Below are 57,205 nucleotides of genomic sequence, written 5' to 3'. Positions count from 1 at the left end.
CCGCCAACCCGAGATCCACCGTTACCTGAAGAAGGTCGCGGCCGACACCGGTGTCCGGTCCCGGGTGGTGACCGATTGTGAACTGCAGGAAGCGCACTGGGACGATGGCGAGACCATCTGGACCGTCCGGACGAGCCGCGGAACGCTGACCGCCGATGTCGTGGTGGCCGCTACCGGTGCGCTGTCGACGCCCAGCGTCCCGGACATGCCGGGGCTGGAGACGTTCGGCGGCACCACGTTCCATTCGGCGACGTGGAACCACGACCACGACCTCACCGGTGAGCGCGTGGCCGTGATCGGCACCGGTGCGTCTGCGGTGCAGTTCGTCCCGGAGATCGCGCCGGCGGCCGAGCATCTCACCGTGTTCCAGCGCACGCCCGCCTGGGTGATCCCGCGCCTCGACCGCGAACTGTCCGGCTCCGAGAAGGGCATCTACCGGCGACTGCCGTTGGTGCAGAAAGCTGTCCGTGGGTCCGTGTACAGCTTCCGCGAGGCCCTGGGTGGTGTGCTCGCGCACGCGACCGGGCTGCTGCCGGTGTTCGAAATGGTCGCCAAGGTGCACCTGCGCAGGCAGGTGCGCGATCCCGAACTGCGCCGCAAGCTCACGCCGAACTTCACGATCGGCTGCAAGCGGATGCTGCTGTCGAACGACTGGCTCCGGACCCTCGACCGTCCCGACGTCACGCTCGTAGACGCGGGACTCGCCGGGGTCACGCCGGACGGCGTGGTCGACGCGGTGGGGGGCGTGCACAAGGTCGACACCATCATCTTCGCGACCGGCTTCACGCCGACGGAACCTCCTGTGGCGCAGGCGTTGCGCGGTGCGAACGGCCGCACGCTCGCCGAGCACTGGGACGGGAGCCCGAGCGCGTACAAGGGGACCACCGTCGCCGGGTTCCCCAACCTGTTCCTGATGTACGGTCCCAACACCAACCTCGGGCACAGCTCCATCGTCTACATGCTCGAATCGCAGTCCGCGTACATCGCCGACGCATTGAACACGATGCACCACAGCGGCATCACCGCCTTCGAGGTCACCGAGGAGGCGCAGCGCCGGTACAACACCCGCATCCAGTCCGACCTGCAGTCCACCGTCTGGAACAAGGGCGGCTGCTCGAGCTGGTACTACGACTCCGAGGGACGGAACTCCGTCCAGTGGCCGACCTTCACCTGGAAGTTCCGCTCCCAGCTGCAGCGCTTCGACCAGGAGAACTACGTCTCACGACGCAGGGCCGCGAAGGAGACCGTCGCGTGACGCACTACGACGTGATCGTGGTCGGCTCCGGTTTCGGTGGCAGCGTCGCGGCGCTCCGGCTCACCGAGAAGGGCTACCGGGTCGGTGTTCTCGAAGCGGGCAGACGTTTCGCCGACGACGAGCTGCCCGAGACGAGCTGGCGGCTGCGGCGCTACCTGTGGGCGCCGTGGCTGGGTTGCTACGGCGTGCAACGGATCCACCTCCTCCCCGACGTCCTGGTCATGGCCGGGGCGGGCGTCGGGGGCGGATCGCTGAACTACGCGAACACCCTCTACCAGCCGCCGCGCCGCTTCTTCGAGGACAAGCAGTGGGCGCACATCACCGACTGGCAGTCGGAGCTGGCCCCGTATTACGAGCAGGCGAAACGGATGCTGGGCGTGACGACCAATCCGTCGTTCACCCCCGCCGACGCCGTCATGCGCGAGGTGGCCGAGGAGATGGGCGCCGGTGAGACGTTCACGTCCACACCGGTGGGCGTCTTCTTCGGCGAACCGGGGTCGCGGGTGGCCGATCCGTTCTTCGGCGGAGTGGGACCCGAGCGCACGGGGTGCACCGAGTGCGGCAGTTGCATGACGGGTTGCCGGGTGGGCGCGAAGAACACGCTCGTCAAGAATTACCTCCACCTCGCCGAGAAGGCGGGCGCCCTGGTACATCCGCTGACGACAGTGAAGGCGTTGCACCCCCGGGCGGGCGGCGGCTACGAGCTGCGGACCCGCCGCACCGACGGAATCCGCAAGCGGGAGCACACGTTCACCGCCGACCAAGTGGTGGTCGCCGCGGGCACGTACGGCACCGCCCGGCTGCTGCTGGCGATGAAGGAATCCGGTGCGCTGCCGCGGTTGTCGCCGCGGCTGGGATCGGTGGTGCGCACCAACTCCGAAGCGGTCCTCGCGGCCACGGCGAAGAACCGCGCCACCGACTTCACGAAGGGTGTGGCCATCACGTCCTCGTTCCACCCGGACGATCACACCCACATCGAACCCGTCCGGTACGGCAAGGGCAGCAACGCGATCGGACTGTTGCAGACGGTCCTCAGCGACGGCGGCGGCAGAACGCCGCGGCTGCTGAAAACGGTGGGCGTCGCGTTGCGTCGCCCCGGGGCGTTCGTGCGCAGCCTCTCGGTACGGCACTGGTCGGAGCGCACCGTGATCGCGCTCGTCATGCAGACCGACGACAATTCGCTCGAACTGACCAAGGGGAAAGGCCGCCTCGGCCGCGCGGTGACCAGCCGGCCCGGACCCGGAGATCCACCGCCCGAATGGATCCCGCAGGGTCACACGGCCATCCGCAAGGTGGCCGAGCGGATCGGGGGAGACCCCGGCGGTTCGTTCGCCGACGTCGTGAACATTCCGATGACCGCGCATTTCCTCGGGGGTTGCACCATCGGGGACTCCCCGGACACCGGTGTCGTCGACCCCTACCTGCGGGCGTACGGACACGACGGCCTGCACGTGGCGGACGGTTCCGTGGTGAGCGCGAATCTCGGGGTCAACCCGTCGCTGACCATCACCGCCCAGGCCGAGCGTGCATTCGCGTTGTGGCCAAACAAGGGTGAGGTCGATGCCCGGCCCGAACCAGGCAAGCCATACGTACGTATCGAACCGTCGCCGCCCCGGAGTCCGGTGGTGCCCGCCGATGCGCCGGGTGCGCTGCGGCTCCCGCTGACGGTCGCAACCCGAAAGGAGACAGTCGATGTGGAGCGTGCCTGAATCGACCACCCAGCGCACCGACTGGCCCGAGAGCGCGCCGCCCCCGTGGCCGGCGGGAGTCCGCGCGACGCTGTGGTGGCACCGCAGCACTGCGGCTGCCCGCGCGCTCGGACCCGACGGCGCCACCGTGCCGTTGACCCTGGCGATGATGGTCGACTACCTGGACTCGCCGGTCGGCCCCTACCGGGAAATCCTCGCTAGTCCGGTGCTCCGCGCGCCCGGTCGTCGCATCGGCGTCCTGCCCCGCATGGCGGTCCCGTTCATCGCCGTGGATTCGGAACCCTCCGTACACGGCGGACGGGTGCACTGGAGCCTGCCGAAGGTGCCGGCCGAGTTCGACGGCGACGTGCACGGCGACTTCGAGGCGTCGTCCGAGGCGTGGCGCGTCACCACGAACACTCGGCCGCGCGGCCCGCGACTACCGATCGCCGGAGCGCTGGGGTTCGCGCAACCCGGCGACCGGGGCCTCGTGACGGCATCCGCACGACTGCGGGGCCATTTCCGATATGCCCGCGTGGACGTGGCGGCCGAAGGTCCCACCCTCGGTGACTGGCTGACGCCCGGCACACACCACGGCATCGTGATCACGGACGGCCGGATGACCACAGGACCCGCGCAACTCCGCTGACCCGATCAAGCGGGTAGTGGTCCGATGTCCGCGACCACGCCGGCGAGACGGGGCAGCACGGTGTCGCGCCAGCCCGGACCCATCCGCTCGAACGCGTCGCGGCTGCGCTTGTCGTCGAGGTCGAAGCCGGAGTGGTCGAGGAACAGGCGGGTGCCCGCACCCTCGGGAACGAGGCGCCAGACCAGCGTCCAGTTCTCGGTGAACGTGTAGACGAAGCGCCGCTCGGGTTCGACCTCGACCACCTCGCAGGGAACGGCGCCCCAGCCGGGCATCTCGAGGTGGAACCGATGCCCGACCGTGGCGGCGATGTCGCCCGCGGCCCACCAGCGGGCGAGCAGTTCCGGCTCGGTGAGGGCGCGCCACACCTTGGCGGGCGGCGCGGCGATGAACTGGTCGACGGAGATCTTGGTGGTGGTGCGGTCGGTCACGAGTCCTCCTCGAGGAAGTCGGCGAGTGTGCGCAAGCGGCCACGCCAGAACCGCTCGAACGGGTGCAGCCAGTCGCCGACGTCGGCGAGCGGCTCGGCGGTCAGGTGGTAGTGCCGTTGCCGTCCGGACGGTTCGTCGCGGACGAGTCCGGCCCGGCGCAGGACCTGTAGGTGCTCTGCCACCGCGGGCCGGCTGAGGTCGAACCGGCCGGCGAGGTCTCCGGCGGTGAGGGGGCCGTCCACCAGGATTTCCAGCAGGCGCCGTCGCACGGGGTTGGCGAGGGCGATGAAGACGTCGTCGTCGGGCACGCCGCGACTTTATGTCGGAGATTTCCGACATGTCAAGAATTTTCGACACATCCTTTTCTTGACTAATTCCAAAAAGGCGCGATACTGGAACACATGCGACACGACACGGATCCCAAAGCGCAGCTGCGCGAGGTGGGCCTGCGTGTCACTGCGCCACGTGTTGCAGTGTTGAATGCGGTTGCCGTACGGCCGCATTCCGACGTCGACGACATTGCGGCCGTAGTTCGTGAAGAGCTGGGATCGGTCTCCACCCAGGCGGTATACGACGTCCTCAAGGCGTGCACCGCCGCCGGCCTGCTCAGACGTATCGAGCCCGCGGGATCGCCCGCGAGGTTCGAAACCCGTACCGGAGACAACCACCACCACCTCGTGTGCCGCAGCTGCGGGACCGTCGTGGACGTGGACTGCGCCGTCGGTGAGGCTCCGTGCCTCGACCCTTCGCAGGCCCACGGTTTCGAGATCGACGAGGCCGAGGTCGTCTTCTGGGGGCTCTGCTCGCAGTGCCAGACCGGCGCGCAGAGCGGCACCGGGTCGGCAGCAGCCCTGTCCTGACCCCGTCCGTCCCCACCGCTACACCCTCACCCGATGCAACTTGGAGGCTTTGCCATGCCTGAAACACAGCGCGCCACCACCAACAACTTCGGAATTCCCGTCGCCAGCGACAACGAATCCCTCACGGCGGGCACGCAGGGCCCCATCCTGCTGCACGACCACTACCTGATCGAGAAGCTCGCCCAGTTCAATCGTGAGCGTGTCCCGGAGCGCGTCGTCCACGCCAAGGGCGGCGGTGCGTTCGGCGAACTGGTCGTCACCCACGACGTGAGCCGCTACACGAAGGCAAAGCTGTTCCAGCCCGGCGCCAGGACCGAGTCGCTGGTGCGCTTCTCCACCGTCGCCGGCGAGCAGGGCAGCCCCGACACCTGGCGTGACCCGCGCGGATTCGCCGTCAAGTTCTACACCGAGGACGGCAACTACGACCTCGTCGGCAACAACACGCCCGTCTTCTTCATCAAGGACCCGATCAAGTTTCCCGACTTCATCCACTCGCAGAAGCGACTGCCGGGATCCGGTCTGCGCGACCACAACATGCAGTGGGACTTCTGGACGCTGCGGCCCGAGTCCGCGCACCAGGTGACCTGGCTGATGGGTGACCGCGGAATCCCGAAGACGTGGCGTCACATGGACGGTTTCGGCTCGCACACGTACCAGTGGGTCAACGCCGACGGCGAGCGGTTCTGGGTCAAGTACCACTTCAAGACCGATCAGGGCATCGAGTTCCTCACGCAGGACGAGGCCGACACCCTCGCCGGCAACGACCCCGATCATCACCGCGCCGACCTGTACGACTCGATCGCCCGCGGCGAGTTCCCCAGCTGGACGCTGAAGGTTCAGGTCATGCCCGTCGACGAGGCCGAGGGGTACCGGTTCAACCCGTTCGACCTCACCAAGGTGTGGTCGCAGAAGGACTACCCGCTGATCGAGGTCGGCAAGTGGACCCTCAACCGTAACCCCGACAACTTCTTCGCTCAGATCGAGCAGGCCTCGTTCGAGCCGTCGAATGTCGTTCCGGGAATCGGCTTCTCGCCCGACAAGATGCTGCTGGGGCGGGTCTTCTCCTACGCGGACGCGCACCGGTACCGCATCGGCGCCAACTACGCGCAGCTGCCGGTCAACGCGCCGAAGAACCAGGTGAACTCGTACTCGCAGGACGGTGCGATGCGGTACGCCACCAATTCGCCCGAGACCCCGGTGTACGCGCCGAACTCGTATGGCGGCCCGCACGCCGACGCGTCGCTCGCCGGCGACGAGGGCCTGTGGGCGTTCGACGGCGAGTCCGTGCGAGCCGGCTACATCGAGCACGCCGAAGACAGCGATTTCACGCAGGCGGGCACGCTCGTCCGCGAGGTCCTGAGCGACGACGAACGCGACCGCCTGGTGAACAACATCGTCGGCCACGCGCTCGGCGGTGTCAGCGAACCGGTTCTGCTGCGGGTCTTCGACTACTGGAAGAGCGTCGACCCCGACCTGGGCAAGCGAGTGGAAATCGGTGTCCGGGAAGGGCAGAGCCAGAACTGATGTCGTTGGTGGGGCAGGCTCAGAGCAGGCCCCACCAATAGATCAGTACGGCGAGAACGAACACGATCACAGTTTCCACGACGACCCTCCTCCGCCCGACTGCACGCAGTGCACTTCCATCATCCACCTCGAGCGGGGACGGACGCTACTGCGCTTCGCGCCCGTGAGTACTTCTCAACCGCCCGTGGTTGAGAAGTACTCACAGGGGTGTGACGGGTGTGTCGGATGTTGTTGCTAGGTTGGGCGGTGTCAGGACACCGGCTCGGATGACCGTGTCCCGAGTCGGGGTCGAAAGGTGCTGTCTTCCATGGTGATGGGTCCCACCCATGCAATGTCCGGTGCGGCTGTCGGTCTGGCGGTGGCAGATCTGCTGCCTCTCGACTGGGGTGGGCCCACCTCGACCGCCGAGACCTTCACGTTCGCGGCGGTGTGCGCCGGAGCGGCGCTTCTCCCGGACCTGGACACGAGCCAGTCCACGGTCTCGCGCTCGTTCGGTCCGGTCAGCAACGTCGTCGCGAAGGGCGTCGATGCGGTGTCGCTGGGGTTCTACACCGTCACCAAAGGCAAACGCGACGGCAAGCGGCGGGGCGGGCACCGCACGCTCACCCACACGGCCCTGTTTGCCGTGGGTATCGGGGCCGGGGTGTCCGCGCTGGTCGTCCAGTTCGGCAAGCCCGCCATCATCGCGACGCTGTTCGTCTGCCTCGGGCTCGCGCTCCGCGGGCTGGCCGGAGAGCTGGCCAAAGAAAAAGGCTGGCTGGCGGTTTCGGCGGTCGCGGCGGTGCTGTCCGCGCTCACCTGGCAGTCGTATCCCACCGAGGCCGGTTCCACCGGACTCGGAGTCGCGGTGGCCCTCGGCTGCGCCACCCACTGCCTCGGGGACGCCATCACCAAGGAGGGCGTCCCCTTCCTCGCGCCGTTCCTCACGCTCGGGAAGGAACGGTGGTGGGAGTTCCGGCTCCCGTCGTTCCTGTCCATCCGGGCAGGCGGGCCCTTCGAGAAGGTCGTGCTCGGGCCCGCCCTCACGGTGGCCGTCGGACTCATGGTCATCTGGGCCATCGACGGTGCGCCGCAGGCAATCTACGACGCGTTCATGCCCGCCCCGCAGTGACTCAGGCCGCGAGCATGTTCTCGAGATCGTCGAGGACGATCATCGCCCCGGTGGGCCCCAGCGCGAGGAACCAGGTCTCGTCGCTCACGGGCACGGCCTTGCCGTCCTTCACCGCCTGCATCTGATTCCACAGCGGACCGCCGACCACGGTCGACTCGTCGGTGGTCTCGGGCGCGCCGTAGCTGGAGTAGAAGATCCGGTCGGCGTTCGCCTCACCGATCGTCTCCTGGCTCACCTCGACGGCAAGTTCGTCGACGTTCTGCACCGTCGGACGCGGAAGTCCGACGTCCCTCAGGATGACGCCGATGAACGACAGGTTGCCGTACAGGCGGATCTTGCCGGACATGAACCGGACCAGCGAGATCGTCGGCTCGCCCGTGATGGACTCCCGGACCTCGTCGGCGCGGGTCTGATAGGCGTTGAGCACCTCCTCCGCCTTGGTCTCCTCACCGAGGGCGTCGGCGACCAGCAGGAAGTTCTCCTTCCACGGGAAACCGGGGCGGATGCCGAACACGGTCGGCGCGATGGACGACAGCTGCGGGTACAGCTTGTCGGCCCGCAGCTTGCTGCCCAGGATCAGATCGGGCTGCAGAGCGGAGATCGCCTCGAGGTTCAGGTTGTTGGTGGTCCCGACGTCCGGCACCCCGGCCAGCTTGTCGGCGAGGTAGGACGGCTGACCGGCGGCGCTCTCCGGGCTGGCCAGTCCGACGGGTGTGATTCCCAGGGAGAGCACGTCGTCCAGCTCACCGCCGTCGAGGACGATCACCCGTTCGGGCTTCTTCTCGATGACGGTCTCGCCGAGGGCGTGGGTGATGGTCCGAGGAAAGACGCCCGGTTCGGCGTCGGTGCCGAGCTTGGCGGTCTCGGCGTCCGCCGTGGCGAACTGGCGGCCGCCGGTTGCGACGTCGGCGTTGCCGGCGGACGACCCGGTGTCGGTGGTGCCGCAGGCGGCGAGAAAGACGGTGGCCAGGGCGACCAGCCCGGCGCGTACGTAGAGCCTCGAAGACATGAGGTGAGGCTAGCCTGAGGTTTCGGACCGATGGTCGCGGGGTCGCCGCAAACGGAAACACCCTCACCACGCAGAAGAGGCCCTGGCCGGCGAACCGGTCAAGGCCTCTTCTCGGTGTCTCACACTGTCGGGGTGGCGGGATTTGAACCCACGACCTCTTCGTCCCGAACGAAGCGCGCTACCAAGCTGCGCCACACCCCGTGTTGAACCTCGGCTAGCTTACATTACCCAACCAGTCACCATTAAATCCCCTGGTCAGTTGCGTATAACGGTGCTCTCGGACGACTCGGCGCGACCCCGCGCGGCGTCGGCGTCCGAGCCGCCGCGCTGAGCCGGAACCAACGTCAGGAGCGTCGCCTCGGGGCGGCAGCAGAAGCGGGCGGGCGCCCACGGCGACGTCCCGATTCCCGCGGACACGTGCAGCTGGGTGTGTGCACCCCACCTGGACGGACCCTTCACCCGTGAACGGTCGATGTCGCAGTTGGTGACCAGCGCGCCGTAGAACGGCAGGCACAGCTGACCGCCGTGCGTGTGGCCCGCCAGCACGAGGTCGTAGCCGTCGTCCGCGAACCGGTCGAGCACCCGCGGTTCGGGCGAGTGGGTGATGCCCAGCCGGAGATCGGCCAGCGGATTGGGCGGACCGGCGATCGTGTCGTACCGGTCGCGCTTGAGGTGCGGATCGTCGACTCCGGCCGACGCGATCCGGACACCCGACACCTCGAGGTCGCGGCGGACGTGCGTGACGTCGAACCAGCCGCGCTCGGTGAACGCGGCCCGCAGGTCGCCCCACGGCAGCGGCTCGCCGAGGACGCGCTTGTGTTCCTTGCGGAAGTACTCGAGCGGGTTCTTCGGCTTGGGCGCGAAGTAGTCGTTGCTGCCGAAGACGAACAGTCCGGGGCGGGCGAGCAGATTCCCCAGCGCCTGGACCACTGCGGGCACCGCCCGCTGGTGCGACAGGTTGTCGCCGGTGTTCACGACGAGGTCGGGGTCGAGGTTGTCCAGCTCCCGCAGCCAGTTCTGTTTCAGCCGCTGTCCGGGCATCATGTGCAGGTCGCTGATGTGCAGCACACGGAGCGTCGACGACCCGGGTTCGAGTACCGGCATAGTGACCTCGCGCAGCGCGAACGCATTGCGCTCGATGAGCGAGGCGTAGCCGATGCCGAGGGCGGCGGCACCCGCCGTACCCAGGGCGGCGCGGGTCAGGTTGGCACGGAACTCGTCAGACACTCTTCCAGGATACTGATGAGCGCAATCGAGATGCAGTGGACGAATCGGGGCGCGTAGCGTTTCGCCCATGCCAGATTCACTGAAAGCAAGACTGCGCTCCGACATGACGGCCGCCATGAAGGCCAAGGATTCGCTGCGCACCGCCACCATCCGCATGCTGATGGCCGCCGTGCAGACCGAAGAGGTCTCCGGCAAGGAAGCCCGCGAGCTCACCGACGACGAGGTGCTGAAGGTCCTCGCGAAGGAGTCGAAGAAGCGCGGCGAGTCCGCCGAGATCTACACCGAGAACGGTCGAGGTGAGCTGGCAGCGCAGGAGCGGGCCGAGGCGCAGATCATCGACGAGTACCTCCCGACGCCGCTGACCGACGCGGAACTGGTCGACGTCGTGGACACCGCGATCGCCCAGGTGGCCGAGGAGATCGGTGAGCGTCCCGGCATGCGTCAGATGGGGCAGGTCATGAAGGCCGCCGGCGCACTCGCGGGCGGCAAGGCCGACGGTTCGCGGCTCTCGCACGCGGTGAAGTCCCGCCTCTGACTTCCCGGGGTGAGTGGGAAAGCGTGCGTCGCCACACTTTCCCACTCACCGATGGTTAGCGGGGTATCGGCGGCAGCTGGATCGGCGGCAGGCCGGGCAGCTGGATGGGCGGAACGGGGATCCCCTGAGCCGGCGCCTGCGGAGGAGCGGCCTTCACCGATCCGTCGCTGACGTAGATCGTGATGGTCGACCCCGGAATGGCCGAACCGGACGGCGATGCGCTCGTGACCGTCCCCTTGGCCGCCTGCGACTCGGTGGTGACCGCGTTCACGGTGAACCCCGCACCCTGCAGACGGGACGTCGCGGCCGACTGGCTCAGTCCGGTGACGTCCGGAACCTGACCGTTCTGCGAACCGCGCGCGTATTTCTGGTCGACCGGCGGCAGCGTCGTCGGCCCGAAGTTGTTGGCGATGGGGTTCATCGCCGCGTACCAGGTCCGCGCCGGTTCGTTTCCACCGAACAGGTTGCCGTCGCCACACGGCCGCAGCGGGGCCGAACAGATCTCACCCGGCGTCGGCGAGTCGCCGAACACGTACACGGCGGCGGCGAAGTTGTTGGTGAATCCGAGGAAGCCCGAGGACATGTGGGATTCCGTGGTACCCGTCTTGCCTGCCATCGGCAGCGTCCAGCCGACGCTGCCCGCCGCCCCGGCGGACGTGCCACCGGGCTTGTCGTCCTTGCTCATGGCGTTGGTGAGCGTGTCCGCGAGGCCGGGTTCGACCACCTGCTCGCAGGCTTGCTGGGTGACCGAGACGGGCTTGCCTTCACGGTCGAACACCGAATCGATGGGGGTGGGCGGGCACCACTTGCCGTGCGAGGCGAGCGTCGCCGCGACATTCGACAGTTCCAGCGGATTGATCCACGTGGGACCGAGGGTGAACGAACCCAGGTTCTGATCCTTCTGGAAGTCGGCCATGCTGCGGTCGTCGAATCCCGACGTGCCGGGCTGGGCGTACGAGCGCAGACCCAGCCGCACCGCCATGTCGACGGTGGGGGCGACGCCGGTCGCCTGGATCAGCTTGACGAACGCGGTGTTGGGCGACTGCGCCAGGGCGTCCGTCACCGACAGTGCCGCCGGGTACTTGCCTGCGTTCTCGACGCAGTACGTGGACGCGGGGCAGCCTCGTGCACCACCGCTACCCATGCCCCGGGCCTCGAACCGCCCGGGCACGTCCAGGATGGCGTTCGTGCCGAGACCCTTCTCCATCGCGGCGGCCGTCGTGAAGATCTTGAAGATCGACCCGGCGCCGTGACCGGCCAGTGAGTACGGCTGCGCCTGCACGGTCTCGTTGGCGTTCGCGTCGAGGCCGTAGGTGCGGCTGCTGCCCATCGCGAGGATCCGGTGCGAATCCTGGCCGGGCTGGACCACGTTCATGACGTTCGCGATGCCGTCGAGCCCCGGGCTGGCGTTCGCGCTGAGTGCCGCCTTCGTCGACGCCTGGACCGCGGGGTCGAGCGTCGTCTTGATCAGGTAGCCGCCCTTGTCGATCTGCTCGCGGCTGATGCCGGCGTTGGCCAGGTACTGCAGGGCGTAGTCGCAGAAGAAGCCGCGGTCGCCGGCCGCGATGCACCCGCGGGGCAGCCGGTTGGGCTCGGGCAGCACGCCGAGGGGCGTCTCCTTGAGCTGCCGGAGTTCGGCGGCGCGCTCGGGAATGTTCGAGATCATCGTGTCGAGAACCACGTTGCGTCGTTCGAGGACGCCATCGGGATTCGTGTACGGGTTCAGAGCCGAACTCGACTGCACCATGCCCGCGAGCATCGCGGACTGCTGCGTGTTCAGTTCGGACGCGTCGATGCCGAAGTAGGTCTGTGCGGCGTCCTGGATGCCGAACGAGGCGTTGCCGAACGGAACCAGGTTGAGGTAGCGGGTGAGGATCTCGTCCTTGGTGAGTTCCTTGTCGAGGGTCAGCGCCATCCGGATCTCGCGGATCTTGCGGGCGGGCGTCGTCTCGATCGCCGCCCGGCGTTCGGCGTCGGTCTTGGCCACGACGAGCAGCTGGTAGTTCTTCACATACTGCTGGTCGAGGGTGGACGCGCCCTGCTGCACCTCACCGCTCGTGGTGTTGGTCAGGAAGGCGCGCATCGTGCCCTGCCAGTCGACGCCCTTGTGCTCGGGGAACCGGCGGTCCTCGACGGAGACGATGGCGAGCTTCATCTCGTTGGAGATCTTTTCGCTGGGCACTTCGAAGCGCCGCTGGTCGTACAGCCACGCGATGGGATTGCCCGCCGAGTCCACCATCGTCGAGACCGCGGGAACCGTTCCTTCGACCAGTTCCGCGGAGACGTTGTCGACGGTGTCAGCCGCCCTGTTGGAGGCGTAACCGAACCCGCCGGCGAGCGGAAACATCACGCCGGCGAGGAGCACTCCTGCCAAGGCGGAGGATCCCGCGAGCTTCCCCACTGTTTTTGCAATCGACACGATCTACAGAGTACGTGGGGTCTGCGGGTGCGCTGGTTGGGCGCGGAATTCGGCCAGGAAAATGCCCTGAGCACGGGGTATGGACGGGCGTACCAAAAAAGCGTGTTCTTCGTCTTGCGCGTTGCGGTTTCTTTACCTAAATTGTTGGAACAGTGTGATGGAGATAACACCCCATCGCTTATGTGGTGCAGCCTCGGCGTGCTAGGTGCCGGGGGGTGCAGACTCGAAGAGGGGAAACGAATGCACATGACCACCCCAACCAGCCGTCTGGACGTCGAGCAAGCAGAAGCGCGAATCGCCTGGGTCACCCAGGCTCGTTGCCGGGAAGTCGATCCCGACCAACTTTTTGTACGCGGCGCAGCACAGCGCAAGGCCGCAACCATTTGCCGGCATTGCCCGGTATTGATGCAGTGCGGAGCCGATGCTCTCGACAATCGTGTCGAGTTCGGCGTGTGGGGTGGCATGACGGAACGTCAGCGCCGGGCGTTGCTCAAGCAGCACCCCGAGGTGGAATCATGGTCCGACTTCTTCGAAGCTCAGCGGCAGCACCAATCCGCTGTCTGAAATTCGAGGATCGGAATCGCAGACAGGCGCAGGCGGGTGACCGGTTCTCCGGCAGCGAGCTGATCAGCTCGTGCGGGTGAGCTGGTCACCTACCGCTCTCAACGCCTCGAGGTCCGACACCTCGAACGGCAGCGAGGGCACGCCGACGATCGGCACCCGAGGGTGGGCGGCCGTGAACCGGCTCAGCAGTTGGACCTCACGCTTGGCGATCACCGCCCGATGGGCGTGGATTCGCAGCACAGCGGCGGTGAGGGGGTCTTGGTCCCCGAGTTGATCGGCGGCAGTGACCGCATGATCGGCCGACAGGGAACTGAGAGTGGGGTGCGTCCGATTCAGGACGAGGCCCGCGAGCGGCATCTCGTCGCCTGCGAGCCGGTCGACGAAGAACGCCGCCTCCCGCAGTGCGTCCGGCTCCGCGGCCGCGATCACCAGAAATTTCGTGCCCGGCTGCCGGAGCAATTCGTAAGTGCGCGTGGCTCTTTCCCGGAAGCCGCCGAACATCGAGTCCAGTGACTGCACGAAACTCGAGGCGTCCGACAGCATCTGACTACCCACGATGGTGGAGACGCCGCGCAGCGCCAGGCCCATCGCACCGGTGACGAGCCGGGTGAGACCGCGACCCGGCGCGGTGAGCAACCGGATCATGCGACCGTCGAGGAATGCGCCCAGGCGCTGGGGTGCGTCGAGGAAGTCCAGGGCGTTGCGGGACGGCGGGGTGTCGACGATCACCAGGTCCCATTTGTCGCTGGAGGCGAGTTGCCCCAGCTTCTCCATCGCCATGTACTCCTGCGTTCCCGAAAACGAGGTGGCGACGGTCTGATAGAACGGGTTCGCGAGAATCTGCTCCGCCTTCTCCGACGTGGAGTGCTCGATGACCATCTCGTCGAACGTGCGGCGCATGTTGAGCATCATGGCGTGCAGTTCGCCCGTCGCGTCCGGTCCGAGCTCCACGGGTTGCGGCGTGTTGTCGAGTTCCGCGACGCCGAGCGCCTGCGCGAGCCGGCGCGCCGGGTCGATGGTCAGCACGACCACCTTTCGCCCCTGCTCCGCCGCGCGCAGTGCCAGCGATGCGGCTGTGGTGGTCTTGCCGACGCCACCGGCGCCGCAACACACGACGATCCGCGTCGCCTTGTTCTGCAGAATCCCCGCGACATCGAGAGCGGAGGCGGTGCGGCGACGCTCGTGTTCAGTTGTCTGGGTCATCGGACACCCTGTTCCGTCAGATATTCGGCGAGTTCGTACAGTCCGCCCAGGTCGACACCGTCGGCGAGGGACGGCAGATGCAGTCGCGCGCCATCCACTTCGCTGAGCTGACCGGCGCTCTCCTCCTGTGCCTCGAGGACGGACGCGTGCTCGATCGTCTCGGTGAGCAACCCGGCGAAATCCTCTTCGTCGAGGGTGATCCCGCTCTTCTGCAGTCCGGCCCGGATCGATTCGGCGTCGATGCGCCCCTTCGCGGCGTCGGCCAGCGTCTCGGCGGGCAGGAACTGCGGGCTGGTGCGGTTGACGACGATGGCGCCCAGCCGCAGATCGGCGCGGACCAGTTCCTCAGCGGCGTCGGTGGTCTCCTGCACCGGAAGCGCCTCGAGCAGTGTCACGAGGTGGACGACGGTCTCGTCGGAATGCAGCAGGCGCACCACGCCCTCACTCTGCGAACGCACCGGCCCGCCCTTCGCGAGGTCGGCCATCGCCTTCGTCACGTCGAGGAAGTTGCCGATCCGCCCGGTCGGCGGGGCGTCGACGACGACGGCGTCGTACACCCGCTTGCCGGACTTGTCGGTGCGCACCACACATTCCTTGATCTTGCCGGTCAGCAGCACGTCCCGAAGCCCCGGTGCGATGGTGGTGGCGAACTCGATGGCGCCGAACTTGCGCATCGCGCGGCCGGCGAAGCCGAGGTTGTAGAACATCTCGAGGTATTCGAGGAACGCGGTCTCGATGTCGATGGCCAGCGCCATGACCTCCCCGCCGCCCTCGGCGGCCGCGACTTTCGTCTCCTGCGGCGGCAGCGGGGGCACGTCGAAGAGCTGGGCGATCCCCTGCCGGCCCTCGACTTCCACCAGCAGCACGCGACGCCCACCCTCGGCCAGCGCGAGAGCCAACGCGGCGGCCACCGTGGACTTTCCGGTGCCGCCCTTTCCGGAGACGAAGTGCAGCCGGGCCTGCGCGGCCTTCTCGGGCCACGTCGGGGTGAGCTGGTCTGGGGATGCAACCACGGGTCGAGCCTATAAGTCTGGGAGCCGGGATGTGCGGGGGATAGGCTCACCGGCATGAGTGAATTGACTTCCTGGGAGTACGCCACCGTTCCGCTGCTCACACATGCGACCAAGCAGATCCTCGACCAGTGGGGCACCGACGGCTGGGAACTGGTGACGGTTCTGCCCGGGCCTACCGGTGAGCAGCACGTCGCGTACCTGAAGCGTCCGAAGGGCTGACGGCCGTGGCAGAGACACAGAACTGGTCTGCTCGCCTCGCCGAGCTCGGCATCACGCTGCCGTCCGTCGTTCCGCCGGTGGCCGCCTACGTGCCCGCCGTGCGCACCGGCAACTACGTCTACACGTCGGGGCAGCTGCCGATCGTCGAGGGCAAGCTGACGGTCGCGGGGAAGCTCGGCGCCGGCGTGTCGGACGAAGACGCCAAGGCCGCGGCCCGGGCCTGCGCACTCAACGCGCTGGCGGCGGTCGACGCGCTCGTCGGCATCGACTCGGTGGTGCGGATCGTGAAGGTCGTCGGATTCGTCGCGTCCGCCGAGGGTTTCACCGGTCAGCCCGGTGTTGTGAACGGCGCTTCCGAATTCCTCGGTGAGGTGTTCGGGGACGCGGGCGCCCACGCGCGTTCGGCCGTCGGCGTCGCGGAATTGCCGCTCGGCGCACCCGTCGAGGTGGAACTGATCGCCGAAGTGCGGCCGGAGTCGTAGTGCCATGACGCTTGCCCATCCGGCCTACGCCCAGGTGCGGGAGGTCACCCCGATCGTCTCGGTCATGCTCGAGAACAATCCCGGCATGATGACGCTCGACGGAACCAACACGTGGATTCTTCGTGCGCCGGGCCGGGACGAGTGTGTGGTGGTCGATCCGGGTGACGCCGACGAGGAGCATCTCGCCCGCGTCGCGGCACTCGGACCGGTCGCGCTGACGCTGATCACGCACCGTCATTTCGACCACACCGGGGGAGTGCAGCGGTTCTTCGAACTGACCGGTGCGCCCGTGCGTTCGGTGGATCCCGAATTCCTTCGGGGCGGCGGCGAAACCCTCGTGGACGGCGAGACCATCGACGTCGCGGGGCTCACCCTCACGGTGATCGCCACGCCCGGGCACACGAAGGATTCGGTGTCCTTCACCGTGGAAGGTGAGGGCACTGTCCTCACCGGCGACACGATCCTCGGCCGCGGCACCACTGTGCTCGACGACACGGACGGCGACCTCGGCGACTACCTGTCGTCGCTGCGCCGCCTGCTGGACCTCGGAACCGGACACCGGGTGATGCCCGGCCACGGACCCGAACTGCCCGAACTGAACGTCGTCGCGCAGCAGTACCTCGATCATCGCGAGGAGCGACTCGATCAGGTGCGGGCCGCGCTCGGCGAACTCGGCGGCACCCCCACCGTCCGCGAGGTGGTCGAGCACGTCTACTCCGACGTCGACCCGAAGTTGTGGCCGGTGGCGGAGAAGTCCGTCAACGTGCAGCTCGCCCACCTGCGCAGCCTCGACTAGTCACTGAAACGACTGCGGCCACCCCCTCGCTGTGAGGGGGTGGCCGCAGTCGTAGGTGCCGGGACTACCGCGCGCGACGTGCCAGGCGCTCGGAGTCGGAGATCAGCACGCTCTTGCCTTCGAGGCGCAGCCATCCGCGGTGCGCGAAGTCGGCGAGCGCCTTGTTGACGGTCTCACGGGAAGCGCCGACGAGCTGGGCGATCTCTTCCTGCGTGAGGTCGTGGGTGACGCGCAGCGAGCCCGCCTCCTGGGTGCCGAACCGCTGCGCGAGCTGCAGCAGCGCCTTGGCGACACGACCGGGGACGTCCGTGAAGATGAGGTCGGCCAGGTTGTTGTTGGTGCGACGCAGACGGCGCGCGAGCACCCGCAGGAGCTGTTCGGCGATCTCCGGGCGGTGGTCGATCCACGCCTTGAGCGCTTCGCGGTCCATGCTGACCGCGCGGACCTCGGTGACCGTCGTGGCGGTGGACGTACGCGGACCCGGGTCGAAGATGGACAGCTCACCGAACATGTCGGACGGGCCCATGATCGTCAGCAGGTTCTCACGGCCGTCCGGCGAGCGGCGGCCGATCTTCACCTTGCCCGAAACGATGATGTACAGGCGGTCACCGGGCTCACCTTCGTTGAAGATGACATGTCCGCGGGGGAAGTCGACAGGCTGCAGCTGCTTGGTCAGCGCCGCTACCGCTGAGGGCTCGACTCCTTGGAAGATGCCGGCTCTTGCCAGGACGTCGTCCACGTGCGCTCCTTGGGAATATTGTTCGTCTGTATGCATATTGTGCGCGATTTGCTGCATGTCGACGATGCCCCGGTGATCCGCGGCGTGTCGCTGTGCAACAGGTACGGCTCTGAAGTCTACGTTGAGACGGCTCGGTCTGAGTGACCGATACCACGGAAGTCGCAAAAGTTAACCGGGGGATGCGTCCTTCGGTGTGCTGATACGGGGGCTGCCCAGCGCTCAGCTGGCGCGCCGCGAGCCCACTTCGGTGACGGCGGCGTCGTCGGATTCGAAGCCCGACCGACCCTTGCGACGTCGATGGAAGCGTGCCAATGCGTGGGGGAAACCTTCGTGGGCCAGGGTGGCCACTTCGTCGTGACTTGCCTGGTCGAGGAACTCTTCCACCTCTTGCTGACGAACCGTGAGCCGGCGGAGTCTGAACTCCACCCGCTCCATTGCCAGCGCAAACAGCATCAGCAGCACTGGGAAGAGGACCACAGCGAGACCTTGCATACCGGGAAGTAAACACTGGAAATGTCTCAGAAGCGACACAGCGGCGATTCGGATCGCTCGGGTATCCGTAGAGTTGTTCCCGTGCATGCGACCCCCAGCGACGGCTCCGAAGTGCGTGGACGCACCCGTTCGCGGGCCGCGAAACAGGACGAAACCCGGATCGGACTCGTCCGGCGCGCCCGGAGAATGAACCGGCGGCTCGCCGAGGCCTTCCCGCACGTCTACTGCGAGCTCGACTTCACCACCCCACTCGACCTCGCCGTCGCGACCATCCTCTCCGCGCAGTGCACTGACGTGCGGGTGAACATGGTGACGCCGGCGCTGTTCGCCCGCTATCCCGACGCCAAGGCGTACGCGGAGGCCGAACGCACCGAACTCGAGGAATACATCCGGTCCACGGGCTTCTACCGCAACAAGACGAACTCACTGATCGGGCTGGGGCAGGCTCTGCTGGAACGCTTCGACGGCGAGGTCCCCGGCAATCTGAAGGACCTCGTGACGCTGCCCGGGATCGGCCGGAAGACGGCCAACGTGATCCTCGGCAACGCGTTCGATGTGCCGGGAATCACCGTCGACACCCACTTCGGCAGGCTCGTCCGACGCTGGAAGTGGACCGAGGAGGAAGACCCGGTCAAGGTCGAGCACGCGATCGGCGCCCTGATCGAGCGCAAGGAGTGGACGCTGCTCTCGCACCGCGTGATCTTCCACGGCAGGCGCGTCTGCCACGCCCGCAAGCCCGCCTGCGGGGTGTGTGTGCTCGCCAAGGACTGTCCGTCGTACGGGCTGGGCCCGATCGACCCCGACGTCGCCGCCGAACTGGTTCGTGGACCGGAGACGGAGCATCTGCTGCGTCTGGCCGGCAGGTGAGGGTAGATACGGGTGTCTAGCGCAGCGCGGTGGAGTCTGGCCGCCCTCGTCGTCGTGGTGGCTCTCGTCGTCGCGATCTGGCCGCGGGGTGACGACGCGGAGGTGCCGTCGTACCAGGACCGGTTCGGTTCGGGTGGCCGTACCCCGACGGCGGTGAGCGCCGATCCCGACGCGCTCGCGGCACTGAGGACGCAGGCGGGTCTGGAATCGTGCCCGGCCTCGACGGCCACGTCCGAGCCTTCGCCGGGTTCGGTGCTGTCCGGCATCACGCTGGAATGCGTGGCCGACGGCAGCCAGGTGGATCTGGCCGCCGCGCTCGGTGGTAAACCGGCGTTGCTGAATCTGTGGGCCTACTGGTGCGGCCCCTGCGCCGAGGAGCTGCCCTATATGCAGCAGTTTTCGGATCGTGCGGGTGACGCGGTTACCGTGCTTACGGTGCACACCGATCCCAACGAGTCCAGCGCGCTGTCCCGGCTCGTCGACTACTCCGTCACGCTGCCCGGTGTGCAGGACGGCGACGGGCGCGTCCGCGTCGCGGTCGGAGCCCCGCCTGTCCTGCCCGTCTCGGTGCTGATCCGGCCCGACGGCACGGTGGCGAAGGTTCTGCCGCAGCCGTTCCGCAGCGTTGACGAGATCGCGGACGCCGTCGAACAGAACCTGGGGGTGGCGGCATGACGAACTCCGTGGACGGTGTCGCCGTTCCGCCGTGGCTGCGCCGGGTCGTGCACCGGACCCCGGCCGACCCGCACAAGATCAACCCCGTCCTCGATCGGCGCGCACCCCGCGGCGCGACCACCCGTGAGGCGGCGGTGCTCGTGTTGTTCGGCGGCCCCGTCGAGGCGGACCCGCTGATGTCGGGAGGTCTGCCCGCCGACGCGGACATCCTGCTCACCCAGCGTGCGTCCACGATGCGTCAGCACAGTGGTCAGGTGGCGTTCCCCGGGGGGGCCAGCGATCCCGGCGACGAGGGGCCCATCGCTACCGCGCTGCGGGAGGCCCAGGAGGAGACGGGACTCGACCCGTCCGGTGTCCGCCCGCTCGCCGTGCTCGAGGAGATCTTCATCCCGCCGTCCGGCTTCGACGTCACTCCTGTCCTCGCGTACTGGGAGAAGCCCAGCGAGGTCGGCGTGGTCGATCCCGCAGAGGCGGAACGTGTCGCCCGGGTCCCCGTGCACACCCTGATCGATCCGCGGAACCGGTTCCAGGTGCGGCACCCGGCCGGATACCAGGGTCCCGCGTTCGCCGTCGACGGCATGCTCGTGTGGGGTTTCACGGCCGGCATCCTGGCCGCCCTGTTCGCGGTCTCCGGCTGGGAACAGGAGTGGGACCGCCACGACATCCGCGACCTCGACACCGTCCTCGCCGAACTCGACAACGATCTCGACGACGACCATCTGACCCACGGTCACGGCCGGCCGGCGGCCGAGCGATGACGGGCTCGCACTGGATCGACCTGGCGATCGTGCTGATCGCCTTCGTCGCCGCGACGTCCGGTTGGCGGCAGGGTGCGGTGGCGTCGGTGCTCGCCTTCATCGGGGTCGTGCTCGGTGCGGTGGCGGGCATCCTGATCGCCCCGCACGTGCTCGTGCACGTGGACGAGGGCCGCGGTCGCGTGCTGGTCGGTATCGCCCTGATCGTGGTGCTGGTGATCATCGGCGAAGTCGCGGGCATGGTCCTCGGGCGCGCCGCGCGGGGAAGTATGCACAGTCCGGTCGCGCGGTCCGTCGACAGTGTGATCGGCGCCTGCGTGCAGGCCGTCGCGGTGTTCGTCGCGGCGTGGCTGCTGGCGATCCCGCTCACGTCCTCGTCCCAGCCTCAGCTGGCGGCGGCGGTGCGCGGGTCGAGCGTCCTCGAAACTGTCGACAACATCGCGCCCGCCTGGATGCGGCAACTGCCCACCGAGTTCACTGCCCTGCTCGACACGTCCGGGCTTCCCGACGTCATCGGGCCCTTCGGGCGTACCCCCATCACGACCGTCGACCCGCCGGACGCCAGCGTCCTGGAGAGCCCCGTCGCGTCCTCGCTGCAGTCGAGCGTGCTGCGGATCCGGGGTGTGGCCCCGAGTTGTCAGCGGGCGCTCGAGGGATCCGGATTCGTCGTGGCGCCCGACCGGGTGATGACCAACGCCCACGTGGTCGCGGGAACGGCGGGCATCGTCGTCGACACGGCGAACGGGCCGATGGACGCCGAGGTCGTGCTGTTCGACCCGTCCGCCGACGTCGCGGTGCTCGAGGTGCCCGGACTGGACGCCCCCGTCCTGAACTTCGCGCCCGAGCCGGCCCGGACCGGCGACAACGCCCTGGTGCTCGGATACCCGGGCGGCGGGCCGTACACCGCCAGCGCCGCGCGGATCCGGGAGATCCTGGACCTCAGTGGTCCCGACATCTACCGGGCGGGAACGGTCCAGCGTGAGGTGTACACGGTCCGCGGTTCCATCCGGCAGGGGAACTCGGGCGGACCGCTCGTCGACAGCGACGGCCGGGTGCTCGGGGTGGTCTTCGGCGCCGCCGTCGACAACAGCGACACCGGGTTCGTGCTCACCGCCGCCGAGGTATCGCGTCAGCTGCAGGCGGCGTCCGGGGCGTCCGTCGCCGTGGACACCGGGGCGTGCATCCTCTGACCGTCGGTCAGACGGTGCGGGGTGCGACGAGGTCCAGCAGGGCGGCGTTGACCCGCTCCGGGGCTTCCCAGTGCGCGTAGTGGCCGACACCGGGGACCGTATGCATCTGCTGGGTGGGTGCGAAGCGGTGACTGCGGCGCACGGTGTCCGCGAGGACGTACGGGTCGAGGTCGCCGTGGAGGTGCAGGACCGGGATCCGCAGCGTCTGATCCATCGACGCCATGAACCGGCTGCCGTCCGGGCGGAACTGGCTGCGGAACGCCCACCGCTGATACTCCAGGGTGCAGTGCGCGGTCCCGGGAATCTGAATCGCCGAGCGCATCCGTGACATCACGACGTCGAACTCCGGGTTCTCCGTCCAGGCGGGTCCGGAGCGTTCGCGGATCAACCGTTCGACCTCCGACCCGTTGTCGCGGGTGAGGCGACGTTCGGGACGCCACGGCACCTGGCAGGAGACGAACGAGGGCAGCAGGGCCTTGCGCTGGTAGCGGTCGTGGAGGACGGCCTGCTTGAGCGCGACCGGATGCGGCGAGCTGACCAGTGCGATCGACCGGACGAGGCGAGCGTGGAGGACGGCCGTCGCCCAGCAGACGAGGCCGCCGTCGGCGTGCCCGACGAGGGTGCCCTCGCCGTAGCCCATCGCCCGGATGAGGCCGGCGATGTCGCCGGCCAGCGTCCACCCGTCGTAGCCGCGCGGCGGTTTGTCGGAATCGCCGTAGCCGCGCAGGTCCACGGCGACGGCCCGGTACCCCTCCGCGGACATCGCGGTCAGCTGATGGCGCCACGACCACCAGAAGTCCGCGAATCCGTGCAGCAGGACGACGAGCGGCGCATCCGGGGCGGATGCGCCGACCTCGACGGTGTGGAAGCGGATTCCGTTGGCATGGATGTCGCGATGAATCCAGGGGCCGTCGAAACGGACGGTAGACGGATCGGGTGGTGCCACAGGAGCGAGTTACCGCGCGTGACGTCCGCTGGACGACGCGAGATGGGCTTCCGCGTCCGAGTACGACGTCGGGAGCACCGTCTTGGCCTGCCTCAGCGAGTCGATGGTCTTCTCCGGTGCGCGGAGTTTGCGTACCCGCAGATAACCGAGCAGCGCGAGGACCGCCGTCACCACGACCATGATCAGGAAGACGATCAGGAACGCCAGCCAGCGGGCGATCCACACGTCGAGGAGTTCGGCGAGGAAGAAGAAGAAGAAAAACGAGCTGAACAGCAGCACGGTGAACGCGAGGATGAAGAACAGGCTGCCCTGCAGGCCCTTCTTGACCTCACCGGTGACCTCGGCCTTCGCGAGCTCGACCTCGGCGCGGACCAGGGTGGACACCTGCGCGGTCGCATGCTTGACCAGCGTGCCGAGGCTCGCCTCGCCGGGTGTCTGAGCGTCCACGTCCGTGAGCGGGATCGACGACACCGTGTTCGGCACCCCGTCTCCCGTGTATCGCGGGCTGTCTCCCTTGCCGTGAGTGATGCTCACTTGTCGACCCCTCCAGGTAGCTCTTGCACTTCCGAGTCATCCTTCCGGGCCGCATGGACCCGACCGCGTCGCCACAGTAACGCTGATCCGATCAGCGACGCTGTCAACGATGTCACGAGCACCGCGACCTTAGCTATTTCGGCCTCGCTGCCGTCACCGATTCCCGCAAGCGCGAGATCCGCTACGAGAAGGCTAACGGTGAACCCGATCGCACCGAGCACTGAGAGGGCAAACATGTCCCGGAATCCCAGTGCTCGCGGCTTCTTCGCGATACCCAGGCGGATCGCGAGCCAGGAGATGCCGAAGATGCCGACGGTCTTGCCGACGAGGAGCCCCGCGATCACGGACTGCGAGATCGGGTTGGTGAACAACTGCCCGAGGAGCTCGCTGCTCAGGGCCACGCCGGACGCGAACAGGGCGAACAGCGGGACACAGACGCCCGCCGACAGCGGCTGGATGCGGTGCTCGAGGCGGGCGCCCGGGGATTCTCTCTCGCCGGGGTCGCGCCGGACCCGGGTGAGGAGGCCGAGCGCGACACCGGCGAGTGTGGCGTGGATTCCGGCGTCGTGCATGCAGAACCAGGTGAGCAGTGCGAGTGGAACGTAGAGCAGTGGGGTGGTGATGCGCCGGTGCTGGGCGAACGCGTAGACGGCCAGGCACACGGCGGCGCCCAGCAGCCACAGCAGGGCGATCGAGCTGGTGAACAGGACCGCGATGAGCACGATCGCGAGCAGGTCGTCGACGACGGCCAGGCTGAGCAGGAACACCCGGGCGCTGGCCGGGATGCGAGACCCGGTCAGCGCCAGCACACCCAGTGCGAACGCGATGTCGGTGGCGACCGGGATCGCCCAGCCCCGTTCCATGCCGGGCGTGCCGGCGCCGATCGTCGCGGCGATGATCGCGGGCACGACCACACCGCCGCAGGCCGCGATGATCGGGAGCAGGGCACGTTTGCGGTCGGCGAGTTCGCCCACCACCATTTCCCGCTTCAATTCGAGGCCGGCGACGAAGAAGAAGACCGCCAGGAGCCCGTCCTGCGCCCACGTCCCGACCGTCAGGTTCAGGTGGAGTGCCTCCGGGCCGATCTGCCAGTCGCGCAGTGCGAAGTACGAATCCGAGACGGGGGAGTTCGCCCACACGAGGGCGACCGCCGCGGCGACGAGCAGGATCGAACCGCCGACCGTCTCGGTGCGGAGGTAGCGGGAGAGTTCGGAGCGGAGGGGCTGGGTCACCGGGGGCGCTCGCTTTCGATGTGGTCCGGGTACGGCAAATGCTCTGCCGACCAGACTTCCCGGCGCACCGAGAAGAGCTTATCCAATTTGCCAAGCGAAAGACACGAGGTGTTCAATTCCTAAGGAATGGACGCTCGTCCCAATAGTTGAAATAGCATCGTGCAGGAGTAAGTCGAGTGAGCAGTGCCGTCGATACGTCGAAGCCAGAACCGGACGGCGGGGCCACCGTCGCCGGCGTACCCAGAAGCCGGATCGTCGTCGCGAGCATGGTGGGAACATCCATCGAGTTCTACGACTTCTACATCTATGCCACCGCGGCCGTGTCGGTGTTCCCGCACCTGTTCTTCCCCAAGGGAAACGGCACCACCGCCCTGCTGGCGTCCCTCGCCACGTTCGGTCTGGCCTTCGTCGCCCGGCCGCTCGGCTCGATCCTGTTCGGCCACTTCGGCGACCGCATCGGACGCAAGACGACGCTCGTCGGCTCACTGCTCACCATGGGTATCGCCACGTTCGTGATCGGCCTGCTGCCGACGTACCACCAGATCGGCCTCGTCGCGCCCGCACTGCTGGCGTTGATGCGGTTCTGTCAGGGTCTGGGACTAGGCGGTGAGTGGAGTGGCGCGGCGTTGCTCGCGACCGAGACCGCGCAGAAGGGCAAGCGGGCCTGGGCCGCCATGTGGCCGCAGCTCGGCGCACCCATCGGGTTCTTCCTCGCCAACGGTCTGTTCCTGATCATCACGCTGTTCCTGGCCCACGACAACAGCAGCCCCGACCTGGACGGCGCGTTCCTCACCTGGGGCTGGCGTATCCCGTTTCTGCTCAGCGCGATCATGGTGATGATCGGCCTGTACGTGCGGCTGAAGCTCGAGGAGACGCCCGTGTTCGCCCGCGCCGTCGCGCGGGGCGAGAAGGTGAAGACCCCGCTGGCCGAGGTGTTCAAGACCAGCTGGCGTCAGCTGATCATCGGCACGTTCGTCATGCTCGCCACGTACACGCTCTTCTACATCATGACCACCTGGGTGCTCAGTTACGGCACCGGCAAGACTCCCGCCCAGGGCGGCACCGGAGCCGGCTTCCACTACACCGACTTCCTCGTCCTCCAGCTGATCGCGGTCCTGTTCTTCGCGGCCGCCGTCCCCGTGTCGGGGTGGCTGGCCGACCGCTTCGGTCGCCGCATCACGCTGCTCACCATCACCGGGTTCATCATGGTCTTCGGGCTCACGTTCGGCGTGATGCTGAACCAGGAGGGCATGGGCAACGCCCGCATGCTCGTGTTCCTGGCCATCGGAATGTTGTTGATGGGCATGACCTTCGGTCCGATGAGCGCCGTTCTGCCCGAGTTGTTCCCGACCAACGTGCGCTACACGGGTTCGGGGATCGCCTACAACACCGCCAGCATCCTCGGTGCCGCCGTCGCGCCGTTCATCGCCACCTGGCTCGCCACGTCGTACGGCGTCGGCTGGGTGGGCATCTACCTGCTGATCGCCGCCGCGCTCACGTTCGTGGCACTGCTCGTCATGCGCGAGACCCGCGACCAGTCCCTCGACGACGTAGGGGCATAGCCCCCGTGCGCCTTTCTGGTAGTTCCAACTACCAGAAAGGCGCACGGGCTACGCCTATAGTTCTTGCATGGCGAAAGCCGTGCTGCTGTCCAGGACGGCCCGGATCCGGCTGCCGAAGCAGGATCTGTGGTCGTTCCTCGCCGATACCGATCGGCTCAACCGCAACATCGATCTGTCACCGGTGCACTTCGCTCCGATGCCGGACCGGCGGCGCAAGGGGCACTATTCGGCGGAGACCCGTTCGTACGGGCGGCGGGTGCGGTACGAGGAGTTCCCGTTCGAGTGGATCGAGGGCCGCTTCTACCAGGTCCTTCGTCGGTTCTCTCGCGGTCCGCTCGCGGAGGTCTCCACGGGTGTCCGGCTTCGCCCGGTCGCCGACGAGACCGACGTCGAGGTGTTCGCCCGGATCGTCCCGCGGACCTGGTTCGGGTCGATCGTGGCGCGAACCCTGCTGGCGCGCAAGGGAATACGGAAAACGGTGGCGCTCGCACGCGCGTTGGAACTCCACGTTCGCGACCCGCAGACGCACGCCGTGCCCGCGCTGCCGCCGCCGGAGCAACTCGACGCCGGCCGGCTGGAACTCCGCACAGCACAGCTGTCCCGATCGCACGATGCCCCGAACCTCATCGGGCGCTTGGCATCCCACCTGCGGACCGCCTCCGACCTGGAGGTGACGGGCATGCGGCCGTTCGAGCTGGCGGACCGCTGGGGTGTCGATCGGATGCAGCTGCTGTACGTCTTCCTCCACGCCGCGGACTGTGGACTGCTGGACCTGAGCTGGAGCGTGCTGTGCCCCGTCTGCCGGACCGTCCGTGAGGACGCCGGCCGGATGTCACAGTTGGCGAGCCGTGTCCACTGCGACACGTGCGACATCGCCTTCGACACCGACCTGGTTCGGTCGGTGGAGATCCGCTTCGACGTCAATGCGGCCGTGCGCCGGGCGGAGCGGGCCCGGTACTGCATCGGTGGTCCGGCGAATTCACCGTCGGCGGTGGCTCAGCTGCGGCTCGAGCCGGGTGAGCAGCGTTCCGAGCACCTCGAACTCGACCCGGGGTGGCTGCGGCTCCGGTGCTATCAGGTGGGCTCCCCGGTGGCCTGCGAGGTCGGCCAGGCCGGTGGAACGCTGCGGGTCGAGTGCGGGCCCGGCGAACTCCGGGTGCGGAGTTCACCCGTCACCGACGGAGCGATCCGGCTGGAGGTCGCCAACCGGCTCCCCGGCGAAGCGCTGGTGGTGGTCGAGCGGGAGCGGTGGAAGGACGCCGCGGCGACCGGCGCGCTCGTCACGTCGCTCGACGGTTTCCAGGACCTGTTCCCGGACCAGGGGGTAGCGCCCGGCGACGAGATCGGGATCGCGAACCTGGCGGTGCTGTTCACGGATCTGAGCGGCTCGACTGCCCTGTACGAGCGCATCGGGGACGTCCGGGCGTTCGCGTTCGTGCAGAGCCATTTCCGCTACCTGCGTGACGCCGTGGTGCGCGAGAACGGCGGCGTCGTGAAGCAGATGGGCGACGCGGTCATGGCGACGTTCGCGGACGCGCGGGAGGCCTGGTCGGCGGCGGCGTCGATGCAGTCCGGCTGGGACGACTTCCGTCGCGGGCACCTCGGCGGCGACGACTCGGTGGCGTTGAAAGTCGGGCTGCACCAGGGGCCCGCGGTGATGATCGACAACGACGGTCGGATCGACTACTTCGGCGCGACCGTCAACCTGGCGGCGCGGGTGCAGGGTTGTGCGGCGGGCGGCGACATCGTCCTGTCCCGGGCCGTTCACGACGACCCCGAGGTGGCACCGCTGCTGGCGGAATCGGACTACCGGTGCGACGTTTTCACGACCGGTCTGAAGGGAATCGGCGAGGAGCAGACGCTGTGGCGGCTTCGCCGCCCGTGAGTGGTTGAGGAGTGCAGGGACTCGTCAACCACTCACGGGGCGCGGAGCGCCCTACTTGCCGCGGATGGCGTCGAAGACCTTGGGGTCGACGAGCGTGGAGGTGTCGCCGAGGTCGCGGCCTTCGGCGATGTCCTTGAGCAGGCGTCGCATGATCTTGCCGGACCTGGTCTTGGGGAGTTCGGGGACGATCGTGATCTGGCGGGGCTTGGCGATCGGGCTGATCTCCCGGGACACTTCGGCCTTGAGTTCGGCGATGAGGGTGTCGCCGGTGTTCTCGACGCCTTCCCGGAGGATGACGAACGCGACGATGCCCTGGCCGGTGGTGTCGTCGGCGGCGCCGACGACGGCGGCCTCGGCGACACCGTGGTGCCCGACGAGGGCGGATTCGACCTCGGAGGTGGAGATGCGGTGCCCGGAGACGTTCATGACGTCGTCCACGCGCCCGAGCACCCACAGGGCGCCGTCCTCGTCGTACTTGGCGCCGTCGCCGGCGAAGTACCAGCCCTGCTCGGGGTAGCGGGACCAGTAGGTTTCGCGGTAGCGGTCCATGTCGCCCCAGATGCCGCGGAGCATCGCCGGCCACGGCTTGTCGAGCACGAGGTAGCCGGAGCCGCCGGCGCCGAGTTCGTTGGCGTCGTCGTCGACGATCTTCGCGGAGATACCGGGCAGGGGTGCCATCGCGGATCCGGGCTTGGTGGCGGTGATCCCGGGAAGCGGGGAGATCATGATCGCGCCGGTCTCGGTCTGCCACCAGGTGTCGACGATCGGGGCCGTGTTCCCGCCGATCACCTCGCGGAACCACTTCCAGGCCTCGGGGTTGATCGGTTCGCCGACCGAGCCGAGGAGCCGGATCGAGGACAGGTCGTGGGCGTCGGGAATGTCCCTGCCCCACTTCATGAAGGTGCGCACCAGGGTGGGTGCGGTGTAGTAGATGCTGACGCCGTACTTCTCGATGATCTGGAAGTGGCGGTGCTCGTCGGGGGAGTTCGGGGTGCCCTCGTAGACCACCTGGGTGACACCGTTCGAGAGTGGCCCGTAGACGATGTAGCTGTGGCCGGTGACCCAGCCGATGTCGGCGGTGCACCAGTACACGTCCTGCCCGGCCTTGTGGTCGAAGACGTTGTGGTGGGTGTACGACGCCTGGGTGAGGTAGCCGCCGGAGGTGTGGATGATGCCCTTGGGCTTTCCGGTGGTGCCGGAGGTGTACAGGATGAACAGCGGGTGCTCGGAGTCGAACGGCTGCGCCTGATGGGTGTCGGACGCCTTTTCGACGGTCTCGTGCCACCACAGGTCACGACCCTCGGTGGTGTCGACGTCGATCCCGGTGCGCTTGACGACGAGCACGTTCTTGACGGATGCGGCGCCGTCCACCGCTTCGTCGACGGCGGGCTTGAGGGGTGCGGCCTGGCCGCGGCGCCACTGTCCGTCGACGGTGACGACGAGCTTGGCTTCGGCGTCGTCGATGCGGGAGCGCAGGGCGGCGGCGGAGAAGCCGGCGAACACCACCGAGTGGGTCAGGCCGAGGCGGGCGCAGGCGAGCATGGTGATGATGGCCTCGGGGATCATCGGCATGTAGATCGCGACGCGGTCGCCGGCGACGAGTCCGAGGTCTGTGAAGGTGTTGGCGGCCTTGCTGACTTCGGCGAGCAGGTCGTTGTAGGTCAGGTCGCGGGTGTCGCCCGGTTCGCCTTCGAAGTGGATGGCGACGCGGTCGCCGTTGCCGGCGAGGACGTGGCGGTCGACGCAGTTGTAGGCGACGTTGAGCCGTCCGTTCACGAACCACTTCGCGACGGGCGCGTCGGACCAGTCGAGAACCTCGGAGAAGGGGGCGTGCCAGTGCAGGCGCTCGGCCTGCTTCGCCCAGAATGCGAGACGGTCTTCGTCGGCGGCAGCCTGGAGGTCGGGGCCGGCGTTCGCCGTTGCGGTGAACTCGGGGCTCGGCGGATACACCTGCGGGACGGAATCAGAATGTTCCGACTTCTCCGTCGCTCCGCTCGCCTGTGCTGCACTGGTCATTGTGGCCCGGCCTTCTTTCCAGTCTCGAATTCGGCACTTCTAGCACGTGTGAGGGTAGTCACATGGTCTCCCGAGCGCACCGTTGCAGAGGGTTGCATGCCCATATTCTGCGACGATCGGTCGGCTGGACGCGACGGACGGCGATCGGGTGCGACGAGTGGATACCCCTGCGCCGACGATGTTTCGATCAGGTGCCGATTGCACGAGTTTCGCCCGTCGTGGCTACACAGATTGAAACGTTGACTTATCGTCATCCCATCATTCGGGCTGCGCCCGGAACCGCTGCCCGGAACCACGCAGATCTGGGAGGATCGTTTTGCGCATCACACGTGTGGCAACCGCCGTTCTGGCGGTCGGCCTGGCAGCAGGGATGCTGTCCGCCTGCTCGTCCGGTGATTCGACGAGCGGGGGTGGTAGCGGAATCGTCAACGCCTGGGCAAGTGAACCGCAGAATCCGTTGATTCCCACCAATACGAGCGAGAATCAGGGCGGCCGCGTCGTCGACTCACTGTTCGCGGGCCTCGTTTCCTACGACTCCGACGGCGGGGTGAACAACGAGGTCGCCGAGTCGATCGAGACGACGGACGGCAAGAACTTCACCGTGAAGCTGAAGGACGGTTGGACGTTCACGGACGGCACGCCGGTCACGGCAGCCTCGTTCGTCGACGCCTGGAACTACGGCGCACTGTCCACGAATGCGCAGATCCAAGCGTCCTTCTTCGACCCGATCCAGGGCTACGACGAGGTGGCCGCCGAGAACCCGACGGTGCAGACCATGTCGGGACTGAAAGTGGTCGACGATTCCACGTTCACGATCGAACTGAAGCAGCCCGAGTCGGCATTCCCGGACCGCCTCGGATTCGCCGCGTACTACCCGTTGCCTGCGGTGGCGTACCAGGACATGGCGGCGTTCGGTGAGAATCCCGTCGGCAACGGTCCGTACATGATGTCCGGCCCCGGAGCGTGGCAGCACAACGTCCGGATCGACACCGTCGTGAACCCCGACTACAACGGCAACCGTAAGCCGAAGAACGCCGGCGTCGACTTCGTCATGTACAACAGCCTCGACACGGCGTACACGGATCTGCTCGCGGGCAACGTCGACGTTCTCGACCAGGTGCCGCCGAGCGCGGTCACGACGTTCGAGACCGACCTGCCGGGCCGCACCGTGAACCAGCCGTCCGCGACCATCGAGACGTTCACGATCCCGGGCCGGCTGCCGCACTTCAGCGGTGAGGAGGGCACGCTGCGCCGCCAGGCCATCTCGATGGCGATCAACCGCGACCAGATCACCCAGCAGATCTACAACAACACCCGCACCCCCGCGCTCGACTTCACCAGCCCCGCCATCGAGGGCTGGTCGGATTCGCTCGTCGGCAACGGCAACCTGAAGTATGACCCGGAGACGGCGAAGCGGCTGTGGGCCCAGGCCGACGCCATCGCCCCGTGGTCGGGCAGTTTCGAGATCGCGTACAACGGCGACGGCGGCCACAAGGAATGGGTCGACGCCACCGCCAACAACATCCGCAACACCCTCGGTATCGACGCGAAGGGCAAGGAGTACCCCACGTTCGCGCAGATCCGCACCGAGGCCACCAACCGCACCATCCCCAGCGCGTTCCGTTCGGGGTGGCAGGGCGACTACCCGCAGCAGTACGGCTTCCTCGCGCAGAACTACCAGACCGGCGGTAGCTCCAACGACGGCGACTACTCGAACCCCGAGTTCGACCGGCTTCTGCGTGCCTCCGCGGGTGAGGTCGATCCCGACAAGGCCCAGGAACTGCTGAACCAGGCGCAGGAAGTGCTCTTGCGCGACCTGCCTGCCGTCCCGACGTGGTACCGCAACGCCGCCAGCGGCTGGTCGGAGAACGTGTCGAACGTGGTCATCGACTGGAAGGGCATCCCGATGTACTCCGACATCGAGAAGAACTGACGCACCGGAGATTCTTCGACGACGGGTGGGGCCGCGAGCTGTCAGTTCGCGGCCCCGCTCGGAAGTACGAGCCGAGGCTACGGATTCCTGACGTCACTGCTCCCGACGAATAGGAGGTGATCCGATGCTCTGGTACGTCGGTCGCCGTTTGCTCCAGATGATCCCGGTGTTCCTCGGGGCCACGTTCCTGATCTACGCGATGGTGTTCCTGCTGCCCGGAGACCCGATTGCCGCGCTGGCCGGCGACAAGGCACTCAGCCCCGCGGTGGCGGCCCAACTCCGTGAGCGATACCACCTCGACGAGCCGTTCCTGACGCAGTACCTCCTGTATCTGAAGGGCATCTTCACCCTCGACTTCGGTACGTCCTTCTCCGGCCGCCCCGTCAGTGAGGTTCTGGCGCAGGCATTCCCGATCACCATCAAGTTGTCCCTGATGGCGCTCGCCATCGAGGGGATCTTCGGGATCGGCTTCGGCCTGTGGGCCGGACTCCGCAAGGGCGGCATCTTCGACAGTTCCGTCCTCCTCGTGAGCCTGGTGATCATCGCGATCCCGATCTTCGTCATCGGCTTCCTGGCCCAATTCTTCGTCGGCGTGAAATGGGGGTTGGTGCCGCCGACGGTCGGGGGCAACACCAGTTTCAAGAATCTGCTGCTGCCCGCGTTCGTCCTCGGGTCGGTGTCGTTCGCGTACGTACTCCGGCTCACCCGGACGTCGGTCGCCGAGAACCTCACCGCCGACTACGTGAGAACCGCGACGGCCAAGGGTCTTTCGCGGCGCCGCGTGGTGCAGGTGCACGTGCTGCGGAATTCGCTGATCCCGGTGGTCACGTTCCTCGGCGCCGACCTCGCGACCCTGATGGGCGGCGCGATCGTCACGGAGGGCATCTTCAACATCAACGGTGTCGGCGGCACGATCTACCAGGCGGTCACCCGCGGTGAGGCGCCGACGGTGGTGTCCTTCGTGACGGTGCTGATCGTCATCTATCTGCTCGCCAACCTGCTCGTCGACCTCCTGTACGCCGCGCTCGACCCGAGGATTCGCTATGTCTGAGAAAGTGGAGAACGAGTCGCCTCGGACGGGCGACCGGAAGACCCGTCAGGCGCATTTCGTGGCACCCGAAGAAGTGGCGGCGCCGGGAGAGACCGACGCCGTCCACATCGACCAGCCGCCGACGAGCATGTGGTCGGATGCGTGGCGGGACCTCCGCAAACGTCCGCTGTTCCTGGTCGCCACGGTGATCATCGTCGTGGTGATCGCCGTGGCAGGCTTCCCCGGTCTGTTCACCGGCACCGACCCCAGGTTCTGCGATCTCGCGTTCAGCATGCAGGGTCCGTCGGCGGGGCACTGGTTCGGATTCGACAAGCAGGGTTGCGACATCTATTCCCGCACGATCTACGGGGCCCGGGCGTCGGTGCTGGTGGGTGTCGGTGTCACGTCGATCGTGCTCGTCGTGGGCGTGGTGTTCGGTGCGGTCGCCGGGTTCTACGGCGGCTGGGCAGACTCGCTGCTGTCCCGGATCGCCGACATCTTCTTCGGTATCCCGCTCATCCTCGCCGCGATCGTCCTGATGCAGCTGTTCGCCGACCGCACCATCTGGACGCTGATCGTCGTCCTGGCGCTGTTCGGGTGGCCTCAGATGGCGAGAATTGCTCGTGGCTCGGTGATCTCGGCGAAGAACAACGACTACGTGATGGCGTCGCGGGCGCTCGGTGTGTCGAACGTGCGCACCCTCGTCCGGCACGTGCTGCCGAACTCCCTCGCCCCGATCATCGTGATCGCGACCATCTCGCTCGGCACCTACATCGTGGCCGAGGCGACGCTGTCGTTCCTGGGCATCGGGCTGCCGTCCACCGAGATCTCGTGGGGCGGAGACATCAGCACGGCCCAGGTCACGCTCCGTCAGGGGTCACCGATCCTGTTCTACCCGGCAACCGCGCTGGCGATCACGGTGCTCGGTTTCATCATGATGGGCGACGCTCTGCGGGACGCGCTCGATCCCAAGGCCCGGAAGAGGTGAGCGCGGTGCCCACGAACGAATCGGCCGGACCGCAGAATTCGGCCGACGAGGTGCCGTTGCTCGAGATCCGGGACCTGGAGGTGTCGTTCCAGTCGCATTCCGGGCTCGTGCCCGCGGTGCGCGGTGTCAGCCTCACGGTGTATCCGGGGCAGACGGTGGCGATCGTCGGTGAGTCCGGTTCGGGTAAGTCCACGACCGCGCACGCGATCATCAACCTGCTGCCCGGGACGGGCAAGGTGACCGGCGGTCAGATCCTGTTCGAGGGGCAGGACCTCGCGGAGGCGTCCGAGCGCGAGTTCGTCGCGCTGCGCGGTCAGAAGATCGGGCTCGTCCCGCAGGACCCGATGTCCAACCTCAACCCGGTGTGGAAGGTCGGCTTCCAGATCGAGGAGGCGTTGGAAGCCAACGGGATCGAGAAGGGCAAGGCCGCGAAGGCGCGTGCCGCCGAGCTGCTCGAGGAGGCCGGACTCGCCGACGCCGAGGACCGCCTGGGCCAGTATCCGCACGAGTTCTCCGGCGGCATGCGCCAGCGCGCCCTCATCGCAATCGGGCTGTCGGCCCGCCCGCAACTGCTGATCGCGGACGAGCCCACGTCGGCCCTCGATGTCACGGTCCAACGCCAGATCCTCGACCATCTCGACGGTCTCACCAACGAGCTGGGCACCGCGGTCCTGCTCATCACCCACGACCTCGGCCTGGCCGCCGAGCGGGCCGAGCACCTGATCGTCATGAGCAAGGGGCGGGTGGTCGAGGCCGGGCCGGCATTGGAGATCCTGCAGCGGCCGCGCCACCCGTACACCCGGAAGCTGGTGGCGGCGGCGCCGTCGCTGGCGTCGCAACGCCGGAGTTCTTCGCTGGCCCGGGCGGACGTCCGGGAGCACGCCCTGGAGGTGGTCGGCGAGGCCGAACAGCACGGCGAGATCGGCGTCGAGTTCGGCAAGGCCACCGACGACGTGGTCGTGGCCACCGGGCTGACCAAGGTGTTCAAGCTCCGGCACGGGCTGCGGAAGTCCACCGACTTCACCGCCGTCGACGACGTTTCGTTCGCGGTCCGCCGCGGGACGACCACGGCCATCGTCGGCGAGTCGGGGTCGGGTAAGTCGACGGTCGCGCAGATGGTCCTCGGGCTTCTTGCGCCGTCGTCGGGGAATGTCGTGTTCGACGGCAAGGACGTCGCGACGCTGGACCGCCGCGAGACGCTCGCGTTCCGTCGCCGGGTGCAGCCGATCTTCCAGAATCCGTACGGCACGCTCGACCCGATGTACTCGATCTTCCGCACCGTCGAGGAGCCTCTGCGCACCCACAAGGTGGGGACGAAGGCGGAGCGGGAAGCACGGGTACGCGACCTGCTGGACAAGGTGGCGCTGCCGGCTTCGGTGATGCGGAGGTTCCCGAACGAGCTGTCCGGTGGCCAGCGGCAGCGGGTGGCGATCGCCCGGGCGCTGGCGCTGCAGCCGGAGATGGTGGTGTGCGACGAGGCGGTGTCGGCGCTCGACGTGCTGGTCCAGGATCAGATCCTGACCCTGCTGAACGACCTGCAGGCAGAGCTGGGGTTGACGTACCTGTTCATCACCCACGACCTGGCGGTGGTGCGGCAGATCGCCGACGACGTGCTCGTCATGTCCACCGGCGCGATCGTAGAGAAAGCGACCACGGACGAGGTCTTCACGTCCCCGCGGGAGGAGTACACGCGGAAGCTGCTGGATGCGATTCCCGGCGGATCGATCCGGCTCGGCGCCTGACGCGGGACCGCGCCGGGTAGCGTTCCGGTACGTGAGCGACCCGTTGCAGCCCCTCGTCGACCTTCCCGGCGTCCGTGAAGCCGCGGACCGTGCGCGCGACGCGCTCGGTGCGGTTCACCGTCACAAGACCAACCGGCGCGGCTGGCCGACCACGGCGGCCGAGGCGGCGGTCCGGGCGGCCCGCGCCTCGGCGTCGCTGGACGGCGGCAGCACCGAGTTACCCGCGCCCGGCGAGGCCGGCGACCCGATTCTGTCGGGGTCGCTGCGGGTCGGGCAGGCCCTCGACGGTGACGCCCTCACCCTTCTGCAGTCCACCTGGCAGCGGGCACCCCTGCAAGCGCTCGCGCGGCTGCATCTGCTGGCCGCGGCCGATCTCGTGGAGGATCAGGAATCGCTCGGCAGGCCGCGTGCCGGGTCCGGCGTCGCGGAGCGGCTCGACGGTCTCGCCCAGCTCGTGACGGGGGGAACGGCTGCGCCCGCGCCGGTACTGGCGGCCGTGGTGCACGGGGAATTGTTGACGCTGAAGCCGTTCGGAGTCGGCGACGGTATCGTCGCGCGCGCCGCGTCACGTCTGGTTTCCGTGGCGAGCGGGCTCGATCCGCACAACCTCGGGGTCCCGGAGGTCAGCTGGTTGCGGCGGCAGCAGGCGTACCGCAACGGGGCTGCCGCGTTCGCGTCGGGCGAGCCGGAGGGTGTCGGCAGTTGGGTCGTCCTCTGCTGCGGCGCTCTGGAGGCCGGAGCGCGGGAGGCCACGTCGATCGCGGAGGCCGCAGCGAGTTAGCCGAAATATCCTGCGCTACAAGAATTCCCGAACATGTGAAACGGGCGGCGCTGCCGACTGCTGTCGACTTCGCCGCCCGTTAGCACGGACAACCGGTTACCAAGCGTGCAATGTGGGTTGTGTGGGTGGCCTCGGCGAGAGTCCGAATATCGTCGGGTCGTCCTTGCAACCTGTGCAGGGTCCTTGCCGGTGAAGACTCGAGTCTCGCAGGCCCACAACGCTTCTGCCCTTATAGTGGCTTATGCTTCGCGTGGGTACCTAGTGCCCGTGCTGGGAATCCTGGTCGGGAGATCGATCCTTCTCTTCTGGGTCGACCTTGGCCTTCCGTTCTTCCGTAACTCCTTTGTACCCCGTGACCCCCCTCACAGCAAGTATCAAATTCGGTTTGTGACCGTGTCGCGGGTTGCGGCGGTCAGCGCTTGCGGCGCAACACTCCATACGTGAATGCGCCCGCGACCAGGGCCCCGACGCTCACCGCCGCCGTGGTCGCGACGGTGGTGGCGGACGGCGCCTGGAGGCGTGCCCGGAGGGAGACCGGATTCGAGAAAGTCAATATGGGCCAACCGTTTCCGGCCGCGGCCTTCCGCAACGCCCGGTCCGGGTTGACCGCAGTCGGGTGGCCGACCGCGGTCAGCATCGGGAGATCGGTCACGGAGTCGGAGTAGGCGTAGCATGCCGACAGGTCGTAGTGGTATTCGTCGGCCAGTTGCCGCATCGCGTCCACTTTGCCTTCGCCGTAGCAGTAGAACTCCACCTCGCCCGTGTAGAGCCCGTCCGCGACCGCCATGCGGGTGGCAGTGCTGCGCGTGGCCCCGAGTGCTTCGGCGATCGGCGCCACCACCTCCTCGCCCGACGCCGAGACCACGATGACGTCGTGGCCGCGCAGCTTGTGGTCTGCGATGAGGTCGGCGGCCTCGGCGAACACCAGGGGGTCCACGATGTCGTGGAGGGTTTCGGCGACCACGGACCGGACCTGGTCCACGTTCCAGCCCGCGCACATGCTCGTGAGGTAGGCGCGCATCCGCTCCATCTGATCGTGGTCCGCGCCCGACAGCAGGAACAGGAACTGCGCGTAACTGCTCTTGAGGACCGATCGGCGGTTGATCAGGCCCTGGTCGAAGAACGGTCTGCTGAACGCGAGGGTGCTGGATTTCGCGATGATCGTCTTGTCGAGGTCGAAGAATGCGGCAACCCGACCTGTCTCGGTGTGTCGACCTGTCTTGGCACTGCTCTGTGGCTTCGCGGTCACAATTCCCAAGGATATGCGGACTTCGGGTCGGGTGGGGGTTCGTATGAACGGCCTGAGGAAGGGTCTTTCGGCACTATCGACACGACGGAACGTTCAACAGTTGAACTTGCAAATACTGATCGGGGGAGGTGTAGTATTGCTGATGTCCGGATTTGATCCGGGCGATGTTCAGCCCGACCCCCCGGGGCTGAACACTGACGACCCTCGCCTCCTCCCCCCCTGGCGAGGGTCGTCCTCTGTGTGCGGCAGGTCTGCCGCCTCTCTCGGATCGGTACAAAAATTGGTGCGGTAGTACCAGTTTTTATCCACAGGGCCGAAGTTGTCCACAGTTCGAGCCGAGCCCCTTCCGGCGGTCGCCGGCAGCGGGCACGCTCGCTGCATGGACGCAGAAGGCGGGGGTGAAGTGCTGGTTCTGGTCGACGACCCGGCGCTGTTGCACAGCATCAGGCGCGTGGCGGCAGCGGCCGACCGGGCACTGAACGAGGTCGACGTCGCCGACGCCCGGCACGTCTGGGGGAGTGCCCCGATCGTCGTGCTCGACGCACGCGCAGCCGCCGCGTGCCGCAATCGGCTCCCACGCCGGCGCCGTGTGGTGCTGCTGTGCGACGGGCCGCCGGGCATCGACGAGTGGCGGATCGCGACCGCGGTCGGTGCGGAACACGTGCTCGCGGTGCCCGAGGACGAGTCGGCGCTGGTCGCGGTGCTCGGCGAACAACCTCAGCGTCCCGAGGCGGACGGCACCGTCGTCGCCGTCGTCGGCGGATGTGGCGGGGCGGGTGCCTCCACGCTGGCCGCGGCGACAGCCCTCGCCGCGGCGTCGCGACCGCGGCCCACGCTTCTGCTCGACACCGACTCGTGGGGCTCCGGACTCGACGTCCTGTTGGGCATCGAGGACGTGCCCGGACTGCGGTGGTCGGGTCTGTCGATCGAGGGTGGCCGGATCTCCTCGGGCGCGCTGAGGGACGCACTCCCCGCTTGTGGCGAGTGGCTGCGGGTGCTCGCCTGCAGCAGGACGGGGCACGGCGCCGGCCCGACAGCGGCCGCGGTCCGTGCGGTCACCGATGCCGGCCGCCATGCGGGCGATCTGGTCGTGTGCGACGTGTCCCGGTTCCCCGGCGCGGCCACGGAGACCGTCCTCGAACTCGCCGATCTGGTGGTCCTCGTCGTGCCCGCCACCGTCCGGGCCTGCATCGCCGCGGGAAAGGTGTCGCAGTGGATCACCGAGAGGAACCCCAACCAGGGACTCGTGGTTCGCGGCCCGGCACCCGGTGGGCTCCGCGGCGCCGACGTGGCGGAGGTTCTCGACCTGCCGCTGATCGCGTCGATGCGCGCCGAGCGCGCGCTCACCGGAATGCTCGAACACGGCGGCCTCAGGCCGGGCCGGCGCTCCCCGCTGGGCGCCGCGGCCGAGGCGGTCCTCGACACGGTCGGCAGCAGACCGCGGTCGCGGGAGTGGGCGGCATGAGTTCCCTCGTCACCCCCGACCTCCTCGACCGTGTGCGCGAACGTCTCGCGCACACGTCCGGCGAGCCGACACCGGCCACGGTCGCCGCTGCCATCCGCACCGAGTCCGGTGGCGTGCTCGGCGACACCGACCTGCTCGGGGCGCTGCGGGTGCTCATGACCGAACTCACCGGCGCCGGCCCGCTCGAGTCGTTGCTGACGGAACCCGGAGTCGCGGACGTGCTCGTCACCGCGCCCGACCGCGTGTGGGTCGACCGAGGCCGCGGCCTCGAACGCGCGGCTGTCCGGTTCACCGACGAGGCGGCGGTGCGCAGGCTCGCGCAACGTCTCGCGCTGTCTGCCGGACGCCGCCTCGACGACGCTCAGCCGTGGGTCGACGGAAGGCTGCGGGACGTCGGAAACGGCTCGTTCGGTGTGCGGCTGCATGCCGTCCTCGCTCCCGTGGCTCAGGGCGGAACCTGCCTGTCGCTGCGGGTGCTGCGCCCGGCGACCCAGGGGCTCGGGGCGCTCGTTGCGAGCGGTGCCGTGGCGGAGGCGGCCCACGACCTGCTGGTGACGATCGTGCACGCGCGGCTCGCCTTCCTGGTCACCGGCGGCACCGGCGCAGGCAAGACCACGCTGCTGGCCGCGTTGCTGGGTGCGGTGGACCCGGCGGAACGGATCGTGTGCGTGGAGGACGCCGCGGAGCTGGCGCCGACGCACCCGCACGTGGTCCGGCTCGTGGCTCGGGCACCCAACGTGGAGGGCGTGGGTGAGGTGACCGTCCGGGATCTCGTCCGTCAATCCCTGCGGATGCGCCCCGATCGGATCGTCGTCGGCGAGGTTCGCGGCGCCGAGGTCGTCGACCTGCTGACGGCGCTCAACACGGGTCACGACGGCGGCGCCGGGACGGTGCATGCCAACTCGCCCGAGGAGGTTCCGGCGCGGCTCGAAGCGCTTGCGGCACTGGGTGGAATGGACCGCTCGGCGTTGCACAGTCAGCTGGCCGCCGCGGTCCAGGTGGTTCTGCACGTCCACCGGGCTTCGAGCGGGGCGCGGCGGCTGACGCAGATCGGTGTCGTCACTCGCGACGAGTACGGGCACGTCACGATCGTGCCCGCCTGGAACCACGACACGGGTGAGGGTCCGGCGGTGGACCGGCTCCGCCACTTGTGTTCTCGTCGTGGACCGGAGGATTCGGGGACGGAGGTGCCGGCGTGATCGCCGGTCTGGTGGTGCTTGCCTGCGCAGTGCTGACTGTGCCGTCCGCGAGGTCGCGGCCGCGGTTGCTCGCGGTCACGGGCAGGGAAGGCCCCCGTCGCCGGTTGCGTCTGCCCTGGGTGGTTCCGGCGGCGCTCGCCGGCATCCCGATCGTGTACGAACTGGGCGGACTGTGGGCGGTCCTCGCCGCGACGATCGTCTGTGCAACAGTGCGTTTCAGATCGGTGCGACGCAGTGCGGCGAAAGCGAAGGACGCCGATCTGCGTGTCGTACTGTCGAGTCTCGAGGTGGTGACGGCGGAACTTCGGGTGGGCGCCCATCCGGCTGCCGCATGCCAGACGGCGGCCGACGAAGCGGCAGGCAGTGTGTCGTCGGCATTCCGGGCCGCGTCGGCGCGCTCGCGGCTCGGAGGATCGGCCGCCGACGGGTTCCGGATCGCGGATTCCCGTGTCGGTACCGAGTTGGAGCGGATCGCCGATATCTGGGCGGTGGCCGACGCGCACGGTCTCGCGCTGGCGGAACTGCTCGAAGCGGCACGAACGGACCTGTTGGGACGCAGTCGCTTCCGTCAGCGAACGGAGGCGTCGCTGGCCGGGGCGAGGGCGACGGCGACCGTACTGGCCGGGCTGCCGCTCCTGGGTGTCGGTCTCGGTCAGATGATGGGGGCGGCCCCTCTGACGGTGCTGTTCGGAGGCGGTGTGGGTGGCATCCTGTTGCTGCTCGGTGCGGGGCTGGTGTGCGCGGGCCTGTTGTGGACCGACCGGATCACCGGACGGGTGACGGGATGATCTGGTGTGCGGTACTTCTCCTCGCCTGCGCCGTGCTGGTGCTGCCCGCACCCAGATCGCCGGTGCAGCGACTGCGCGCCGACGGCGTCGGCCCGGGTGATGCGGCATCCGCGATGGACGAGGGCGCGCGCCGCGAGGACCCGCTCGCGATCGCCGCGGCCTTCGACCTGCTGGCAGCGTGCCTGCGCGCCGGACTGCCCGTCGCGACCGCGGCGCAGGCCGTGTCGCGGTCGGCGCCCGCGCCGTTGTCGGAATCGCTTCGCCGCGCCGCGGACCTGCTGTCGCTGGGGGCGGATGCGGCGACCGCATGGGAGGCGGCGGCGTCGGACCCCGCCACCGAATCCCTTGCCCGCATGGCGCGCCGCTCGGCCGCATCGGGATCGTCGCTCGCCGGTTCCATGACGGAACTCGCCGCCGACGGCCGAGTCCAGGTCGAACACCTGGCGGCGGCGTCGGCCGAACGCGCGGGCGTGCTCATCAGCGGTCCTCTCGGGCTGTGCTTTCTTCCGGCATTCCTCTGTCTCGGCATCATCCCGGTCGTCGTCGGGCTGGCCTCGCGGGTGCTGGACGGCGGACTGATGTGACACATCGACACTTCCGGCACAGAACCGCTGCGTCGGACACTCTGAAGGGGGAACACCATGGAACACGGAATCCGGGCGCTGGCGGGAGTTCGGGCGTTGGCGGAAGGTCGGGCACTGACCACCCGCTTGATTCTGCTCGCGACGGACGAGGACGGAATGTCGACGGCGGAGTACGCCATCGGCACCATCGCGGCCGCGGCCTTTGGCGCCGTGCTGTATTCGGTCGTCACCGGCGACAGCATCGTCACGGCGTTGACGAACATCATCGACAAAGCGCTGAACACCGCGGTGTGATGAGTGCTGCCGAGAACCTGCGCCGGTCGGAGGCCGGCGGCGTGACGGTCGAGGCGGCCATCGCGATTGCATCGATCGTGGCGGTGGTCGTGCTGTGTGTCGGCGCGATCACCGCGACGACACTGCACGTCCGGTGTGTCGACTCGGCCCGCGAGGCAGCACGGCTCGCTGCCCGTGGAGATCGCGAGTCGGCGATCTCCACGGCGGCGAGAGTGGCACCCGATGGCGCCGACGTGTCGGTCCGGACCGAGGGGGAGTTCGTCGTCGCGACCGTGCGGGCACGCAGTCCACTCCTTCCGCTCGTGAACATCTCCGCGGAGGCGGTGGCGGCTCTCGAACCCACTGTGCCCGGATGGAGCGGAGGAGGGCCGTGAGTTCGGGGGCCACCGACGACCGCGGGTCCGCGACCGTGACGGGGTGCTGTGCGCTCGCGGCGCTGGTAATGGTCACGGCGTTGCTGGTGCACGTCGGCTCGGCGGTGTCGGTGCGGCACCGGGCGCAGTCCGCCGCAGATCTGGCCGCCCTCGCCGCGGCCGTCGGGCTGGACCGCGGCACCGACGCGGCGTGTGCCGCGGCCCGGGACGTCGCGGGGCGCATGCGCACCGAAGTCGTGTCCTGTGAGGTCGACGACTGGGACGTCGAGGTCGCGGTCACCGCACCGGTGCTTCTGTCCTCGCTGGGTGTCCGGGATGCCCGCGCCGTGGCGAGGGCAGGTCCCGCGGAGTGACGTCGAAGCGAGGAGGCAGGCCGGTGACGCGCATCACGCCAGTGTGTGCGAGGTTTTGGCAATTATGACCAGATTCGGAATAATCCCCCGCTCAGGAAGTATTGGACGGCATGGATCCTGTGATGCGAGTCTCACTGATGTGAGCTGGTTTTCATCCACACCACTCCCTTTGGCGAGAGAGGGCATCACATGACCACGGCACCACCGAAGCGGACCGAGGCCGAGACAAAGGCGCGGAGGGCGGGCATCGCCTCGTTCATCGGCACCACGATCGAGTGGTACGACTTCTACATCTACGGCACCGCGTCGGCGCTGGTCTTCGGTCAGGTGTTCTTCTCCGACACCCTGCCGGCGGGCATGGGCACGCTGCTCGCGTTCGTCACCCTGTGGGCCGGGTTCCTCGCCCGTCCCATCGGCGGCATCGTCTTCGGCCATCTCGGCGACAAGATCGGTCGAAAGAACACGCTGGTCATCACACTCATGATGATGGGCACCGCCACCGTCGGAATCGGACTCCTGCCCTCCTACGCGCAGATCGGAATATGGGCACCCGCCGCCCTGGTGTTCCTCCGGGTCGTTCAGGGTGTGGCAGTGGGCGGTGAATGGGGCGGGGCGGTCCTGATCGCCAGTGAGAACGCACCCAAGGGGAAGGGGATTCTGTACTCGGCGTTCGCCCAGCAGGGGTCGCCCGCCGGAAACCTCCTGGCGACGATGGCGTTCTTCCTGCTCTCCGCCATGCCCACCCCGGCGTTCGTGCTCTACGGCTGGCGCATCCCGTTCCTGATCTCCGCGGCCCTGGTGATCGTCGGCATGATCATCCGTCTCAAGCTCGAAGAGTCGGACGCGATGAAGACCGTGCTGAAGCGCAAGAAGACCGTCGCACTGCCGATCGGTGAGGTGCTGCGCAAGCATTGGGTCCTCGTCCTCCTCGGTGCAGGCGCGCTGCCCCTGGCCCAGGTGACGTACTTCAAGAACACCTTCGCGTTGTCCTGGGCCACCAGCGAACTCGGCTACGACCGGGGCACGTTCCTCGGCGCCATCGCCATCGCCCTCGTGGTCCAGTTCATCGTGCAGCCGTTCGGCGCCGTCCTGGTGTCCCGGATCGACATGCGGAAAGCCATGTGCATCATGGTGATTCCCGAGTTCGTCCTCATGCCGGCAATGTTCTTCGCGATCCGGACCGAGAACTTCGCCATTGCCGTCGTCGTGATGTGCCTCGCGACCATTCCGCACTCGATGTTCTACGGCGCCATCGCCGGAGTGCTCGCGCGTGCCTTCCCCGCCAACATCCGCTATACCGGTCTTTCCGCGGCCTACCAGCTGTGTTCGCTGGTCGTCGGCGGCGGCACCCCGGTGCTGGCGCAGTGGATGCTCAACTCGTCCGGAAACATCGTCGGCGTTGCATTCGTGTCGGCCGGCTATGCCGCCGTCTCCCTGGTCTGCACCCTGTTGTTGCTGAACCGGACCGGATTCGACGCGCGCCGGTTGTCGACCGCGGAGCAATCCGACGCGGACGAACTGCAGCTCGACATCGATGAGGAGGATGCGGTGGACACCGCTCCGAGTGCAGGGCAGGCCCGTGCGGCAGCCCACACCTGACCGCGCAGGTCATTCCGGAGTGGGCAATGCCTCCTCGGACAGCCTGAGGACTTCCCGCAAGGCGGCGTTGTCGTCGTCCGCTCGCCACGCGATCCGCAGTTGCAGGGTGCTGGGACCGCCGACCAGCGGGAGGAACACGACATCCGGGTTGTTCACGTTCTCGGCCACGGAGGAGACGGTCAACGCGCAGCCGACCTCCGCGGACACCAACGCCATCAGCGCCATCGAGTCCGGCGCGCTCTGCACGATCCGGGGCGTGAAACCGGCGTCGTGGGCCGCCCTCTGCAGGGAGTCACGCAGCGCCGATCCGGGATCGGCGGGCAGCGTCACCCAGGGCTCGGTGGCCAGTTCCTCGATGCGAACGCCGTCCCTGCCTGCGAGCGGGTGGTCGGTGGGCAGGGCCACCACGAAGTCCTCGTTGAGGATGACGCGGGACGCGATGCCCGGCGGGGTGAAGATCCACCGGACCAGACCGATGTCGAGGGTTCCGTCGAGAAGCTTGTTCAGTGCTTCGCTCGCGAAAGCGGAACTGTCCAGGACGAATTCGATACCCGGGTGGGTGTGCCGGACGAGTTTCGCCCACCGCCCGATGAGCAGGTGGGACGAGACTCCGGCGAAGCCGATGCGGACCCGGCCGACCTGTCCGCGCCCGGCGGCGGCGACGGCGATTTCCGCGAGCCGGCAGGCGTCCAGGATCTCGCGTGCCGGGCCGAGCAGTGCCTCACCGGCGGAGGTCAACCGGACGTTCCGCGTGTTTCTTTCGAAAAGAGTTGCCCCGAGCTGCTTTTCCAGTCGCCGAATCGTGCGGCTCAGCGGCGGCTGGGCCGAGTGCAGGCGCTGTGCGGCGCGGCCGAAGTGCAACTCCTCGGCGACCGCGAGAAAGGCAGTGATCTGAGAAATCTCCACGGGAGAACTATTGCAGTTCCGGCAACAGATTTGTCAACACTATTGAGTCAAACGGCGGTAATCCGGTGGGGAAGGTCCCGAGGCGACGTCCCGTCGTTCCGGAGAAGGGCATGGCGATGAGCAAAGTGGTCAGCATGGCGGAAGCCATAGGAACGTACGTCGAAGACGGCATGACCGTGTGCCTCGAGGGCTTCTCGCATCTCATCTCGTTCGCGGCTGCGCACGAGATCATCCGGCAACAGCGGCAGAACCTCACGCTGTGCCGGATGACTCCCGACATCGTGTCGGATCAACTCGTGGCCGCCGGTTGTGTCACCAAGCTCGTGGCCTCGTTCTTCGCGAGCGGATCCGCCGGATCGCTGCACGAGTTGCGACGCCGTATCGAGCATCACGATCCGGTGGCCCTCGAGGTCGAGGAGTACAGCCACTACGGAATGGTCTGCCGCTATCAGGCGGGCGCCGCGCGCCTGCCGTTCTTTCCGCTGCGCTCCTATGCCGGAAGCGACCTTCCGCGGCTCAATCCCCGAATTCGGCTCGTCGACGATCCCTACGGGGAGGGCACCGTGTACGTCGTGCCTCCGCTGAACCCGGACGTCACCATCGTTCACGCGCAGCGCGCCGACCGTCACGGCAACGTGCAGATCTGGGGTATCTCCGGGGTGCAGCAGGAAGCGGTGTACGCCGCGGGGAAGGCGATCGTGGTCGTCGAGGAGATCGTCGACGACGAGGTCGTCCGCTCCGACCCCAGTCGCACGCTGATCCCTTCTCACGCGGTCGATGCCGTCGTCGTCTGTCCGCGCGGGGCGCATCCGTCCTACGTGCAGGGCTACTACGACCGGGACTGCGCGTTCTACCGACGCTGGACCGCGATCAGCAAGGACTCCGCACTCCTGCAGGCATGGCTGAAGGAGTGGATCCACGGCACCGCGAATCACGACGAGTACCTGGACAAACTCGGCGGCGACTACTGGAACGACCTCGCCGTCGAGCCGCGATTCTCCGAACCAGTCGACTACGGGAGCCGGAAATGACCACAGCACCAGTCGGAGCGATCTCGGCGACCGAGGTCATCGTGTCCGTTGCCGCCCGCGAACTCGCCGGGAAGGGGCGCGTCTTCGCCGGCGTCGGACTCCCGACGCTCGCCGTCGATCTGGCCAAGCGGACCAGCAACCCGGACGTCGAACTGATCTACGAATCGGGAGTGTGCGGCGCGCACCCCGCCGCGATGGCCGAGGGCATCGCCGACTCGGTCGTCGTGTCGGGCGCGGAGTCGGTGGTGTCGATGTCGGCGCTGTTCGGCTACGTGCTGCAGGGCGGCAACGTCGACGTCGGATTTCTCGGCGCGGCCCAGATCGACCGGTACGGGAGCCTCAACACCAGCATCATCGGAGACTGGGACAAGCCGACGGTCCGGTTGCCCGGTGCCGGTGGCGCCGTGGAGATCATGCCCAACGCCGGCGAGATCTTCGTGGTGATGCGGCGACACGACCCGAGCGCTTTCCCCGCGGAACTCGACTTCTGCACGTCGCCGAGTCCCGTCCGGGCCCGGGCGGCAGGTGACGGGATCATGCCTCGGGGCCGAGGGGTGACGAAGGTGTTCACGAACCTCGGGGTGCTGTCGCGGCAGGGTCCGTTCGACGAACTCGAGCTGGTCAGCGTGCACGAGGGGGTCACTGTCGACGACGTGCGAGCCCAGACCGGCTGGGAGCTGAAGGTCGCGGACGATCTCACGGTCACCGCCCCGCCGACCGGCGAGGAGATTCACCTGCTCCGCGACGTGATCGACAAGGTTCGGCTGTATCTGCGCTGACCGGGAGACCGTCAGCCGAGCGAGGCCAGAACCGCCGTGAGGACCCGGATCGCGCCGTCCTTGTCGAGGGGATCGTTGCCGTTTCCGCACTTCGGTGAGTACACGCAGGACGGGCACCCCGAGGTGCATTCGCACGATTCGATCGCCTCGCGGGTCGCGCCGAGCCAACGGGTGAGTTCGGCGTGACCTCGGTCGGCGAATCCTGCGCCGCCTGCGTGACCGTCGTAGACGAACACGGTGGGAAGTCCGGTGTCGGCGTGCAACGCGGTCGAGACGCCGCCGATGTCGCCTCGATCGCACACCGCGACGAGAGGCAGGAGGCCGATCGCGGCATGTTCGGCGGCGTGGAGCGAACCGGGCACGCGTTCGGCCGGAACACCCGCCTGCACCAGAAGTTCCGGGGTGATCGTGTACATCACCGCACGGGTGGGGAGGGTCTGCCTCGGCATGTCCAGTTCGACCGCGTCGAGAACCTCGCCCGAAGACAGTCGTCGGAGGTATCCGATCACCTGATGGGTCACCTCGACCTCGACGAGCGCGACCTCGACGTCGCCGAACTGCTTCTGCTCGAGAACGGAGGTGACCGTGATCTCGGTGGTCTCGCGGGCCGAGGTCGTCCAGTCGGGGTCCTCCGCGTGCACCAGGGCGAGTCCCTGGTCGAGATCGAGTTCGTCGACGACGTACGACTCACCCTGATGGATGTGGACGGCGCCGGGATGCGCCGTGGCGGGAGCGCGGCCGGTGTCGACGGTTCCGAGCATGCGTCCGGATTCCGACACGACAATTGCCACCTGGGTACCGATCCCACCCCGGATATCCACTGCGCCATGAGGATTTGTGCCGGCGGTGACGAACCAGCCGTGGGCGCGCCGACGGATCAGGCCCTGCTCCGCCAGCTTTCCGAGGACGTCGATCGCCCCGAACGCCTCGGCCTCGGCGTCGGACAGTGGTAGTTCCATTGCCGCGCAGAGCAACTGCGGGCCGAGGACGTAGGGATTGCTCGGGTCCGTGACGGTCGCCTCGACGGGCTTGTCGAGCAGCGCGGACGGGTGGTGGACGAGGTAGGTGTCGAGGGGATCGTCACGCGCGACCAGGACTACGAGCGAACCTTCGCCGCGTCGGCCGGAGCGGCCTCCCTGTTGCCAGAACGACGCCACCGTGCCGGGGAACCCGGCGACCACGACGGCGTCGAGGCCGGCGATGTCGACGCCGAGCTCGAGCGCATTCGTCGTCGCCGCTCCCAGCAGCGTGCCGTCGGCGAGCGCGGTCTCGAGCTCACGCCGATCCTCGGCGAGGTACCCGGCTCGATACGACGCGACCCGGGCCGAGAGTTCGGGATCGATCTCCCCGAGTAGGCGTTTGGTCGCCATCGCGGTCAGCTCCGCGCCCCGGCGGGAGCGCACGAAGGTGAGCGTGCGGGCCCCTTCGACCATCAGGTCGGCCATGATGCGCGCGGCCTCCGAACCGGCGGGCCGTCGTACGGGGCTTCCGTTCTCGCCGGTGACCTCCCGCATGAGCGGGGGTTCCCACAGCGCGACCGTCCGGGGGCCGTGCGGTGAACCGTCTTCCACGACCTCGGCGCAGGGCGCGCCGATCAGCCGCGACGCCGCCGCCCCGGGATCCGCCGTGGTGGCGGACGCGAGGACGAAGACGGGATCGGCGCCGTACCGGGCCGCGATGCGCCGGAGCCGCCGCAGTACGAGCGCGACATTCGAGCCGAAGACACCACGGTAGGAGTGGCATTCGTCGATCACCACGTAGGCCAGATTGCGGAAGAAATGCGCCCATCGCTGATGGGTCCGGAGGAGGGAGATGTGCAGCATGTCGGGGTTCGTGAAGAGCCACCGCGAGTTCTCCCTCGCCCAGTGCCGCACCTCGAGTGGGGTGTCGCCGTCGAACACGCACGGGCACACGCTCCGGAGGTCGTCCCCGGCATCCAGGACTTCCGAGTCGATGAGCGAGGTCACGGCCCGCAGCTGGTCTGCGCCCAGCGCCTTGGTCGGGGAGAGGTAGAGGGCGGTCGCCCGCGGATCCGTTGCCAGAGTGGTGAGTACCGGAAGCTGGTAGGCCAGCGACTTGCCCGAGGCGGTGCCGGTCGACACCACGACGTTCGTCCCGTGACGGGCCAGGTCGGCGGCGGCGGCCTGATGGGTCCAGGGGCGGGGGATCCCGTTCTCCTGCATGGCCCGGACGACGCTCGGGTGCGCCCACGCCGGCCATTCCGACAGCTGAGAAGTCCGGGCAGGCATTTCCGCGGCGAAAGTGAGCGGGTTTTCGTCTCGGGGAACTCCCTCGAGGACTCGGTTCAGTAGCGCTCGGCCGTATGTTTCGCCCGTGTTTCCACTGTCGTCACGTGGTGAAAACGGTGTGCTCACTGATGTCTCCGGGCTGTCGTAGGGGACGGGCGAGTAACTTCCACACCGCCACGACCTGCGCATTTGATGATAACGAGTGCCTCTCCAGGGCTGTCGCCCGGGGTGTCGCGACCCCCTCATGAATCCGCTGTTTCGTGCCTGTTCGCTACAAGATCAACTTTTTGTGTGAATTGTTCGGATTTCGACTGTTGCGTTCGCGGAGTTCATGGTTGACTACAACTGGTCGCAGCTTCTGTGTTCGTAGGCTTGAAAGAGTGAACGTTCGCAGGATCGATGTTGCGAACGCGGTGCTCTGCTTTTCCTGAGGGGGAAATCTAGTAGTACAGCGGTCGGAACCGGCCCGGCGGACTGTATGTGCTGTCCGCCGAATCCGGTGTTAGAAAGAGAAGGAAAAGCATGGCACAGGGCACTGTGAAGTGGTTCAACGCGGAAAAGGGCTTCGGCTTCATCGCACCCGAAGACGGCTCCGCTGACGTCTTCGTTCACTACTCCGAGATCCAGGGCAGCGGCTTCCGCACCCTCGAGGAGAACCAGCGCGTGGAGTTCGAGGTCGGCCAGGGCACCAAGGGCCCCCAGGCTACCGGCGTTCGCGCAGTCTGATTCTGCCGTTCACATTCGTGAACACGTAAATCAGATAGGCGGGGTCCTCGTGACCGCGTCTGATTCGTCCCCCATCGCCTGAGGCGGTGGGGGACGAGTCGTTTTCACGGCAACGGTGCCGTGGCATAAGGGGGTACTTCAGTGAGCCAGCTCTCCTTCTTCTCCGCGGAGGCGATGCCGCCGGCAGTCACCGATCTGTGCGGTCTTCTCGCCGCGACGGGTCAGGTGGTCACATCGGCCGGGCGTGCGCGCATCTCGATCGTGGTCGACGCCCAGTGGCGGGCGGAGGCGATTGCGGAGTTGATCGCCCAGGCCGGACTCGAGGTCGAGATCACGCGCAGCGACGAGGGAAGCCCGCTGGTCCGCACCGCCTCGGTCGTCGACTTGCGGCCGCTCGCGGACCAGTGGACGAGGGGAGCGGTCAAGGCCGTGCCCTCCGGCTGGGTGCCGTCGGGGCGTCAGTTGAGGGTGTGGGCTCTCGCGTCGGGCAGGAGCGAAGCGGAGGGGGAACGGTTCGTCCTCGGACTCGATCCGCACGCCCCGGATACCCACGCGCCGTTGGCTCAGGCATTGATGAGAGCGGGCATCGCGCCGACGCTGATCGGCACCCGGGGCTCCGGTCCGGGGCTCCGAATCTCGGGTCGGCGTAGGCTCGGCAGACTCGTCGAGAGCATCGGTGAGGCGCCCGGAAATTTGGACGACCGTACCGGTTGGCCCCACGTGTAGAGCCGCGTAGACGGTACTGATCTGCGAGGATGGGTTCCGGGTATGTCACTCTAGTAATAGGCGAACCGGGTATAAAAGGGTTTGTCTGCACAACTGTCGAGTGGCAGCGATCGACTTCAGGAAGGCTCGGGCTACAGGTGGCTAAAGGGGACAACGGCAGTGCACAGGGTGCGGCGGGAGCGTCCGGCCAGCCTCGCCGCCTCGTGATCGTCGAGTCGCCGACCAAGGCCCGCAAGATCGCCCCGTACCTCGGAAAGAACTATGTCGTCGAGGCGTCGGTCGGCCACATTCGTGACCTTCCGCGCGGAGCCGCAGACGTCCCGGCCAAGTACAAGGGTGAGTCGTGGGCGCGGCTCGGCGTCAACGTCGATCATGATTTCGAACCGCTCTACGTGGTCAGTCCGGAGAAGAAGTCCAAGGTCACGGAGCTGAAGAGCCTGCTCAAGGACGCCGACGAACTCTTCCTCGCCACCGACCCCGACCGCGAGGGCGAAGCGATCGCCTGGCACCTCCTCGAGACGCTCAAGCCGAAGATCCCGGTTCGCCGGATGGTCTTCCACGAGATCACCGAGCCGGCCATCCGAGCCGCGGCCGAGGACACCCGCGAACTCGACAACGACCTGGTCGATGCGCAGGAGACACGCCGCATCCTCGACCGTCTGTACGGCTACGAGGTCAGCCCCGTGCTGTGGAAGAAGGTCATGCCGAGGCTGTCGGCGGGCCGCGTGCAGTCCGTCGCCACTCGCGTCATCGTGCAGCGTGAACGCGAGCGGATGGCGTTCCGCTCGGCGTCCTACTGGGACATCTCCGCCACCCTCGACGCCGGCGCCGAGGCCAGCCCCCGCAGTTTCGGGGCGCGTCTGGTGAGCGTCGACGGCTCCCGGGTGGCCACCGGCCGCGACTTCGGCGCGGACGGCCAGCTGAAGACGAGCACCGTCACGGTTCTGGACGAGGCACGGGCGCAGCGTCTGGCCGAGTCCCTCGCCGGTGTCGACCTCACCGTCTCCTCCGCCGAGAGCAAGCCGTACACCCGCAAGCCGTACGCGCCGTTCATGACGTCGACGCTGCAGCAGGAGGCGGGCCGCAAGCTCCGCTTCACGTCCGAGCGGACCATGCGCATCGCGCAGCGGCTGTACGAGAACGGCTACATCACCTACATGCGTACCGACTCGACGACGCTGTCGTCGTCGGCGATCGCTGCCGCCCGCGCGCAGGCCACCGAGTTGTACGGCGCCGAGTACGTGCACGACACACCGCGCCAGTACACGCGAAAGGTCAAGAACGCGCAGGAGGCGCACGAGGCCATCCGCCCGGCCGGTGACGTGTTCCAGACCCCGGGTCAGCTGCACTCCCGCCTCGACACCGACGAGTTCCGCCTATACGAGCTGATCTGGCAGCGGACCGTGGCGTCGCAGATGGCGGACGCGCGGGGCACGACGCTGACCCTGCGGATCACCGGAACCGCGGGCACCGGCGAGGAGTGCACCTTCTCCGCGTCGGGCCGCACCATCACGTTCGCCGGATTCCTGAAGGCCTACGTGGAGAGTGTCGACGAGGAGGCCGGCGGCCAGTCCGACGACGCCGAGTCGCGCCTGCCGGTGCTCGTCGAGGGCCAGGCGGTCACCGCCACCAAGCTCGATCCCGACGGCCACACCACCAACCCGCCCGCCCGCTACACCGAGGCGAGCCTGATCAAGACCCTCGAAGAGCTGGGCATCGGCCGCCCGTCCACCTATTCGTCGATCATCAAGACCATTCTCGATCGCGGATACGTCTACAAGCGCGGCAGCGCGCTGGTCCCGTCGTGGGTCGCGTTCGCCGTCATCGGCCTCCTCGAGATGCACTTCGGGCGGTTGGTCGACTTCGACTTCACCGCAGGGATGGAAGACGACCTCGACGCGATCGCGGGTGGCCGGGAACAGCGCGGCAACTGGCTGAGCAGTTTCTACTTCGGCGGCGATCACGGCGCCGAGGGCTCGGTTGCCCGTGAAGGCGGCCTGAAGAAGATGGTCGGCGTCAACCTCGAGGAGATCGACGCTCGCGAGGTCAACTCGATCAGGCTCTTCGACGACGCCGAGGGCCGCGAAGTGCACGTCCGCGTCGGACGGTTCGGTCCGTACCTCGAGCGGATGGTCCAGAACCCGGACGACCCCGACGGCGACCTCATCTCGCAGCGGGCCAACCTGCCCGACGACCTTCCGCCGGACGAGCTGACACCGGAGTACGCGGAGAAGCTGTTCTCGACCCCGCAGGAGGGTCGCAAGCTGGGCGTCGACCCGCTGACCGGACACGAGATCGTCGCGAAGGAGGGCCGCTTCGGCCCCTACGTCACCGAGATCCTTCCCGAGCCGGAACCGGAGCCCGAACCGGCCGTGGTGCCGGTGCCCGACGAATCGGGCGACGGGACGACCAAGACCAAGACGGCTGCCAAGAAGGCGCCGGCGAAGAAGGCAGCGAAGAAGGCCACGGGTCCGAAGCCGCGGACGGGTTCGCTGCTCAAGTCGATGGACCTGGCGACGGTGACTCTCGACGACGCCCTCAGGCTGCTGTCGCTGCCGCGTGTGGTGGGTGTCGATCCGGAGTCGAAGGAAGAGATCACCGCGCAGAACGGTCGCTACGGCCCGTACCTGAAGAAGGGGACGGATTCGCGGTCCCTCGCCACCGAGGACCAGATGTTCACGGTGACCCTCGACGAGGCTCTGAAGATCTACGCGGAGCCCAAGCGTCGCGGACGTCAGGCCGCCGCCACTCCGCCGCTGCGTGAGCTGGGTGTCGACTCGGTCAGCGAGAAGCCGATGGTGATCAAGGACGGCCGGTTCGGGCCGTACGTGACCGACGGTGAAACCAACGCCAGCCTCCGCAAGGGCGACGAGGTGGAGTCCATCACCGACGCTCGCGCTTCGGAACTGCTGGCGGATCGGCGTGCCCGCGGTCCCGTCAAGAAGAAGGCCGCCGCGAAGAAGGCACCCGCCAAGAAGGCTGCAAAGAAGACCGCCGCCAAGAAGGCGCCGGCCAAGAAGGCGGCCTCGAAGAAGGCAGCGGACAAGAAGGCGTGAGCCGGTACCTCGGGCCGGTCGGGTTGTCGCACGTGCCGGTTAGGCTGGCGCGGTGACGGTATTCGACCGGTTGGTGGGCCAGGAGGACGTCGAGGCCGAGCTGACGGCCGCTGCGACTGCCGCCCGTCGTGGAGTCGGTGCGATGGGCTCCTCGATGACGCATTCGTGGCTGTTCACCGGCCCGCCCGGATCGGGTAGGTCGGTGGCCGCGCAGTGTTTCGCCGCCGCACTCCAATGCACCAGCGACGGCGTTCCCGGCTGCGGCGTCTGCCACGCCTGCACCACCGCGATGGCCGGTACCCACGGCGACGTCCGGCAAGTCGTCCCCGAGGGCCTGAGCATCAGCGTCAAGGAGATGCGTGCCATCGTGCAGACGGCTGCTCGCCGGCCGAGCACCGGGCGTTGGCAGATCGTGGTCGTCGAGGACGCGGACCGGCTCACCGAGGGTGCGGCCAACGCTCTCCTGAAAGTGGTGGAGGAGCCGCCGGATCGCACCGTGTTCCTGTTGTGTGCGCCCTCCGTCGACCCGCAGGACATCTCCGTGACGCTGCGGTCGCGCTGCCGGCACATCCATCTCGTGACCCCGTCGGCCGACTCCATAGCCAAGGTCCTGCGCGAGCGGGACGGCCTGGATCCCGCCGATGCACAACTGGCGGCCTCGATCAGCGGCGGTCACGTCGGGCGAGCCCGGCGTCTCGCGACGGATCTGAACGCCAAGGTGCGTCGTAAGGACGCTTTGGATCTCGCTGTCGCGGCACTGCGGCCCGCTACCGCGTTCGCTGCGGCGGAGGAACTGGTGCGTTCCGCCGACGCAGAGGCGAAGGAGATGAGCGCGGCCAGGGACGAGCAGGAGACCGAGGAGTTGCGCACGGCTCTGGGGGCGGGCGGCACCGGTAAGGGTGCTGCCGGAGCCCTGCGAGGCTCGGCCGGCGTGCTGAAGGATCTCGAGAAGCGCCAGAAGTCCCGGGCCACTCGCACGGGCCGTGACGCACTCGATCGTGCACTGATCGATCTGGCCGGTCTCTATCGCGACGCGCTCGCCGTCGCATGGAAATCGAACGCGGCCGCGAACCACCCGGACATGGCGGATCGCGCGGCCGACCTCGCCTCGCGAACAACCCCGGAAGGCCTTCTGAAGTGCATCGAAGCCGTCCTCGAGTGCCGCGAGGCGATCACCGTCAACGTCAAACCGCAGTGGGCTGTCGATGCCATGGTGGCCACTCTCGGCGACGCGTTCAGGGAGCCGTTTTCGCATACTCGGGGTTGAGGCGCTAGACTCGCCACCGCCGAAAGGCACCGCTGCCTTAGCTCAGTCGGTAGAGCATTTCACTCGTAATGAAAAGGTCGAGAGTTCGATTCTCTCAGGCAGCTCAGCGGTCCTCTGGCCCTTCCCGATCAGTCGGGAAGGGCCAGAGTCGTCTCCGGGGTCGGGACACCTTCGCCGTGTCGGATATGTACAAGAAGTTCGGGACCGCTCCCGCGATGCTGGGGCGACTCACTTCTCCGTCCCGGAAGGCACACCATGTCCACTCGTCATGCCGCCAGCACGTTCGACGTCAGCGATTTCAGCCCGCGGGACTGGTCTCCGTCCGTCGCCACCGGCGTCACCCCGGGCGACATCGACATGGTGAAGAACTTCTCCGGCGACATCGAGGGCCGGTCGGTCACCAGATTCGTCGGCGGTCTCACCGAGGATCAGAGTGCGGGCGCCTACGCGGCGTGGGAGAGCTTCGAAGGTTCGATCGACGGTGTCGCCGGCTCCTTCGCCTTCCTGCACATGCAGGTGCTGTCGGACAGCACGGTCGAGGCAATGGCGCTGCACATCGTTCCGAGCAGCGGTACCGGAGGCTTGGCGGGACTTGCCGGTGCGGGTGGGATCCGCGTCGACGAGGACGGTACCCACCGTCTGTGGCTGGACTACTCGCTTCCCGACTGACTGTCGGCACCGGAGACCGGAAGAATCGTGAACACTGGACACGTGGACACCCAGAGCGGAACTCCGACGACGCCGGCGGTCGGTCTCCGTGCACTCGATGCGCCCGCCGCTGTGGCCGCCGGCGCCGTTGTCGCCGCCGCGATCCTCCACTTCCGGGATCCGCACGAGCCCGGTTCGTACGGCTTCTGTCCGGTCTACGCCCTGACCGGGTGGTGGTGCCCGGCCTGTGGTGGGTTGAGGGCGGTGCACGACCTCACCAACCTCGACATCGGCGCGGCTGTGGCCGGCAATGTTCTGATCGTCCCGTTCATCGCGGTGATGGTCTTCGCCTGGATCGGATGGGCACGTCGCCGTTGGCGAGGACGACGCGATCGCACGATCGTGTTCGGTCCGCGAGTGACAGTCGGTGTGCTCATTTTCCTTGCGGCGTTTACCGTCACCAGGAACACATCTTGGGGAAGCTGGCTCGCGCCGGTCTGACACCTGGTCGCCGCGGGCACGAAACAGAGAGTCGGTTCACAGATGGCAATGCAGGTCTTTTCGTTGATCGCGATCCTGGGCGCGCTGATCGTCCTCATTCCGACCGCGCTGCGAGTCTTCGGCAAGAGCGACAATGTGAAGGCGCCGGACGAGACCGAGGAATGAGTTCGGTGCACTCTCGACAACCCACCGCCGCGCGGTCATGATTTCGATATGAGCGATTCGCTGAAGGACCGGGTGCGCGAGAAGCTGTTGCGCCAGCTGGCCGAGGACGGGGGGCACCCAGTCCAGGAGGCGGAGGGGGACGATCCACGATTGGTTTCCATCGACGCCGACCTCGCGGCTTTGGAGCAGGCCTCGGACGGTGATGTGGTGATCGAGGAGCTGGCTGCCAAGTACTGGGTGCCCTGAATCGGCGTTTCGCAGCGTTGACCTGGCGATTTGGTGTTCTTGTTTCCCTTCGCGTAACTTATTCCAGGTCAGAGCGACACGGACACCGACCCCGGCCGGAAGGCGGGGGACACGAGGTTGGACGCAGGCGCCTGGTAAATCGGAAGTTCACTGTCGTGTACGGTGGTGCTTCCATCCCGGTTAGATTCTGATCAGCGTCTCGGCTTGCGCCGGTGAGGCTGGTAGGATAAGATGGAACGGTTGCCCCGGAGCGGCTGGCGAGTGAGCCAGAAGTGATGGTGTGTGCGTGTTCTTTGAGAACTCAACAGTGTGTCGATGAATGTCAGTGCCAAATGTTTTTGGTACTCCGCATCGCGGATGATCAACTGGCCCTTGTGGTTTGGTTGTGAGTTGTGGTGTGGGTATTTGCTGGCTCTTCTCCTTCTTCCGTCGGAGGGGGGTCAGTGTTTGAAAATGCTAGTTTGAGTTTTTGATTGCTAGTGATTTGACTCGATGTCTATGACTGATTTTGCAGGTTCGCCTGTGATTTCTAGAGTCTTCAACGGAGAGTTTGATCCTGGCTCAGGACGAACGCTGGCGGCGTGCTTAACACATGCAAGTCGAGCGGTAAGGCCCTTCGGGGTACACGAGCGGCGAACGGGTGAGTAACAC

At 67.5% G+C, this 57,205-nt stretch carries 56 protein-coding genes, 2 tRNA genes and 1 rRNA gene (1 of these 59 cut by a window edge); 42 read left to right on the top strand and 17 right to left on the bottom strand.

Annotated elements, in window-relative coordinates; genetic code table 11:
• The 3 genes in view from G9373_RS23285 to G9373_RS23275 are tightly spaced (each overlapping or abutting the next) and all read left to right on the top strand, a layout consistent with a single transcriptional unit that may run on beyond the window.
• A protein-coding gene (locus G9373_RS23285; RefSeq protein ID WP_054245898.1) for an NAD(P)/FAD-dependent oxidoreductase crosses the window boundary here: on the top strand, positions 1-1,255 show its 3' portion. 236 nt of this gene lie to the left of the window's left edge; 1,255 of the gene's 1,491 nt are visible here — the last part of the coding sequence; its start codon lies off the left edge, out of view; the stop codon is at positions 1,253-1,255.
• Positions 1,252-2,964 (top strand): GMC family oxidoreductase, encoded by a 1,713-nt coding sequence (locus G9373_RS23280; RefSeq protein WP_167116955.1) that lies wholly within the window; start codon positions 1,252-1,254, stop codon positions 2,962-2,964. Before G9373_RS23285 ends, G9373_RS23280 begins: the two co-directional genes overlap by 4 nt.
• Positions 2,948-3,592, top strand: a complete 645-nt coding sequence (locus tag G9373_RS23275) for an acetoacetate decarboxylase family protein (RefSeq protein ID WP_167116952.1) — start codon at positions 2,948-2,950, stop codon at positions 3,590-3,592. The genes G9373_RS23280 and G9373_RS23275 overlap by 17 nt, the downstream gene beginning before the upstream one ends.
• 5 nt (positions 3,593-3,597) lie before the next feature.
• Here G9373_RS23275 and G9373_RS23270 read toward each other — a convergent pair whose 3' ends face one another.
• Both G9373_RS23270 and G9373_RS23265 read right to left on the bottom strand, forming a co-directional pair.
• Positions 3,598-4,020: an SRPBCC domain-containing protein gene (locus tag G9373_RS23270; RefSeq protein ID WP_005564620.1), complete on the bottom strand. Its 423-nt coding sequence runs from the start codon at positions 4,018-4,020 to the stop codon at positions 3,598-3,600.
• Positions 4,017-4,328, bottom strand: a complete 312-nt coding sequence (locus G9373_RS23265; RefSeq protein ID WP_005256073.1) for a metalloregulator ArsR/SmtB family transcription factor — start codon at positions 4,326-4,328, stop codon at positions 4,017-4,019. The genes G9373_RS23270 and G9373_RS23265 overlap by 4 nt, the downstream gene beginning before the upstream one ends.
• Positions 4,329-4,421: 93 nt before the next feature.
• Between G9373_RS23265 and G9373_RS23260 the strand changes: the two genes are divergently transcribed.
• The 3 genes from G9373_RS23260 to G9373_RS23250 all read left to right on the top strand — a co-directional run bounded on the left by G9373_RS23260 (position 4,422) and on the right by G9373_RS23250 (position 7,515).
• Entirely contained in the window at positions 4,422-4,880 is a 459-nt protein-coding gene (locus tag G9373_RS23260) for a Fur family transcriptional regulator (RefSeq protein ID WP_005256074.1), read from the top strand.
• Positions 4,881-4,934: 54 nt separating this feature from the next.
• The gene (locus tag G9373_RS23255; RefSeq protein WP_133985966.1) at positions 4,935-6,404 is read left to right on the top strand and encodes a catalase; all 1,470 of its coding nucleotides are present in this window, start codon (positions 4,935-4,937) and stop codon (positions 6,402-6,404) included.
• 307 nt (positions 6,405-6,711) lie between these two features.
• Positions 6,712-7,515, top strand: coding sequence for a metal-dependent hydrolase (locus G9373_RS23250; RefSeq protein WP_005256076.1), 804 nt, complete (start codon positions 6,712-6,714; stop codon positions 7,513-7,515).
• Position 7,516: 1 nt separating this feature from the next.
• Here G9373_RS23250 and G9373_RS23245 read toward each other — a convergent pair whose 3' ends face one another.
• The 3 genes from G9373_RS23245 to G9373_RS23235 form a co-directional block, all read right to left on the bottom strand.
• Positions 7,517-8,524: an iron-siderophore ABC transporter substrate-binding protein gene (locus G9373_RS23245; protein ID WP_005256077.1), complete on the bottom strand. Its 1,008-nt coding sequence runs from the start codon at positions 8,522-8,524 to the stop codon at positions 7,517-7,519.
• Positions 8,525-8,651: 127 nt separating this feature from the next.
• Positions 8,652-8,725, bottom strand: a tRNA-Pro gene (locus G9373_RS23240).
• A 54-nt stretch (positions 8,726-8,779) separates the two neighbouring features.
• Positions 8,780-9,751, bottom strand: coding sequence for a metallophosphoesterase (locus G9373_RS23235; RefSeq protein WP_167116949.1), 972 nt, complete (start codon positions 9,749-9,751; stop codon positions 8,780-8,782).
• Positions 9,752-9,818: 67 nt separating this feature from the next.
• Here G9373_RS23235 and G9373_RS23230 point away from each other — a divergent pair, with 67 nt between their 5' ends.
• Positions 9,819-10,286: a GatB/YqeY domain-containing protein gene (locus tag G9373_RS23230; protein ID WP_005248498.1), complete on the top strand. Its 468-nt coding sequence runs from the start codon at positions 9,819-9,821 to the stop codon at positions 10,284-10,286.
• A gap of 55 nt (positions 10,287-10,341) precedes the next feature.
• Here the strand turns inward: G9373_RS23230 and G9373_RS23225 are convergent, their stop codons facing one another.
• On the bottom strand, positions 10,342-12,687 hold the full coding sequence (locus G9373_RS23225) for a transglycosylase domain-containing protein (RefSeq protein ID WP_005570579.1): 2,346 nt from the start codon (positions 12,685-12,687) through the stop codon (positions 10,342-10,344).
• A gap of 258 nt (positions 12,688-12,945) precedes the next feature.
• Between G9373_RS23225 and G9373_RS23220 the strand changes: the two genes are divergently transcribed.
• The gene (locus G9373_RS23220) at positions 12,946-13,269 is read left to right on the top strand and encodes a WhiB family transcriptional regulator (RefSeq protein ID WP_005248496.1); all 324 of its coding nucleotides are present in this window, start codon (positions 12,946-12,948) and stop codon (positions 13,267-13,269) included.
• Positions 13,270-13,332: 63 nt separating this feature from the next.
• Here G9373_RS23220 and G9373_RS23215 read toward each other — a convergent pair whose 3' ends face one another.
• Together G9373_RS23215 and G9373_RS23210 are read right to left on the bottom strand one after the other, a co-directional pair.
• Positions 13,333-14,472, bottom strand: a complete 1,140-nt coding sequence (locus G9373_RS23215) for an ArsA family ATPase (protein ID WP_005570581.1) — start codon at positions 14,470-14,472, stop codon at positions 13,333-13,335.
• Complete coding sequence (locus tag G9373_RS23210) at positions 14,469-15,485, bottom strand: ArsA-related P-loop ATPase (RefSeq protein WP_054245902.1); 1,017 nt, start codon at positions 15,483-15,485, stop codon at positions 14,469-14,471. Before G9373_RS23210 ends, G9373_RS23215 begins: the two co-directional genes overlap by 4 nt.
• Positions 15,486-15,539: 54 nt before the next feature.
• Between G9373_RS23210 and G9373_RS23205 the strand changes: the two genes are divergently transcribed.
• The 3 genes from G9373_RS23205 to G9373_RS23195 are packed head-to-tail and all read left to right on the top strand — an operon-like array spanning position 15,540 to position 16,982.
• Entirely contained in the window at positions 15,540-15,704 is a 165-nt protein-coding gene (locus G9373_RS23205; protein WP_005248493.1) for a DUF4177 domain-containing protein, read from the top strand.
• A 5-nt stretch (positions 15,705-15,709) separates the two neighbouring features.
• Positions 15,710-16,186 (top strand): RidA family protein, encoded by a 477-nt coding sequence (locus G9373_RS23200; RefSeq protein ID WP_005256087.1) that lies wholly within the window; start codon positions 15,710-15,712, stop codon positions 16,184-16,186.
• Positions 16,187-16,190: 4 nt separating this feature from the next.
• Complete coding sequence (locus tag G9373_RS23195; protein ID WP_005256088.1) at positions 16,191-16,982, top strand: MBL fold metallo-hydrolase; 792 nt, start codon at positions 16,191-16,193, stop codon at positions 16,980-16,982.
• A 64-nt stretch (positions 16,983-17,046) separates the two neighbouring features.
• Here G9373_RS23195 and G9373_RS23190 read toward each other — a convergent pair whose 3' ends face one another.
• Together G9373_RS23190 and G9373_RS23185 are read right to left on the bottom strand one after the other, a co-directional pair.
• Positions 17,047-17,721: a Crp/Fnr family transcriptional regulator gene (locus G9373_RS23190; RefSeq protein ID WP_005256089.1), complete on the bottom strand. Its 675-nt coding sequence runs from the start codon at positions 17,719-17,721 to the stop codon at positions 17,047-17,049.
• Positions 17,722-17,940: 219 nt separating this feature from the next.
• A complete protein-coding gene (locus G9373_RS23185; protein WP_005248489.1) occupies positions 17,941-18,213 on the bottom strand; it encodes a hypothetical protein in 273 nt (90 codons plus the stop codon).
• Between the two features lie 81 nt (positions 18,214-18,294).
• Here G9373_RS23185 and nth point away from each other — a divergent pair, with 81 nt between their 5' ends.
• Genes nth through marP form a run of 4 tightly spaced genes read left to right on the top strand, consistent with a single transcriptional unit; the run spans position 18,295 to position 21,700 of the window.
• Positions 18,295-19,080 (top strand): endonuclease III, encoded by a 786-nt coding sequence (gene nth / locus G9373_RS23180; protein ID WP_005256091.1) that lies wholly within the window; start codon positions 18,295-18,297, stop codon positions 19,078-19,080.
• Between the two features lie 12 nt (positions 19,081-19,092).
• Complete coding sequence (locus tag G9373_RS23175; RefSeq protein ID WP_043787391.1) at positions 19,093-19,755, top strand: TlpA disulfide reductase family protein; 663 nt, start codon at positions 19,093-19,095, stop codon at positions 19,753-19,755.
• On the top strand, positions 19,752-20,513 hold the full coding sequence (locus G9373_RS23170) for a CoA pyrophosphatase (RefSeq protein ID WP_005256094.1): 762 nt from the start codon (positions 19,752-19,754) through the stop codon (positions 20,511-20,513). Before G9373_RS23175 ends, G9373_RS23170 begins: the two co-directional genes overlap by 4 nt.
• Positions 20,510-21,700, top strand: a complete 1,191-nt coding sequence (gene marP / locus G9373_RS23165; protein ID WP_005256096.1) for an acid resistance serine protease MarP — start codon at positions 20,510-20,512, stop codon at positions 21,698-21,700. Before G9373_RS23170 ends, marP begins: the two co-directional genes overlap by 4 nt.
• A 7-nt stretch (positions 21,701-21,707) precedes the next feature.
• Here marP and G9373_RS23160 read toward each other — a convergent pair whose 3' ends face one another.
• From G9373_RS23160 to nhaA, 3 genes are read right to left on the bottom strand one after another with little or no spacing between them, the layout of a single operon-like run.
• Positions 21,708-22,646, bottom strand: a complete 939-nt coding sequence (locus tag G9373_RS23160) for an alpha/beta hydrolase (RefSeq protein ID WP_167116946.1) — start codon at positions 22,644-22,646, stop codon at positions 21,708-21,710.
• A gap of 9 nt (positions 22,647-22,655) precedes the next feature.
• Positions 22,656-23,180: a phage holin family protein gene (locus G9373_RS23155; protein ID WP_005256099.1), complete on the bottom strand. Its 525-nt coding sequence runs from the start codon at positions 23,178-23,180 to the stop codon at positions 22,656-22,658.
• Positions 23,177-24,412: a Na+/H+ antiporter NhaA gene (nhaA, locus tag G9373_RS23150; protein ID WP_005561768.1), complete on the bottom strand. Its 1,236-nt coding sequence runs from the start codon at positions 24,410-24,412 to the stop codon at positions 23,177-23,179. Before nhaA ends, G9373_RS23155 begins: the two co-directional genes overlap by 4 nt.
• Before the next feature lie 176 nt (positions 24,413-24,588).
• Here nhaA and G9373_RS23145 point away from each other — a divergent pair, with 176 nt between their 5' ends.
• Both G9373_RS23145 and G9373_RS23140 read left to right on the top strand, forming a co-directional pair.
• Entirely contained in the window at positions 24,589-25,974 is a 1,386-nt protein-coding gene (locus tag G9373_RS23145) for an MFS transporter (RefSeq protein WP_005256102.1), read from the top strand.
• A 67-nt stretch (positions 25,975-26,041) separates the two neighbouring features.
• A complete protein-coding gene (locus G9373_RS23140; protein ID WP_167116943.1) occupies positions 26,042-27,859 on the top strand; it encodes an adenylate/guanylate cyclase domain-containing protein in 1,818 nt (605 codons plus the stop codon).
• A 51-nt stretch (positions 27,860-27,910) separates the two neighbouring features.
• Here G9373_RS23140 and acs read toward each other — a convergent pair whose 3' ends face one another.
• A complete protein-coding gene (gene acs, locus G9373_RS23135; RefSeq protein ID WP_054245907.1) occupies positions 27,911-29,875 on the bottom strand; it encodes an acetate--CoA ligase in 1,965 nt (654 codons plus the stop codon).
• A gap of 316 nt (positions 29,876-30,191) precedes the next feature.
• Between acs and G9373_RS23130 the strand changes: the two genes are divergently transcribed.
• The 5 genes from G9373_RS23130 (at position 30,192) to G9373_RS23110 (ending at position 36,349) form a co-directional block, all read left to right on the top strand.
• The gene (locus G9373_RS23130; RefSeq protein ID WP_043787390.1) at positions 30,192-31,808 is read left to right on the top strand and encodes an ABC transporter substrate-binding protein; all 1,617 of its coding nucleotides are present in this window, start codon (positions 30,192-30,194) and stop codon (positions 31,806-31,808) included.
• 124 nt (positions 31,809-31,932) lie between these two features.
• Positions 31,933-32,859: an ABC transporter permease gene (locus G9373_RS23125; protein ID WP_005248477.1), complete on the top strand. Its 927-nt coding sequence runs from the start codon at positions 31,933-31,935 to the stop codon at positions 32,857-32,859.
• On the top strand, positions 32,852-33,826 hold the full coding sequence (locus G9373_RS23120; RefSeq protein ID WP_039951795.1) for an ABC transporter permease: 975 nt from the start codon (positions 32,852-32,854) through the stop codon (positions 33,824-33,826). Before G9373_RS23125 ends, G9373_RS23120 begins: the two co-directional genes overlap by 8 nt.
• Positions 33,823-35,568, top strand: a complete 1,746-nt coding sequence (locus G9373_RS23115) for an ABC transporter ATP-binding protein (protein ID WP_005561759.1) — start codon at positions 33,823-33,825, stop codon at positions 35,566-35,568. Before G9373_RS23120 ends, G9373_RS23115 begins: the two co-directional genes overlap by 4 nt.
• Before the next feature lie 31 nt (positions 35,569-35,599).
• Positions 35,600-36,349 (top strand): hypothetical protein, encoded by a 750-nt coding sequence (locus G9373_RS23110; protein WP_005561757.1) that lies wholly within the window; start codon positions 35,600-35,602, stop codon positions 36,347-36,349.
• Positions 36,350-36,761: 412 nt separating this feature from the next.
• Here the strand turns inward: G9373_RS23110 and G9373_RS23105 are convergent, their stop codons facing one another.
• Positions 36,762-37,598, bottom strand: coding sequence for an HAD-IB family hydrolase (locus G9373_RS23105; protein ID WP_005561755.1), 837 nt, complete (start codon positions 37,596-37,598; stop codon positions 36,762-36,764).
• A gap of 379 nt (positions 37,599-37,977) precedes the next feature.
• On the opposite strand from G9373_RS23105, the gene ssd reads away from it, so the two are divergent.
• From ssd to G9373_RS23065, 8 genes are all read left to right on the top strand, one after another.
• Positions 37,978-39,063: a septum site-determining protein Ssd gene (gene ssd / locus G9373_RS23100; protein WP_120659853.1), complete on the top strand. Its 1,086-nt coding sequence runs from the start codon at positions 37,978-37,980 to the stop codon at positions 39,061-39,063.
• On the top strand, positions 39,060-40,262 hold the full coding sequence (locus tag G9373_RS23095) for a TadA family conjugal transfer-associated ATPase (RefSeq protein WP_054248978.1): 1,203 nt from the start codon (positions 39,060-39,062) through the stop codon (positions 40,260-40,262). The genes ssd and G9373_RS23095 overlap by 4 nt, the downstream gene beginning before the upstream one ends.
• Complete coding sequence (locus tag G9373_RS23090; RefSeq protein ID WP_054248979.1) at positions 40,259-41,050, top strand: type II secretion system F family protein; 792 nt, start codon at positions 40,259-40,261, stop codon at positions 41,048-41,050. Before G9373_RS23095 ends, G9373_RS23090 begins: the two co-directional genes overlap by 4 nt.
• Positions 41,047-41,634, top strand: coding sequence for a type II secretion system F family protein (locus G9373_RS23085; RefSeq protein WP_120659851.1), 588 nt, complete (start codon positions 41,047-41,049; stop codon positions 41,632-41,634). The genes G9373_RS23090 and G9373_RS23085 overlap by 4 nt, the downstream gene beginning before the upstream one ends.
• A 57-nt stretch (positions 41,635-41,691) precedes the next feature.
• Positions 41,692-41,928, top strand: coding sequence for a DUF4244 domain-containing protein (locus G9373_RS23080; protein ID WP_005256132.1), 237 nt, complete (start codon positions 41,692-41,694; stop codon positions 41,926-41,928).
• Positions 41,928-42,302 (top strand): TadE family type IV pilus minor pilin, encoded by a 375-nt coding sequence (locus G9373_RS23075; RefSeq protein ID WP_005256133.1) that lies wholly within the window; start codon positions 41,928-41,930, stop codon positions 42,300-42,302. Before G9373_RS23080 ends, G9373_RS23075 begins: the two co-directional genes overlap by 1 nt.
• A complete protein-coding gene (locus tag G9373_RS23070) occupies positions 42,299-42,655 on the top strand; it encodes an Rv3654c family TadE-like protein (RefSeq protein ID WP_005568365.1) in 357 nt (118 codons plus the stop codon). The genes G9373_RS23075 and G9373_RS23070 overlap by 4 nt, the downstream gene beginning before the upstream one ends.
• A 189-nt stretch (positions 42,656-42,844) precedes the next feature.
• Positions 42,845-44,254 carry an MFS transporter gene (locus G9373_RS23065; protein ID WP_120659850.1) on the top strand — a complete coding sequence of 470 codons (1,410 nt, stop codon included), beginning with the start codon at positions 42,845-42,847 and terminating at the stop codon, positions 44,252-44,254.
• Between the two features lie 9 nt (positions 44,255-44,263).
• On the opposite strand, the gene G9373_RS23060 is transcribed toward G9373_RS23065, so the two are convergent.
• Complete coding sequence (locus G9373_RS23060; protein ID WP_005256139.1) at positions 44,264-45,160, bottom strand: LysR family transcriptional regulator; 897 nt, start codon at positions 45,158-45,160, stop codon at positions 44,264-44,266.
• A 110-nt stretch (positions 45,161-45,270) separates the two neighbouring features.
• Here G9373_RS23060 and G9373_RS23055 point away from each other — a divergent pair, with 110 nt between their 5' ends.
• Both G9373_RS23055 and G9373_RS23050 read left to right on the top strand, forming a co-directional pair.
• The gene (locus G9373_RS23055) at positions 45,271-46,191 is read left to right on the top strand and encodes a CoA-transferase (protein WP_005248463.1); all 921 of its coding nucleotides are present in this window, start codon (positions 45,271-45,273) and stop codon (positions 46,189-46,191) included.
• Positions 46,188-46,970 (top strand): 3-oxoadipate--succinyl-CoA transferase subunit B, encoded by a 783-nt coding sequence (locus tag G9373_RS23050; RefSeq protein ID WP_005248462.1) that lies wholly within the window; start codon positions 46,188-46,190, stop codon positions 46,968-46,970. The genes G9373_RS23055 and G9373_RS23050 overlap by 4 nt, the downstream gene beginning before the upstream one ends.
• Positions 46,971-46,981: 11 nt before the next feature.
• Here G9373_RS23050 and G9373_RS23045 read toward each other — a convergent pair whose 3' ends face one another.
• Entirely contained in the window at positions 46,982-49,345 is a 2,364-nt protein-coding gene (locus tag G9373_RS23045; protein WP_037203506.1) for a DEAD/DEAH box helicase, read from the bottom strand.
• Between the two features lie 396 nt (positions 49,346-49,741).
• On the opposite strand from G9373_RS23045, the gene G9373_RS23040 reads away from it, so the two are divergent.
• From G9373_RS23040 to G9373_RS23000, 10 genes are all read left to right on the top strand, one after another.
• Entirely contained in the window at positions 49,742-49,945 is a 204-nt protein-coding gene (locus G9373_RS23040) for a cold-shock protein (protein WP_005248460.1), read from the top strand.
• Positions 49,946-50,086: 141 nt separating this feature from the next.
• Positions 50,087-50,671, top strand: a complete 585-nt coding sequence (locus G9373_RS23035; protein ID WP_005248448.1) for a hypothetical protein — start codon at positions 50,087-50,089, stop codon at positions 50,669-50,671.
• Positions 50,672-50,808: 137 nt separating this feature from the next.
• Positions 50,809-53,727, top strand: coding sequence for a type I DNA topoisomerase (gene topA / locus G9373_RS23030; protein ID WP_037203507.1), 2,919 nt, complete (start codon positions 50,809-50,811; stop codon positions 53,725-53,727).
• A 52-nt stretch (positions 53,728-53,779) separates the two neighbouring features.
• Positions 53,780-54,994: a DNA polymerase III subunit delta' gene (locus G9373_RS23025; protein WP_005568358.1), complete on the top strand. Its 1,215-nt coding sequence runs from the start codon at positions 53,780-53,782 to the stop codon at positions 54,992-54,994.
• A gap of 31 nt (positions 54,995-55,025) precedes the next feature.
• Positions 55,026-55,098: transfer RNA gene (locus G9373_RS23020), tRNA-Thr, on the top strand.
• 151 nt (positions 55,099-55,249) lie between these two features.
• Positions 55,250-55,663 carry a DUF3224 domain-containing protein gene (locus G9373_RS23015; RefSeq protein WP_005256152.1) on the top strand — a complete coding sequence of 138 codons (414 nt, stop codon included), beginning with the start codon at positions 55,250-55,252 and terminating at the stop codon, positions 55,661-55,663.
• A gap of 42 nt (positions 55,664-55,705) precedes the next feature.
• A complete protein-coding gene (locus G9373_RS23010; RefSeq protein WP_005256154.1) occupies positions 55,706-56,143 on the top strand; it encodes a DUF2752 domain-containing protein in 438 nt (145 codons plus the stop codon).
• Between the two features lie 42 nt (positions 56,144-56,185).
• Positions 56,186-56,308 (top strand): hypothetical protein, encoded by a 123-nt coding sequence (locus tag G9373_RS47725; protein ID WP_005248443.1) that lies wholly within the window; start codon positions 56,186-56,188, stop codon positions 56,306-56,308.
• A 48-nt stretch (positions 56,309-56,356) separates the two neighbouring features.
• Positions 56,357-56,554 carry a hypothetical protein gene (locus G9373_RS23005; protein WP_005568355.1) on the top strand — a complete coding sequence of 66 codons (198 nt, stop codon included), beginning with the start codon at positions 56,357-56,359 and terminating at the stop codon, positions 56,552-56,554.
• Positions 56,555-57,092: 538 nt separating this feature from the next.
• Positions 57,093-57,205, top strand: a 16S ribosomal RNA gene (locus tag G9373_RS23000); the annotation flags it as partial.

This window comes from Rhodococcus sp. A14, from assembly GCF_011603105.1.
Taxonomy (GTDB): Bacteria; Actinomycetota; Actinomycetes; order Mycobacteriales; family Mycobacteriaceae; genus Rhodococcus_F; species Rhodococcus_F opacus.
The sequence above is the reverse complement of the archived record's forward strand: the minus strand, read 5'-3'. Positions and strand labels throughout refer to the sequence as shown.

Coding starts and splice junctions, on each gene's coding strand:
- G9373_RS23170 (WP_005256094.1), top strand. CDS start 19,752: ATGACGAACTCCGTGGACGGTGTCGCCGTTCCGCCGTGGCTGCGCCGG.
- G9373_RS23215 (WP_005570581.1), bottom strand. CDS start 14,472: ATGACCCAGACAACTGAACACGAGCGTCGCCGCACCGCCTCCGCTCTC.
- G9373_RS23250 (WP_005256076.1), top strand. CDS start 6,712: ATGGTGATGGGTCCCACCCATGCAATGTCCGGTGCGGCTGTCGGTCTG.
- G9373_RS23230 (WP_005248498.1), top strand. CDS start 9,819: ATGCCAGATTCACTGAAAGCAAGACTGCGCTCCGACATGACGGCCGCC.
- marP (WP_005256096.1), top strand. CDS start 20,510: ATGACGGGCTCGCACTGGATCGACCTGGCGATCGTGCTGATCGCCTTC.
- G9373_RS23245 (WP_005256077.1), bottom strand. CDS start 8,524: ATGTCTTCGAGGCTCTACGTACGCGCCGGGCTGGTCGCCCTGGCCACC.
- ssd (WP_120659853.1), top strand. CDS start 37,978: ATGGACGCAGAAGGCGGGGGTGAAGTGCTGGTTCTGGTCGACGACCCG.
- G9373_RS23015 (WP_005256152.1), top strand. CDS start 55,250: ATGTCCACTCGTCATGCCGCCAGCACGTTCGACGTCAGCGATTTCAGC.
- G9373_RS23080 (WP_005256132.1), top strand. CDS start 41,692: ATGGAACACGGAATCCGGGCGCTGGCGGGAGTTCGGGCGTTGGCGGAA.
- G9373_RS23085 (WP_120659851.1), top strand. CDS start 41,047: ATGATCTGGTGTGCGGTACTTCTCCTCGCCTGCGCCGTGCTGGTGCTG.
- G9373_RS23055 (WP_005248463.1), top strand. CDS start 45,271: ATGGCGATGAGCAAAGTGGTCAGCATGGCGGAAGCCATAGGAACGTAC.
- G9373_RS23050 (WP_005248462.1), top strand. CDS start 46,188: ATGACCACAGCACCAGTCGGAGCGATCTCGGCGACCGAGGTCATCGTG.
- G9373_RS47725 (WP_005248443.1), top strand. CDS start 56,186: ATGGCAATGCAGGTCTTTTCGTTGATCGCGATCCTGGGCGCGCTGATC.
- G9373_RS23120 (WP_039951795.1), top strand. CDS start 32,852: ATGTCTGAGAAAGTGGAGAACGAGTCGCCTCGGACGGGCGACCGGAAG.
- G9373_RS23275 (WP_167116952.1), top strand. CDS start 2,948: ATGTGGAGCGTGCCTGAATCGACCACCCAGCGCACCGACTGGCCCGAG.
- G9373_RS23260 (WP_005256074.1), top strand. CDS start 4,422: ATGCGACACGACACGGATCCCAAAGCGCAGCTGCGCGAGGTGGGCCTG.
- G9373_RS23095 (WP_054248978.1), top strand. CDS start 39,060: ATGAGTTCCCTCGTCACCCCCGACCTCCTCGACCGTGTGCGCGAACGT.
- G9373_RS23255 (WP_133985966.1), top strand. CDS start 4,935: ATGCCTGAAACACAGCGCGCCACCACCAACAACTTCGGAATTCCCGTC.
- G9373_RS23065 (WP_120659850.1), top strand. CDS start 42,845: ATGACCACGGCACCACCGAAGCGGACCGAGGCCGAGACAAAGGCGCGG.
- G9373_RS23205 (WP_005248493.1), top strand. CDS start 15,540: ATGAGTGAATTGACTTCCTGGGAGTACGCCACCGTTCCGCTGCTCACA.
- G9373_RS23040 (WP_005248460.1), top strand. CDS start 49,742: ATGGCACAGGGCACTGTGAAGTGGTTCAACGCGGAAAAGGGCTTCGGC.
- G9373_RS23220 (WP_005248496.1), top strand. CDS start 12,946: ATGCACATGACCACCCCAACCAGCCGTCTGGACGTCGAGCAAGCAGAA.
- acs (WP_054245907.1), bottom strand. CDS start 29,875: ATGACCAGTGCAGCACAGGCGAGCGGAGCGACGGAGAAGTCGGAACAT.
- G9373_RS23005 (WP_005568355.1), top strand. CDS start 56,357: ATGAGCGATTCGCTGAAGGACCGGGTGCGCGAGAAGCTGTTGCGCCAG.
- G9373_RS23185 (WP_005248489.1), bottom strand. CDS start 18,213: ATGCAAGGTCTCGCTGTGGTCCTCTTCCCAGTGCTGCTGATGCTGTTT.
- G9373_RS23125 (WP_005248477.1), top strand. CDS start 31,933: ATGCTCTGGTACGTCGGTCGCCGTTTGCTCCAGATGATCCCGGTGTTC.
- G9373_RS23195 (WP_005256088.1), top strand. CDS start 16,191: ATGACGCTTGCCCATCCGGCCTACGCCCAGGTGCGGGAGGTCACCCCG.
- G9373_RS23075 (WP_005256133.1), top strand. CDS start 41,928: ATGAGTGCTGCCGAGAACCTGCGCCGGTCGGAGGCCGGCGGCGTGACG.
- G9373_RS23140 (WP_167116943.1), top strand. CDS start 26,042: ATGGCGAAAGCCGTGCTGCTGTCCAGGACGGCCCGGATCCGGCTGCCG.